The 56,174-nt window shown below is 67.0% G+C and carries 50 protein-coding genes and 2 pseudogenes (2 of these 52 running past the window's edge); 22 read left to right on the top strand and 30 right to left on the bottom strand.

Going from position 1 to position 56,174, the window contains the following annotated elements; all coding sequences use genetic code 11:
* The 3 genes from pbpG to PSm6_RS16850 form a co-directional block, all read right to left on the bottom strand.
* Positions 1–552: the 5' portion of a D-alanyl-D-alanine endopeptidase gene (pbpG, locus tag PSm6_RS16860; protein ID WP_021218034.1), read on the bottom strand. Its footprint begins 381 nt before the window's first position; 552 of the gene's 933 nt are visible here — the first part of the coding sequence; its start codon is at positions 550–552; its stop codon lies beyond the left edge, outside the window.
* Between the two features lie 409 nt (positions 553–961).
* Positions 962–1,306 carry a hypothetical protein gene (locus tag PSm6_RS16855; RefSeq protein WP_021218035.1) on the bottom strand — a complete coding sequence of 115 codons (345 nt, stop codon included), beginning with the start codon at positions 1,304–1,306 and terminating at the stop codon, positions 962–964.
* Between the two features lie 479 nt (positions 1,307–1,785).
* Positions 1,786–2,784 (bottom strand): hypothetical protein, encoded by a 999-nt coding sequence (locus PSm6_RS16850; RefSeq protein ID WP_021218036.1) that lies wholly within the window; start codon positions 2,782–2,784, stop codon positions 1,786–1,788.
* Between the two features lie 664 nt (positions 2,785–3,448).
* Between PSm6_RS16850 and PSm6_RS16845 the strand changes: the two genes are divergently transcribed.
* From PSm6_RS16845 to PSm6_RS16820, 6 genes are all read left to right on the top strand, one after another.
* The gene (locus PSm6_RS16845; RefSeq protein WP_265167813.1) at positions 3,449–3,916 is read left to right on the top strand and encodes a BRO-N domain-containing protein; all 468 of its coding nucleotides are present in this window, start codon (positions 3,449–3,451) and stop codon (positions 3,914–3,916) included.
* Complete coding sequence (locus PSm6_RS16840) at positions 3,913–4,164, top strand: hypothetical protein (RefSeq protein WP_021218039.1); 252 nt, start codon at positions 3,913–3,915, stop codon at positions 4,162–4,164. The genes PSm6_RS16845 and PSm6_RS16840 overlap by 4 nt, the downstream gene beginning before the upstream one ends.
* A 320-nt stretch (positions 4,165–4,484) precedes the next feature.
* Positions 4,485–5,903: a cytochrome c oxidase accessory protein CcoG gene (gene ccoG, locus PSm6_RS16835; protein WP_043242537.1), complete on the top strand. Its 1,419-nt coding sequence runs from the start codon at positions 4,485–4,487 to the stop codon at positions 5,901–5,903.
* Between the two features lie 77 nt (positions 5,904–5,980).
* Complete coding sequence (gene mapR, locus PSm6_RS16830) at positions 5,981–7,390, top strand: GntR family transcriptional regulator MpaR (RefSeq protein WP_184492158.1); 1,410 nt, start codon at positions 5,981–5,983, stop codon at positions 7,388–7,390.
* A gap of 313 nt (positions 7,391–7,703) precedes the next feature.
* Complete coding sequence (locus PSm6_RS16825) at positions 7,704–7,901, top strand: hypothetical protein (RefSeq protein WP_021218042.1); 198 nt, start codon at positions 7,704–7,706, stop codon at positions 7,899–7,901.
* A gap of 154 nt (positions 7,902–8,055) precedes the next feature.
* Positions 8,056–9,528 carry an inorganic phosphate transporter gene (locus tag PSm6_RS16820; RefSeq protein ID WP_043242535.1) on the top strand — a complete coding sequence of 491 codons (1,473 nt, stop codon included), beginning with the start codon at positions 8,056–8,058 and terminating at the stop codon, positions 9,526–9,528.
* Between the two features lie 61 nt (positions 9,529–9,589).
* Here PSm6_RS16820 and PSm6_RS16815 read toward each other — a convergent pair whose 3' ends face one another.
* The gene (locus PSm6_RS16815; RefSeq protein ID WP_265167812.1) at positions 9,590–11,080 is read right to left on the bottom strand and encodes a helicase HerA-like domain-containing protein; all 1,491 of its coding nucleotides are present in this window, start codon (positions 11,078–11,080) and stop codon (positions 9,590–9,592) included.
* A 117-nt stretch (positions 11,081–11,197) separates the two neighbouring features.
* Between PSm6_RS16815 and PSm6_RS30535 the strand changes: the two are divergent.
* Together PSm6_RS30535 and PSm6_RS30530 are read left to right on the top strand one after the other, a co-directional pair.
* Positions 11,198–12,220: pseudogene (locus PSm6_RS30535) on the top strand (HAMP domain-containing protein); the annotation flags it as partial.
* Between the two features lie 90 nt (positions 12,221–12,310).
* The gene (locus PSm6_RS30530) at positions 12,311–13,075 is read left to right on the top strand and encodes a methyl-accepting chemotaxis protein (RefSeq protein WP_371877133.1); all 765 of its coding nucleotides are present in this window, start codon (positions 12,311–12,313) and stop codon (positions 13,073–13,075) included.
* Positions 13,076–13,100: 25 nt separating this feature from the next.
* Here the strand turns inward: PSm6_RS30530 and PSm6_RS16805 are convergent, their stop codons facing one another.
* The 3 genes from PSm6_RS16805 to purU are packed head-to-tail and all read right to left on the bottom strand — an operon-like array spanning position 13,101 to position 14,587.
* Positions 13,101–13,277 carry a hypothetical protein gene (locus PSm6_RS16805; RefSeq protein ID WP_021218046.1) on the bottom strand — a complete coding sequence of 59 codons (177 nt, stop codon included), beginning with the start codon at positions 13,275–13,277 and terminating at the stop codon, positions 13,101–13,103.
* 10 nt (positions 13,278–13,287) lie between these two features.
* Positions 13,288–13,707: a CBS domain-containing protein gene (locus PSm6_RS16800; RefSeq protein WP_043242527.1), complete on the bottom strand. Its 420-nt coding sequence runs from the start codon at positions 13,705–13,707 to the stop codon at positions 13,288–13,290.
* 28 nt (positions 13,708–13,735) lie between these two features.
* Complete coding sequence (gene purU, locus PSm6_RS16795) at positions 13,736–14,587, bottom strand: formyltetrahydrofolate deformylase (protein ID WP_021218048.1); 852 nt, start codon at positions 14,585–14,587, stop codon at positions 13,736–13,738.
* A gap of 309 nt (positions 14,588–14,896) precedes the next feature.
* Between purU and mvaT the strand changes: the two genes are divergently transcribed.
* A complete protein-coding gene (gene mvaT, locus PSm6_RS16790) occupies positions 14,897–15,274 on the top strand; it encodes a histone-like nucleoid-structuring protein MvaT (protein ID WP_043242525.1) in 378 nt (125 codons plus the stop codon).
* 58 nt (positions 15,275–15,332) lie between these two features.
* Here the strand turns inward: mvaT and sbcB are convergent, their stop codons facing one another.
* Positions 15,333–16,763 carry an exodeoxyribonuclease I gene (gene sbcB, locus PSm6_RS16785; protein ID WP_043242523.1) on the bottom strand — a complete coding sequence of 477 codons (1,431 nt, stop codon included), beginning with the start codon at positions 16,761–16,763 and terminating at the stop codon, positions 15,333–15,335.
* Positions 16,764–16,944: 181 nt separating this feature from the next.
* On the opposite strand from sbcB, the gene PSm6_RS16780 reads away from it, so the two are divergent.
* From PSm6_RS16780 to PSm6_RS16750, 7 genes are all read left to right on the top strand, one after another.
* Positions 16,945–17,697, top strand: coding sequence for an integral membrane protein (locus PSm6_RS16780; RefSeq protein WP_043242520.1), 753 nt, complete (start codon positions 16,945–16,947; stop codon positions 17,695–17,697).
* 90 nt (positions 17,698–17,787) lie between these two features.
* Positions 17,788–18,525: an RDD family protein gene (locus PSm6_RS16775; RefSeq protein ID WP_021218052.1), complete on the top strand. Its 738-nt coding sequence runs from the start codon at positions 17,788–17,790 to the stop codon at positions 18,523–18,525.
* On the top strand, positions 18,522–19,499 hold the full coding sequence (locus tag PSm6_RS16770; protein ID WP_265167806.1) for a stage II sporulation protein M: 978 nt from the start codon (positions 18,522–18,524) through the stop codon (positions 19,497–19,499). Before PSm6_RS16775 ends, PSm6_RS16770 begins: the two co-directional genes overlap by 4 nt.
* Positions 19,486–21,087: a DUF4129 domain-containing protein gene (locus PSm6_RS16765; RefSeq protein ID WP_021218054.1), complete on the top strand. Its 1,602-nt coding sequence runs from the start codon at positions 19,486–19,488 to the stop codon at positions 21,085–21,087. Before PSm6_RS16770 ends, PSm6_RS16765 begins: the two co-directional genes overlap by 14 nt.
* On the top strand, positions 21,084–22,385 hold the full coding sequence (locus PSm6_RS16760; protein WP_265167804.1) for a DUF4350 domain-containing protein: 1,302 nt from the start codon (positions 21,084–21,086) through the stop codon (positions 22,383–22,385). Before PSm6_RS16765 ends, PSm6_RS16760 begins: the two co-directional genes overlap by 4 nt.
* The gene (locus PSm6_RS16755) at positions 22,382–23,506 is read left to right on the top strand and encodes an AAA family ATPase (protein ID WP_021218056.1); all 1,125 of its coding nucleotides are present in this window, start codon (positions 22,382–22,384) and stop codon (positions 23,504–23,506) included. The genes PSm6_RS16760 and PSm6_RS16755 overlap by 4 nt, the downstream gene beginning before the upstream one ends.
* Complete coding sequence (locus tag PSm6_RS16750) at positions 23,503–24,834, top strand: DUF58 domain-containing protein (RefSeq protein WP_265167801.1); 1,332 nt, start codon at positions 23,503–23,505, stop codon at positions 24,832–24,834. The genes PSm6_RS16755 and PSm6_RS16750 overlap by 4 nt, the downstream gene beginning before the upstream one ends.
* A 652-nt stretch (positions 24,835–25,486) precedes the next feature.
* Here PSm6_RS16750 and PSm6_RS16745 read toward each other — a convergent pair.
* The 3 genes from PSm6_RS16745 to PSm6_RS16735 form a co-directional block, all read right to left on the bottom strand.
* The gene (locus PSm6_RS16745; protein ID WP_021218058.1) at positions 25,487–25,846 is read right to left on the bottom strand and encodes a PilZ domain-containing protein; all 360 of its coding nucleotides are present in this window, start codon (positions 25,844–25,846) and stop codon (positions 25,487–25,489) included.
* A gap of 62 nt (positions 25,847–25,908) precedes the next feature.
* Entirely contained in the window at positions 25,909–26,331 is a 423-nt protein-coding gene (locus PSm6_RS16740; RefSeq protein WP_021218059.1) for a DUF4124 domain-containing protein, read from the bottom strand.
* An 84-nt stretch (positions 26,332–26,415) separates the two neighbouring features.
* Complete coding sequence (locus tag PSm6_RS16735; protein WP_021218060.1) at positions 26,416–26,790, bottom strand: tetratricopeptide repeat protein; 375 nt, start codon at positions 26,788–26,790, stop codon at positions 26,416–26,418.
* Positions 26,791–26,950: 160 nt separating this feature from the next.
* Between PSm6_RS16735 and PSm6_RS16730 the strand changes: the two genes are divergently transcribed.
* Together PSm6_RS16730 and pyk are read left to right on the top strand one after the other, a co-directional pair.
* Positions 26,951–27,754 (top strand): hypothetical protein, encoded by an 804-nt coding sequence (locus PSm6_RS16730; protein ID WP_021218061.1) that lies wholly within the window; start codon positions 26,951–26,953, stop codon positions 27,752–27,754.
* Positions 27,755–27,841: 87 nt separating this feature from the next.
* Positions 27,842–29,292: pseudogene (gene pyk / locus PSm6_RS16725) on the top strand (pyruvate kinase).
* 308 nt (positions 29,293–29,600) lie between these two features.
* Here pyk and PSm6_RS16720 read toward each other — a convergent pair.
* From PSm6_RS16720 to PSm6_RS16710, 3 genes are read right to left on the bottom strand one after another with little or no spacing between them, the layout of a single operon-like run.
* Positions 29,601–30,374 (bottom strand): enoyl-CoA hydratase, encoded by a 774-nt coding sequence (locus PSm6_RS16720; RefSeq protein WP_021218689.1) that lies wholly within the window; start codon positions 30,372–30,374, stop codon positions 29,601–29,603.
* Between the two features lie 24 nt (positions 30,375–30,398).
* A complete protein-coding gene (locus PSm6_RS16715; protein ID WP_265167798.1) occupies positions 30,399–31,337 on the bottom strand; it encodes an iron-sulfur-binding ferredoxin reductase in 939 nt (312 codons plus the stop codon).
* Entirely contained in the window at positions 31,330–32,457 is a 1,128-nt protein-coding gene (locus PSm6_RS16710) for a GGDEF domain-containing protein (protein ID WP_031287450.1), read from the bottom strand. Before PSm6_RS16710 ends, PSm6_RS16715 begins: the two co-directional genes overlap by 8 nt.
* Positions 32,458–32,681: 224 nt before the next feature.
* On the opposite strand from PSm6_RS16710, the gene PSm6_RS16705 reads away from it, so the two are divergent.
* The 4 genes from PSm6_RS16705 (at position 32,682) to PSm6_RS16690 (ending at position 40,272) form a co-directional block, all read left to right on the top strand.
* Positions 32,682–34,205 (top strand): fumarate hydratase, encoded by a 1,524-nt coding sequence (locus tag PSm6_RS16705; protein WP_021218686.1) that lies wholly within the window; start codon positions 32,682–32,684, stop codon positions 34,203–34,205.
* A 330-nt stretch (positions 34,206–34,535) separates the two neighbouring features.
* Positions 34,536–36,905 carry a type II secretion system secretin GspD gene (gene gspD, locus PSm6_RS16700; protein ID WP_081711480.1) on the top strand — a complete coding sequence of 790 codons (2,370 nt, stop codon included), beginning with the start codon at positions 34,536–34,538 and terminating at the stop codon, positions 36,903–36,905.
* Positions 36,906–36,956: 51 nt separating this feature from the next.
* Positions 36,957–39,764 (top strand): M66 family metalloprotease, encoded by a 2,808-nt coding sequence (locus PSm6_RS16695; protein ID WP_265167795.1) that lies wholly within the window; start codon positions 36,957–36,959, stop codon positions 39,762–39,764.
* Between the two features lie 43 nt (positions 39,765–39,807).
* Positions 39,808–40,272 (top strand): hypothetical protein, encoded by a 465-nt coding sequence (locus PSm6_RS16690; protein ID WP_265167794.1) that lies wholly within the window; start codon positions 39,808–39,810, stop codon positions 40,270–40,272.
* A 13-nt stretch (positions 40,273–40,285) separates the two neighbouring features.
* Here the strand turns inward: PSm6_RS16690 and PSm6_RS16685 are convergent, their stop codons facing one another.
* The 16 genes from PSm6_RS16685 to PSm6_RS16610 all read right to left on the bottom strand — a co-directional run.
* The gene (locus PSm6_RS16685; RefSeq protein ID WP_265167793.1) at positions 40,286–41,602 is read right to left on the bottom strand and encodes an Nramp family divalent metal transporter; all 1,317 of its coding nucleotides are present in this window, start codon (positions 41,600–41,602) and stop codon (positions 40,286–40,288) included.
* 111 nt (positions 41,603–41,713) lie between these two features.
* Positions 41,714–42,214: a hypothetical protein gene (locus tag PSm6_RS16680; RefSeq protein WP_021218681.1), complete on the bottom strand. Its 501-nt coding sequence runs from the start codon at positions 42,212–42,214 to the stop codon at positions 41,714–41,716.
* 129 nt (positions 42,215–42,343) lie between these two features.
* Positions 42,344–42,646, bottom strand: coding sequence for a ribbon-helix-helix domain-containing protein (locus tag PSm6_RS16675; RefSeq protein WP_021218680.1), 303 nt, complete (start codon positions 42,644–42,646; stop codon positions 42,344–42,346).
* A gap of 466 nt (positions 42,647–43,112) precedes the next feature.
* The gene (locus PSm6_RS16670; RefSeq protein ID WP_021217690.1) at positions 43,113–43,694 is read right to left on the bottom strand and encodes a DJ-1/PfpI family protein; all 582 of its coding nucleotides are present in this window, start codon (positions 43,692–43,694) and stop codon (positions 43,113–43,115) included.
* 88 nt (positions 43,695–43,782) lie between these two features.
* Positions 43,783–44,346 (bottom strand): DUF2846 domain-containing protein, encoded by a 564-nt coding sequence (locus PSm6_RS16665; protein WP_265167792.1) that lies wholly within the window; start codon positions 44,344–44,346, stop codon positions 43,783–43,785.
* 77 nt (positions 44,347–44,423) lie between these two features.
* Complete coding sequence (locus PSm6_RS16660) at positions 44,424–45,581, bottom strand: phospholipase D-like domain-containing protein (RefSeq protein WP_265170538.1); 1,158 nt, start codon at positions 45,579–45,581, stop codon at positions 44,424–44,426.
* Positions 45,578–46,159: a YceI family protein gene (locus tag PSm6_RS16655; protein WP_021217693.1), complete on the bottom strand. Its 582-nt coding sequence runs from the start codon at positions 46,157–46,159 to the stop codon at positions 45,578–45,580. The genes PSm6_RS16660 and PSm6_RS16655 overlap by 4 nt, the downstream gene beginning before the upstream one ends.
* A gap of 120 nt (positions 46,160–46,279) precedes the next feature.
* Complete coding sequence (locus PSm6_RS16650) at positions 46,280–47,587, bottom strand: OprD family outer membrane porin (protein ID WP_265167791.1); 1,308 nt, start codon at positions 47,585–47,587, stop codon at positions 46,280–46,282.
* Positions 47,588–47,724: 137 nt separating this feature from the next.
* The gene (locus PSm6_RS16645) at positions 47,725–48,495 is read right to left on the bottom strand and encodes an IclR family transcriptional regulator (RefSeq protein WP_265167790.1); all 771 of its coding nucleotides are present in this window, start codon (positions 48,493–48,495) and stop codon (positions 47,725–47,727) included.
* A gap of 75 nt (positions 48,496–48,570) precedes the next feature.
* Positions 48,571–50,058: an amidase gene (locus PSm6_RS16640; protein WP_265167789.1), complete on the bottom strand. Its 1,488-nt coding sequence runs from the start codon at positions 50,056–50,058 to the stop codon at positions 48,571–48,573.
* Positions 50,055–51,389, bottom strand: coding sequence for a citrate-proton symporter (locus PSm6_RS16635; protein WP_265167788.1), 1,335 nt, complete (start codon positions 51,387–51,389; stop codon positions 50,055–50,057). The genes PSm6_RS16640 and PSm6_RS16635 overlap by 4 nt, the downstream gene beginning before the upstream one ends.
* A gap of 17 nt (positions 51,390–51,406) precedes the next feature.
* A complete protein-coding gene (locus tag PSm6_RS16630) occupies positions 51,407–52,615 on the bottom strand; it encodes a M20 aminoacylase family protein (RefSeq protein ID WP_265167787.1) in 1,209 nt (402 codons plus the stop codon).
* Positions 52,616–52,760: 145 nt separating this feature from the next.
* Positions 52,761–53,093, bottom strand: coding sequence for a hypothetical protein (locus tag PSm6_RS16625; protein WP_021217699.1), 333 nt, complete (start codon positions 53,091–53,093; stop codon positions 52,761–52,763).
* Positions 53,090–54,202 carry a serine hydrolase domain-containing protein gene (locus tag PSm6_RS16620; protein ID WP_043241177.1) on the bottom strand — a complete coding sequence of 371 codons (1,113 nt, stop codon included), beginning with the start codon at positions 54,200–54,202 and terminating at the stop codon, positions 53,090–53,092. Before PSm6_RS16620 ends, PSm6_RS16625 begins: the two co-directional genes overlap by 4 nt.
* A 108-nt stretch (positions 54,203–54,310) precedes the next feature.
* The gene (locus tag PSm6_RS16615) at positions 54,311–55,096 is read right to left on the bottom strand and encodes an oxygen-binding di-iron domain-containing protein (RefSeq protein ID WP_021217701.1); all 786 of its coding nucleotides are present in this window, start codon (positions 55,094–55,096) and stop codon (positions 54,311–54,313) included.
* 474 nt (positions 55,097–55,570) lie between these two features.
* A protein-coding gene (locus PSm6_RS16610) for an acyl-CoA dehydrogenase family protein (protein WP_265167785.1) crosses the window boundary here: on the bottom strand, positions 55,571–56,174 show its 3' portion. Its footprint extends 281 nt past the window's final position; only the last 604 of its 885 coding nucleotides appear in the window; the start codon falls outside the window, past its right edge — the gene reads right to left on this strand; its stop codon occupies positions 55,571–55,573.

Genomic DNA, 56,174 nt, shown 5'->3' with positions numbered 1-56,174 from the left:
CACCAGCAGTTGCACCAGGTCGTGGGCGGTGGAGACGTTGTTCAGCGACAGGCCGGTGGGCTCGACGAAGCGGGTGTGCTTCATGCCCAGGGCGCGGGCCTTGGCGTTCATCGCGGCGATGAAGGCCGGGTAGCCGCCCGGGTAGTGGTGGGCCAGGGTCGCGGCGGCGCGGTTCTCGGACGACATCAGCGCCATCAGCAGCATGTCGTGGCGGGTGGCCTGGCTGCCCAGGCGAACGCGCGAGTACACGCCCTTCATTTCCTTGGTCTGGCTGATGTCGATGGCGATGACTTCGCTCATCGACTGCTTGGCTTCAAGCACGATCAGGGCGGTCATCAGCTTGGTGACCGAGGCGATGGGCACCACCAGGTCGGGGTTGTTGGAATAGATGATCTTGTTGGTCTTCAGGTCCAGCAGCATGGCGCTGCCGGAGGCGAGTTGCAGTTGCGCCGGGTCGCGCAGGGGCGCGGGGGTCTGGGCGTTGGCAGGGCTGGCCAGCGCGAGGCTGGTGCAGAGGAACAGGGCCTTGAAGAGCGAGGTTCGGATTTTCACGTGACGGGCTACCAGATGCAGATTGGGATGAAGATCGCCGTTGCGAACTGGTCGACATTATAGAGAACAAAAAGCCCGTGGATTCAGCCCCCACCGGTCGCCGGCAGGCTTTTTTTCGCAGCACGTTCGCAGCGGGAGGGCCAAGCGAAGCGGGAGATCGGCGCAGAGGTGCCATCGGGAAAAACCGATCGCGAATGACTTCGCCCCCACAGGAGAGGCGGCAATCCACAGGCAGGGACATGACCGCTGCGTAGGGTGGATGGCGCTTTATTCATCCACCAGCGATGCCCGGCATGACCTCGATTGGTGGACCGATGAAGCGTGGTCCACCCTACGCTGCGGGTACATCCGCGATAGGCCGGCGGCCTGGCATCGCGAATGAATTCGCTCCCACAGAAACAACGACGGATCACTCGCGGCGGTAATACTGCGTGGTGCCCTGCCCCGGAACCCGCTCGATGATCAGGCCGTTGGGGTATTCGGTGGTCTGGCGGATGCCGCCGCGCTGCTGGATGTCCTGGCTGCTGTAGCCGGAGCTGCTGCGGGTGGAGTTGATGTCGCTGGGCACGCGCTGCCCGCCGTACACGTCGTAGCGCTGGCTGCTTTCGTAGGTGTCGACGCTGCCGCTGGCGCCGGGGCTGACGTAGGTCTTGGGGATGACACGGATGGTCTGCTGCCCGTTCGGTTCGGCGGCCAGGGCGGGAATCGCGCCGCTCGCCACCAGGGCCAGCAGCGCACAACGGAAGAGCTTCATGGCCGTACCTCGCTGAGGGTTATGTGCCGATGATACGTCCGTTGGGCAACCGCCCCATGGCCGGGTTCGGGGCCATGGCGGGTTTCGGATCAATGGCGGGAAAGGCACGTTGGCCGGCATCCTCGGCCAAGGCTGAAGCCCGAGCTAGGCCCTGACTCCAGTCACCTCATCGGTGGCGCACCTGTACGAGATTCTCAGCGCCGGCGAGCGGGTGATCGCACCGGCGCGGCAGGCCGAACTGGATGCTCTGGTCGGATGGCTGTCGACCAACTGTAGGTTGGCGAAAAGTGATGATTGGAGCCGTTCACCAGGGGCTGAAATCGGCCAGGAGCGGACGGCCGTGATGGGCAGTCTTAGGCCCGAAATCCCGGGACGATGCTGCACGTACGAAAATCAAAAACCAAATGTGGTGACATCTTTCAGGCGCGCTATCCCAGCGGCGCTGTTTTTCTTCACGATCTAGCGCCGCACGCATTGATTTACATGATGTACAGATAACCATCATGGTCAATAACACTGCGAGCAAGGTAGTGGGTTTCGTTTTTATAAAAAACTCGGCCCCCGACTAACGAATAAAGTGCGGTGAAGTACTGCACCAAATTGATTGCGTAATTGCCTCGTGACGAGGAGTTGCAGTCGCCGTGAATATAGGGCGCGATACCGTCCATATGAAAGCCAACGTATAGGCAGTTGCCGGCCTCCTCGGCGAACATTAAACCCTTCGCCAGCTCCAGCGGAGCTTTCCGTTGTTCCGACCAATTGGGGAACTGTGCCGTCTCGTCACCACCTTGCCATTTGAGGCGCTCGCTGGTGAAAAAGGTGGCCAGGCGCTGGAAGTCTTTTTCTTCCGCTTTTACGTAGCGCTGCAGTTCTCGCAGCCAGGCGGTACGTACCAGTTTGTCTTTGATCCGGACTTTCAGAAGCATGCCTTCGCTGGTGATGTGGTTGGCGAAGAAGTAGCCCCAGTGGTCGGCTTCGTCCTTGGTTTTCTGATGGGCTTTGAGCAGTGCAAGCGCGCTGTCGGCGTCTTCATCGAAATGGCGCAACACCGGTTTGGTCATGCCGACCCACCATTGGAGCTTGGCTTCACGAGCATCTTCTTCCGGGTCTGAGCCGCCCTCCCACGCCACATAGGTGCTCCAGTAACTACAGCCATCGCTGGAGGCATATATGTCGATCATCGTTTCACTGGTTGCCAACGCCCAGAACGCCAATCCCGGCAAGCCGCCTAGCCAGTCCATGAAGGCTTCCGCTTCGTCGCCTTGGATATGCAGCCCATACAATCCTTTGCCGACCCTCACCTGTTGCACGTTGAGGTCGGTGAAAACGGCGGGTTGTGGATGGCCCCGGTCGCCGGCGAACGTTGCTTCTAACCCTTGTAAAAACGCGGCGGTAAACGTCCCGTTCAACCCTTTAAGCAACACCGCGAGCTGATTGTTATCGGACTTCAAGACGATATTGAGCGATGACTCGGACATGGGAATTCCTAGAGCTGGCTGGGTTGAGGATATGTTGTGAAAAAAGAGGGGCGCCCTGCCGAGAGGGAAAGACCTGAACAAGAAGGTCCGGCCAGTATGTGATCCATCACAATACAGCTCCTGGTCAAAACGGCGCTTCGTCCGAAGCGAGAGATAGCCCAAGCAGTGGGCTTACGACAGGCGCTTATCTTCAGTTTGGCGGTAGCCAAATGCAACGGCTGGCACAAGTTTGTGCGCAAAAAAGGCCACCGTTTTATTTTCCTAGTCTCAACGTCCGCTCTTGGTCGAAAGATGCCAGTCACGAGCAGCAGAGTCGTTAGATAGCCATTGGTTTGATTCACCCCCGCGATCCATCCGGCGACCACACCCTTGCCCTCCCACTCCCTCCTCCCTATCCTGCCCCGGCCACGGCAAATCCCGTGGCCGGGTTTGACAGCCCGTCATCAGGCGCGATTGCGCCGCAAGGTGCATGCGAGAAACGGCGAATGTTTCTTGCAGGCCTTTGCTCGCATGCAGTTTTCAACTGCACTGCTCTATGGCAGATCGCGCGGGGAGACCCTCGGGTCTGCCGGTTCCTGATGCCGGTCTGTCAACCCTGCGCGGTCTGCCACCCTTTGACTGACAGCGAACGGTGGCAGCTTCCTCACTCATCAGGAGCTTCACCATGAAAAACGCATTCACCCCCCTCGTTTTCTATCACCACCACCAACGCCTGCGCGCCGTGATGGTCGACAACCAGCCCTGGTTCGTCGCCCATGATTTCGCGCAGTTGATCGGCCTGGCCGATGCCCTGCCCTTGCTCCCTTCCTTGCAGCCTCACGAGCAGCACACCCTCTCCCTCCGCTACACCGACGACTTCCATGAAGAGGTGGTGGTGATCAGCGATATCGGCGCCTACCGGGCGCTGTTCCAGTTCGGCACGCCCAAGCACGGCGATCTGGGCCGCTGGGTGAACGAAGTGCTGGTGCCGACGCTGCATGACTACCACCGCACGCCCGATGCGGCGCCTACGCGTGAAACGCGGACCTACGAGGGCCGGCAGCTGGGTGTGGTGCGCTGGCAGGGAGAGCTGTGGGTGGCCTGGCGGGATTTGCCGCTGTTCATGGCCAGCGGCAAGGAGGTGTCGGCATGAGCACGGATATGCAGCAGCAACACCTGCATGACCTGCTGGAGCGCCTGGACTCACGGCTGAACGCGGTGCACATGATCGCGGCGATCATCCAGGACAACGCGGGCCGGCGCGAAGGCACTCCCGGCCCCTTTCTCAACGAAGTCCGCGAGGGTGCGCTGATGGATGTGATGGTGGATCTGTGCCACAGCAACCAACAGGACTTCTGGCAGCTGATGAAGATGGGCGCGCTGCCCCTCTGGACCAACTGACCCGGGCCTGGCCCCTCTCGGAATTGGGAGGGGCCTTTGGGGCAACGGCGTTGCCCTTGGGCGATTGAAATCGCCCCTACAAGGGGGTTGCGCGGCGCTCTACAGGTGGGGGCGAGGCGCTGCACCGGTAATTAGCCCGCGACCGATTGCCGCGCTTTGCGCAGGGCGCACCCGTGCCCCGCCAGAAACCACGCGCCTTGCGGGCCAGACGGCCATCGCGACCCATCTGATATGGTTTTTGCCCCATCACCTGAATCTGTTTCCAGTATCAGCCTCTCCCTATAGTCCGCCTCGCCGTCATAGCCCAAAAGGCCAGCATCATGAGCGAGATGATTCCCGTCAGGCAGGTAGAGGTCGTCCAACCGAGTCGCCCCGCCGCCGCCAGCAAGTCCCTTTATGCCTCCAGTGCCCCGATCCACACCCGCAGCTTCACCGGGCGGTTCCGCAACTTCCGCCTGCTCGGCGCCGGTCTGTTGTGCCTGCTGTTCTTCGGCACCCTCTGGTTCGACTGGGATGGCCGCCAGGCCGTGCTCTGGAGCCTGGAGGACAGCAAGTTCTATATCTTCGGCGCGACCTTCTGGCCGCAGGATTTCATCCTGCTGTCGGGGCTGCTGATCATCTGCGCCTTCGGGCTGTTCTTCATCACGGTGTTCGCCGGGCGCGTGTGGTGCGGCTACAGCTGCCCGCAGAGCGTGTGGACCTGGATGTTCATGTGGGTCGAGCAGCGCACCCAGGGCGACCGCAACCAGCGCATCAAGCTGGCCGCCGCACCCTGGGGCGTGGAGAAGGTGCTGCGCAACCTGGCCAAGCACGGCCTGTGGCTGGCCATCAGCCTGGCGACGGCTGTGACCTTCGTCGGCTACTTCACCCCGGTGCGTGAACTGGCCACCGAGATCGTGACCCTGCAGGCCGGCGGCATTTCGCTGTTCTGGGTGCTGTTCTTCACCGCCGCCACCTACGTGAACGCCGGCTGGATGCGTGAGCAGGTGTGTATTCACATGTGCCCCTATGCGCGCTTCCAGAGCGTGATGTTCGACAAGGACACGCTGATCGTTTCCTACGATGCCGCCCGGGGCGAGTCCCGCGGGGCGCGCAAGAAGGGGGTCGATCCGAAGGCCCAGGGCCTGGGCGATTGCATCGATTGCACGGTATGCGTGCAGGTGTGCCCCACCGGCATCGACATCCGCGATGGCCTGCAGATCGCCTGCATCGGCTGCGCGGCCTGCGTAGACGCCTGTGATTCGGTGATGGACAAGATGGGCTACGCCCGTGGCCTGGTGGGCTACAGCTCGGAACGCGCCCTGGAAGGTGGCCACACCCACCTGCTGCGCCCCCGCCTGATCGGCTACGCCACCGCCCTGGTGCTGATGATCGGCGCGTTCGGCTGGTTGCTGGCGGCGCGCTCGGAAATCTCCATGGACGTGATCAAGGACAGGGGCATGTTCCGCGAGAACGCCGCCGGCGAGATCGAGAACATCTACAACCTCAAGCTGATCAACAAGACCCAGCTCGCCCACCGCTACCGCCTGGAGCTGGCCGAGGGCGAGGGCCTGCGCCTGCAGGCACCGGCCGAGGTGAAGATCGAGGCGGGCGAGATCCTCGAGCTGCCGGTTTCGGTGGCCCAGGAAGACGACGCGCTGGGCGGTGGCTCCCGCGAGCTGGTGTTCCGCCTCACCAGCCTGGACGGCGATGCGGCCAGCGCCAGCGCCGACAGCACCTTCGTCAGCCCCCACCGTTGAGCATGGACGGCACCTGTGGCGGCGGCCCGACGCAGCGCTTAGAGTGGGCGGCCCAGGCCGCCCACCCGCAGGACAAGATGAAGCGCTACGAGAAATTCGCCGACGAGATCGCCGAGCTGATCCGCACCGGCGTGCTCGCACCGGGGGAGAAGGTACCCTCGGTGCGCCACGCCAGCCGCACCTACGGGGTCAGCGCCTCCACCGTGTTCCAGGCTTATTACCTGCTGGAGAGCCGTGGGCTGATCATCGCCCGTGCGCGCTCCGGTTACTTCGTCTGCCAGCACGTGCAGCGCCCGCTGCAGGAGCCGGAGGTGCCCGTCCGTGAGGCGGCCACCACCGAGGTGGACGTGAGCGAGCTGGTGTTCTCGGTGCTCAGCTCCATCAAGGACCCGGACACCGTGCCCTTCGGCTCGGCCTTCCCCAGCCCGGAACTGTTCCCCCTGCAACGCCTGGCGCGCTCCATGTCCCATGCGGTGCGGGAGATGGACCCGCGCTCCACCGTCTCCGACATGACCCCGGGCAACCATGGCCTGCGCCGGCAGATCGCCCTGCGCTATATGGTCGGCGGCCTGCCGCTGCCCATCGAGGAGCTGGTGATCACCAACGGCGCGCTTGAAGCGCTGAACCTGTGCCTGCAGGTGGTGACCCGCCCGGGCGACCTGGTGGCCATCGAGTCGCCGGCCTTCTATGCCAGCCTGCAGGTGCTGGAGCGGCTGAAGCTGAAGGCGGTGGAAATCCCCGTGCACCCGCGCGAGGGCATCGACCTGGAGGTGCTGGAACGCAGCCTCGAGCAGTTGCCGATCAAGGCCTGCTGGTTCATGAGCAACTTCCACAACCCCCTGGGCGCGAGCCTTACCGAAGCGCGCAAGCGACGCCTGGCCGAGCTGCTGAAGCAGTACCAGGTGCCGATGATCGAGGACGACGTCTACGCCGAGCTGTATTTCGGCCAGCAGGCGCCCAAGCCGGTGAAGGCCTTCGACAGCGAGGGCCTGGTGATGCATTGCAGTTCGTTCTCCAAGAGCCTGGCACCGGGTTACCGGGTGGGCTGGGTGGCGGGCGGGCGCTACGCCGGGGAGATCGAGCGGTTGAAGCTGATGACCAGCATCTCCGCCTCGGTGCCGGCCCAGGCCGCCATCGCCGACTACCTGCAGCACGGCGGCTACGACCGCCACCTGCGGCGCCTGCGCTATGCCCTGGAGAGCCAGCAGAACGCGATGCTGGCGGCCGTGGCACGCCACCTGCCGGAGCAGACCCGGGTCAGCCGGCCCGATGGCGGCTACTTCCTGTGGCTGGAGTTCCCCGCCCAGGTGGACTCGCTGCGCCTGTTCCAGCTGGCCCTGGCCCAGGGCATCAGCATCGCGCCCGGGCCGATCTTCTCGGCCACGCGAAGTTTCAGCAATTGCGCGCGCCTGAACTACGGCCACCCCTGGACGACACGCAGCGAACAGGCCATGGAAACACTCGGGCGAATCATCCGCAGCCTTTGAGTGTGCACCAGGGAAGTGCACGGCGAGTGCAACGAAAGTTGAACTCGTCGTGCGTTCGGCTTTCTATTCGATAGAGCTTCTGGTGAATTTCCCTATATACTTCGGCGCCCCTCCCCAAGTTCTCCGGTAATTCGCGCAAGGCGCGGCATACCTGGCTTGCGGCGGTGCGGCGAACGCGACCGGGATAGTCGTGAAGACAATGGAAGACGGCCATTCGGCCCAACTCCATGACAGGCGAAAGTTGCAGAAGGCCCCGCGCCTTCCATCGCCGGACACTCATTCAAGACCTCTATCAGACGAAGCGGATCACTACGTGACGAAAGACGAACTGCGCGCCGAACTCGAGCGCCAGGAAAAACGATTCAAGGATGTTTACGGCGGCGAAGTAACCACCTATGCCGCGCAACCGGACCCCGAGCGCAAGCCCTGGCGCAAACGCTCGAACTACCTGGACCAGGCCTTCGAGCGCGAGATCCAGAAGATCGAGAAAGAGCTCGGCCAGAACAGCTGAAACGATTTCGAACAATGCGTCGCGCAGCCCGGTTTTACTGGGCTGCGCTGCCATGCCGCAGTGCCATCAGGTACCGATCGGCAGTCGGGCGCTGGGCGCGGGCCGGATTTCTGGCATAATTCGCGCCCCCTAACCAGCCTGTCACTAAACCTTCATGTTCGATCTCTTCAGCGGGCTTGATGCCTGGCTGGTCGTGAGCCTGTTGCTCGCCCTGGCATTCGTCCTGACCTTCGAGTTCATCAACGGTTTCCATGACACCGCCAACGCGGTCGCCACGGTTATCTACACCAAGGCCATGTCGCCCTACCGCGCTGTGGTCCTCTCCGGCATCTTCAACTTCCTCGGCGTATTGCTGGGCGGCGTCGGCGTGGCGTATGCCATCGTCCACCTGCTGCCGGTGGAGCTGCTGATCAACGTCAACACCGGCCACGGTCTGGCCATGGTGTTCTCGTTGCTGGCGGCGGCCATCACCTGGAACCTCGGTACCTGGTACCTGGGCATCCCGGCGTCCAGCTCCCACACCCTGATCGGCTCGATCCTCGGCGTCGGCCTGGCCAACGCGATGATCACCGACCTGCCCCTGGGCGAAGGCGTGAACTGGGGCAAGGCCATCGATATCGGCCTGTCGCTGATCTTCTCCCCGGCCGCCGGCTTCATGGTCGCGGCGCTGCTGCTGCTGTCGCTGAAGTGGTTCTACCCGGCGTCGAAGATGCACAAGACCCCGGAGACCCGCAAGGAAGTCGACGACAAGAAGCACCCGCCCTTCTGGAACCGCCTGGTGCTGGTGCTTTCGGCCATGGCCGTGAGCTTCGTGCACGGTTCCAACGACGGCCAGAAAGGCATCGGCCTGATCATGCTGGTGCTGATCGGCATCGTCCCGGCCAAGTTCGTGCTCGACCTGAACAGCACCACCTACCAGATCGAACGCACCCGTGATGCCGCCACTCACCTGAGCCAGTTCTACCAGCGCCACACCGATACCCTCGGCGAGATGCTGGCCCTGGGCAAGGCAACTCCCAGCGAGATGCCCCAGGCGTTCCGCTGCGATCCCAAGCAGACCGAAGCGACCATCGACGGCTTGCTGACCAACCTCAAGGGCGTGGCCAGCTACAGCGACATGAGCGAGGAAACCCGCGTCGAGACCCGTCGCTACCTGCTCTGCCTGGACGACACCGCGAAGAAAGTGGGCAAGCTCTCCGAGCTGCCGGCCCGCGAGAAGGCGGACCTGGAGAAGCTGCGCAAGGACCTGACCGCCACCACCGAGTACGCGCCCTTCTGGGTGATCCTCGCGGTGGCCCTGGCCCTGGGCATCGGCACCATGGTCGGCTGGAAGCGCGTGGTACTGACCGTCGGCGAGAAGATCGGCAAGCAGGGCATGAGCTACGCCCAGGGCATGAGCGCGCAGATCACCGCCGCCGCCGCCATCGGCCTGGCCAACATCTACAGCCTGCCGGTGTCCACCACCCACGTGCTGTCCTCCGGCGTCGCCGGCACCATGGTCGCCAACAAGAGCGGCCTGCAGGGCGGCACGGTGCGCAACATCCTGCTGGCCTGGGTGCTGACCCTGCCCACCTCCATGGCCCTGGCCGCGGCGCTGTTCTGGCTCTCGACCAAGTTCATCGTCTGAGCCATGCAGCCATGAAAAAGGGCGCCTTCGGGCGCCCTTTTTCGTTGCGGCGAATCCGCAGTCAACGGCGCTTGCCACCCAGCAGCGACCCCATGAGCCCGCGCACCAGTTGCCGGCCCAACTGGTTGGCGGCCTGGCGCACGGCGGTTTTCATCGCCTGGCTGGCGAGGCTGCCCAGCAGTTCGCCGGCGGCACCGGCGAAACCGGACTCGGCCTCGGCGGGCGCGGCCTTGCCCTTGGTGGCCGGGGCGGCGGGCGCATCGGCGGCACGGGCGGTGAGGATTTCGTAGGCGGACTCGCGGTCGATGGGCTTGTCATAGCGCCCGGCTTGGGGCGAGCTGCGCACCAGCTCGGCACGCTCGGCCTCGCTCAGCGGCCCGATGCGCGATTGCGGCGGGGCGATGGCCACGCGCTGCACCATGGCCGGCGTGCCCTTCTCTTCCAGCGTGCCCACCAGGGCTTCGCCGATGCCCAGCTCGGTGAGCACGGCCAGGCTGTCGAACGCCGGGTTGGGGCGGAAGCCATCGGCGACCGCACGCAGGGACTTCTGCTCCTTGGCGGTGAAGGCGCGCAGCCCATGCTGGATGCGCAGGCCGAGCTGGGCGAGGACGGTATCCGGCAGGTCACTGGGGGATTGGGTGACGAAGTAGACGCCGACACCCTTGGAGCGGATCAGCCGCACCACCTGCTCCAGGCGTTCCTGCAACGCACGCGGGGTGTCGGCGAACAGCAGGTGCGCCTCGTCGAAGAACAGCGCCAGCACCGGTTTGTCGGCATCGCCGCGCTCGGGCAGTTGCTCGAACAGCTCGGCCAGCAGCCAGAGCAGGAAGGTGGCGTAGACCTTGGGCGCCTCGTGCACCAGGCGGCTGGCGTCCAGCAGGTGGATGCGGCCACGGCCGTCCCGGTCGGGGTGGAGGATGTCTTCCAGTTGCAGGGCCGGCTCGCCGAACAGGGCGTCGGCGCCCTGCTGTTCCAGGGTGGCCAGGCGCCGCAGCAGGGCCTGGGCGGAGGCGCCGGCGAACAGGGCACGGTCCTCGCCAAGCAGCTCGGGGTGGTCACGCAGGTGGTTGAGCAGGGCCTTGAGGTCCTTCAGGTCGAGCAGCAGCAGGCCTTCGCGGTCGGCCACCTGGAAGGCGGCATAGAGGGCCGCCTGCTGGCTGTCGGTGAGTTCCAGCAGGTTGCCCAGCAGCAGGGGGCCCATTTCGCTGAGTGTCGTACGAAGCGGGTGGCCGCTCTTGCCGGCCACGTCCCACAGCGTCACCGGATAGGCCTTGGGCTGGTGTCCGAGCCAGGGCATGGAGGCGATGCGTTCGGCGACCTTGCCCTGGGGCACGCCGGCGGCGCCTAGGCCGCAGAGATCACCCTTGATGTCGGCGGCGAACACAGCCCCCCCCGCGTCGCTGAAGGCTTCGGCGAGGCGTTGCAGGGTCACCGTCTTGCCGGTGCCGGTGGCCCCCGCCACCAGGCCGTGACGGTTGGCCAGGCGCAGTGCCTGGGCGATCGGCTGGCCGGAAGGGTCAGCGCCAAGAATTATCGAACTGGATGCAGGCATCTCGCCATCCTCAAGCTTTACTGGTTCTGTACCGACACAGTGTTCAACGCCGGATCCGTTAAGAAAAACCGGCGACCCGCCAAGACTGGTACCTGCATCAATCGGACGCAAGAAAACATGACCAAGAACCTGAAGTTCAGCCACAAGATCCTGTTGGCCGCCTCTCTGGTAGTGATAGCGGCGTTCTCGCTATTCACGCTCTACAACGATTACCTGCAACGGAATGCGATCCGAGACGACCTGGAGAGTTACCTGAAGGAAATGGGGGACGTGACCGCCAGCAACATCCAGAACTGGCTTTCGGGCCGGATCCTGCTGGTGGAGAACGTGGCGCAGAACATCTCCCGCCATGCCGAAGCCGAATCCGTGACCTCGCTGCTGGAACAGAAGGTGCTGGCCTCGACCTTCTCCTTCACCTACCTGGGCAGCGCCGACGGCACCTTCACCATGCGCCCGAACGATGCCATGCCCGAAGGCTACGACCCGCGCACCCGTCCCTGGTACAAGGACGCCATGGCCGCCGGCACCACCACCCTGACCGAACCCTATATCGACGCCGCCACCAGCACGCTGATCATGACCATCGCCACCCCCGCCGGAGACAAGGGCGTGGTGGGCGGCGACCTGAGCCTGCAGACGCTGCAGCAGATCGTCAATTCGCTGGACTTCCAGGGCATGGGCTACGCCTTCCTGGTCAGCGAGGACGGCACCATCCTGGTTCATCCGAACAAGGATTTCGTGATGAAGAAGCTGGCGGACATCTACCCCAGGAACACACCGCGCATCAGCCCCGAGTTCTCAGAGTCCGAGCTGGACGGCCAGGCGCGCATCCTCACCTTCGCCCCGATCAAGGGCCTGCCGACGGTGAAGTGGTACATCGGCCTGTCCATCGACAAGGCCGAGGCGTTCTCGATGCTGCGTGAGTTCCGCACCTCGGCGATCATCGTCACCGTCATCGCGGTGGTGATCATCATCGCCCTGCTGGGCATGCTGATCCGCGTGCTGATGCAGCCGCTGCTGCTGATGGGCCGCGCCATGCAGGACATCGCCCAGGGCGAGGGCGACCTGACCCGCCGCCTGGAAGTGCACTCCCAGGACGAATTCGGCGAGCTGGCGCAGTCCTTCAACCAGTTCGTCGAGCGCATCCACGCCTCCATCCGCGAGGTTTCCGCCACCACCCGCCAGGTCAACGAGGTGGCCAAGCTGGTGCTGTCGGCTTCCAACTCGTCGATGAGCAACTCCGACGAGCAGGCCCAGCGCACCAACAGCGTGGCCGCGGCGATCAACGAACTGGGCGCCGCCGCCCAGGAGATCGCCCGCAACGCCGCCGATGCCTCGCACCAGGCCTCCGATGCACGCAACCAGTCCGAGGACGGCCGCCAGGTGGTGGAGAAGACCATAGTCGCCATGAGCGACCTGTCCGGGAAGATCCGCGCCTCGTGCGGCAACATCGAGACGCTGAACAGCAAGACGGTGAACATCGGGCAGATCCTCGAGGTCATCAAGGGCATCTCCGAGCAAACCAACCTGCTGGCGCTCAACGCCGCCATCGAAGCCGCCCGTGCCGGTGAGGCCGGCCGTGGCTTCGCCGTGGTCGCTGACGAGGTGCGCAACCTCGCCCACCGCACCCAGGAGTCGGCGCAGGAAATCCAGAAGATGATCGAGGAGCTGCAGGTGGGCGCCCGCGAGGCGGTCAACACCATGACCGAGAGCCAGCGCTACAGCGAGGAGAGCGTGACCATCGCCAACCTGGCGGGCGAGCGCCTTTCCAGCGTCACCCAGCGCATCGGCGAGATCGACGGGATGAACCAGTCCGTGGCCACCGCCACCGAGGAACAGACCTCGGTGGTGGAATCACTGAACGTGGACATCAACGAGATCAACATGCTCAACCAGGAAGGCGTGGAAAACCTCCAGGCCACCCTGCGCGCCTGCGCCGACCTGGAACAGCAGGCCGCGCGCCTGAAGCACCTGGTGGACAGCTTCCGCATCTGAACCGTGCGGGAATGAAAAAGGCGCCTCAAGGCGCCTTTTTCGTTTCGTCGGCTTCGTCCTGGATCTGCTTCCAGAGGGCTTCGGCATCCGGGAAGTCGGTGCCGTCCTCCTCGTCCAGCGCCTCGGGGTCATAGCGCCGCACGCATCCCTCGCCGAGGGTGGGCGGGGCTTTCGAGGTCGCGCGGTCGAGAGGGTCGGACATGCTCAAGCTCCTAGGTCGGGCGGCCGGCGTCGTGCTGGGCGAAGGCCTTGATCGCGCGCAAGGCGTCACGACGACTGAGCACGCCCACCAGCACACCGCCTTCCACGACCGGCAAGGCCTCATGCTGCTCGCGCAGCAAGCGCTGGCAGACATCGACCACGTCCTCACCCGGGGAAACGCTCCCCGGCTGCGCCCGCATGCACGCGCCCACCACTCCCCCTACAGCATCGTAGTAGGCACCGGAAAGAATGCCGCGCAGGCAGTCGGACTCGGACAGAATGCCTAGCAGGTGGCCCTGGGCGTCGACCACCGGGGCACTGCTCAGGCGGTGCTCCAGCAAGCGCTCGATGGCCAGGAACAGGTCGGTGTCCGGCCGGAAGCTCACCTGGTGATGGGTCATGTAGTCACGAACCTGGACGGACTTGAGCATGGGATCGTTCCTTGTTCCTGTTACGCGATCAGTCGAAGACGACGGTCTTGTTGTCGTGCACCAGCACGCGGTCTTCCAGGTGATAGCGCAGGCCGCGCGCCAGCACCAGTTTCTCCACGTCCTTGCCCAGGCGCACCAGGTCTTCGATGTTGTCGCGGTGGCTGATGCGCACCACGTCCTGCTCGATGATCGGGCCGGCGTCCAGTTCCTCGGTGACGTAGTGGCAGGTGGCGCCGATCAGCTTCACGCCGCGCAGGGAGGCCTGGTGGTACGGCTTGGCGCCGATGAACGAGGGCAGGAAGCTGTGGTGGATGTTGATCACTTGGTGGCGGTACTTCTGGCACAGGTCCGGCGGGATGATCTGCATGTAGCGCGCCAGCACCACGTTGTCGGCCTTGTGCTCGTCGATCAGGCGCGAGACCTGCTCGAACGCCGGCTGCTTGTTCTTCGGGTCGACCGGGACGTGGAAGTAGGGGATGCCGTGCCACTCGACCATGCTGCGCAGGTCGTCGTGGTTGGCGATCACGCAGGGGATCTCGCAATCCAGCTCGCCGCTGTGCCAGCGGTGCAGCAGGTCGGCCAGGCAGTGGGACTCACGGCTGGCCATCAGCACCACGCGCTTCTTCACCGAGGAGTCGGTGATGCGCCATTCCATGGAGAACTCACGCGCGATGGGCGCGAACGCCTGGCGGAAGCCATCCAGGTCGAACGGCAGCGAATCGGCGCGAATCTCGTGACGCATGAAGAACCAACCACTCTGATTGTCGGAGTGATGGCTCGCCTCGGTGATCCAGCCGTTGTAAGTCGCCAGGAAATTACTGACCTTGGCTACGATGCCAACGCCGTCCGGGCAGGCGATCACCAGACGAAATGTGCGCATGGGGGAAACTCCAGAGACTTCGCAAAAGGCGGTCATTCTATCCACACGCCGTGAAAAGTTCAGCAGCTCCATTGAACTTCCCGTCGCCTCCGCGCCAGCCCGCAACTCCGGCGCCGTCACCGATGACGCACGCAAGTTCCAATCCTTGGTTAGGTCCGATTGTGAACAGGGATTAATTCAAACATCGGCTTATTCTAAAAATAATCCCGACAAAACTTTTCCTGCATGTTTACTTGTATTAACGCGCTGACTATTATTCCTGACACTCAGCCATCGCCAGCCATCACCATTTTCACAAGGGACTCAGACATGTCGCTGATCAACGAATACCGCGCTACCGAAGAAGCCATCAAAGAACTGCAAGAACGCCTGAAGAACCTGTCGCAAGACGACAAGCTGAAAAAAGAGCTGGAGTTCGAAGGCAAACTGCGCGCCCTGATGGGTGAATACCAGAAGTCCCTGCGCGATATCATCGCCCTGCTCGATCCGGACTCCAAAACTTCCAAGGCCCCGCGTGCTACCGCCAAGACTACTGGCAGCAAGCGTGCTCGCAAGGTCAAGCAATACAAGAACCCGCACACCGGTGAAGTTATCGAAACCAAAGGCGGCAACCACAAGACGCTGAAAGAGTGGAAAGCCAAGTGGGGCGCCGACACCGTTGAAGGTTGGGCCACCCTGCTGGGCTAATTGCCACGGGTTAAAAAAACGCCAGCATCAGCTGGCGTTTTTTATTGCCCGGCAAAACTCAAAGGCCATAGCGTTGACGCAATTGCGTGGCATGTTCGGACCAGGCCTGGAGGATCGCCAGCTGCGCCGGCGTGGCCGTGGCGCTGAGCTCCGCCATCGCCTGCTCGAAGCCCGCCAGTGTATTGGGCGCGCCCAGGGCCGGGTCACTCAGGCGGCCGCGGCAGAACGCGATCCATTTATCCCGCTCGGCGGGGGATAACGTGTCCGGGAAGTTTCTCGCGCGGTAACGGAACAGCAATTCCGGCAACCGCACATCATCGAACGGCCAGGGTTCCTGGGCCAAACGAAGCGGCTCGGCATTCCGTACTTGTTCGCACAGCCGCCGATCACGGTCACCGATAAAACCATCATAGAGTTGCTGCTCCGGATCTTCGGTTCCGGGGAAAGCTTCCTCTGCATAAATGGCGGGCAACTTGTCCTGCCATTGCCCACGCAACTCGGCAAGTTGCCGGGCGCTTTCCTGGACGGCGGCCAAGTCCACGTGCAGGCGTTGCTGGTCCGCCGGCCGCAATACACTCAAGGGCGCCACTACCGGGCAACGATTGATATGCAGGAGTTTCAACGGAACCGGTATTTCACCTTCGGCCAGCTCATCACGCCGTGTATAGAGGCGGCGGCGCAGAGTTTCAGCATCCTGATCCAGCAACGGCGATACATCGGATAACAGGTCGCAGACGATCAATGCATTGCGGTTCTTCGGGTGCCAGGCCAGTGGCACTACCACGGAGAAATAATGCCGCGCCGCCGAAAAGCGGCCCGATATATGTACCAGCGGCTGCAACAGGCGAATCTGTTCCTGCACCTTGTGCTTGCTGCGCAACTGGAAGAGGAAGTCATACAACCGTGGCTGGCGATCACGCACCAGCCGCGCCAGGGCAATGGTCGCGCGCACGTCGGCCAGCGCCTCGTGGGCCTGGCCATGGTCGATGCCGTTGGCGGTGGTCAGGCGCTCCAGGCGCAGCGACACCCGCCCCTCCTCGGTGGGCCACTCGAGGCCCTCCGGGCGCAGCGCGTAGGCGGTGCGCAGGGTGTCGATGAGGTCCCAGCGGCTGTTGCCGCCCTGCCACTCCCGCGCATAGGGGTCGTGGAAGTTGCGGTAGAAGCTGTAGCGGGTCACTTCGTCGTCGAAGCGCAGGGTGTTGTAGCCGGCGCCGCAGGTGCCCGGGCGGGACAGCTCGGCGTGCACGCGGGTGATGAACTCGCCTTCGTCCAGCCCCTTCTCGCGCAGGGTCTGCGGCAGGATGCCGGTGACCAGGCAGGCCGCCGGGTGGGGAAGGATGTCGTCGCTGGGCCGGCAATAGATGTTCAACGGCTGCTCGATTTCGTTGAGCGCCTCGTCCGTGCGAATGCCCGCCACCTGGATGGCGCGGTCGCTGCGGGGGTTGATGCCGGTGGTTTCGTAGTCGTACCAAAAGATGCTGGAAGTCACGTTGCCTCCTATGGCCAAGGGGCCGGAGTCTATCACCCGACGGCGCGCGACCACCGACCACCAATACGCGAAACAGTGACGCAGCCGATTGAATTCGTCGCACCGACACCCGAAAATATCGCGCTCGCGCCATGCCCGACCCGGGCCCGCGCCTCCTGCACCGACTCACAAGGAAGCGACCATGCAAGGCATACCCGAAAACCCCTATTCCGCGCCCCAGAGCGCCCTGGTCGAAACCGTCGACAACGGCGCCCTGAGCATCGAAGCCGCCCTGGCCCGTGGCTACGACTTCAACATCGGCGACGTGATCAACGAATCCTGGCAGCGGGTCAAAGGCTCCAAGGGCATGATCGTCTGCGGCATGATCATCTACGGTGTCGCCAGCCAGATTCTGGCCACACTGCTCGGCCTGGTCCTGGGCTTCATCGGCGGCATGGCCGGTGAACTCGCCGCCACGGTGCTGTCCTTCATCGGCGGCGTCATCGGCTCCGGCCTCTGCGCCACGGTTCTCGGCGGCATCTACCTGCTGGGCATCCGCCAGGCTGCTGGCCAGCCACTGAACTTCAACGAGCTGTTCAGCAACTTCAACCTGTTCGTGCCGCTGTTCATCCTCAATATCCTGATGGCGGTGCTGATCTACATCGGCTTCCTGCTGCTGCTCATCCCCGGCTTCTACCTGGCCATCGCCTATATGCTCGCCCTCCCCCTGGCGATGGAGCGCAAGCTGTCGCCCTGGGAAGCCCTGGAAGCCTCGCGCAAGGCCATCACCCAGCGCTGGTTCAAGGTCTTCGGCCTGATGTTGGTGCTGTCGCTGATCATGATGGTCAGTGCGATTCCGCTGGGCATCGGCCTGATCTGGACCTTCCCGATGTTCATCATCGCCGTGGGCATCCTCTATCGCACCATCTTCGGCGTGCTGCCCCCGCCGCAGTGAGCCCGCCGTGCCGACCCGCCCAGCGGCGGGTCGGTTGCCTCGCCAAGTGATGCTCCGCTAGCATCGTGGTTTCCCCAACGCAGTCGACCCATGACATCGACGTCCCGCAGCACCAGCCCATACGGAAATGAGCAGGGTCAGTCCGCCCCCCTGGACACCCGCTACCAGGTGGAAACGCCCGAGGGCATCGACCTCGTGCTGCGCCCCGCCAGCCTCCTGCCCCGCGCCCTGGCCTATACTGTGGACCTGCTGATCCGCGGCATCCTGCTACTGGTGCTCTACTCGGTGTTCCTCCTGCTCGGGCAGTTCGGCATGGGCCTGGGCCTGATCGTCACCTTCCTCGTCACCTGGTGGTACATGGTGCTGTTCGAGGTGCTCAACCAGGGCCGCTCCCCCGGCAAGCAGCTGATGGGGCTGCGCGTAGTCCACGACGACGGCACGCCGGTGGGCTGGTCCTCGTCCCTGGTGCGCAACCTGCTGCGCTTCGTCGACATCCTGCCCTTCGGCTACGCCCTGGGCATCATCAGCACCCTGACGCACCCCGCCTTCAAGCGCCTCGGCGACCTCGCCGCCGGCACCCTGGTGGTCTACCGCGAAGACAAACCCTCGCGCCCGCAACTGCCGGACGCCGAGCCCCAGCGTGCGCCCTTCATCCTGAGCCTCGCCGAGCAGCGCGCCATCCTCGGTTATGCCGAGCGCCAGGGCGGCCTCTCCAGCGGGCGCCGCGCCGAGCTGGCGGGCATCCTCGCCGAGCCGCTGGAAGTCCCGGCCGAGCAGGCCGAGGCCCGCCTCAACGGCATCGCCAGGAGCCTACTGGGAAGCCCATGAAACAAAGCCTTTTCGAACGTCGCCACCAGGCCGACTGGGAACGCTTCGGCGCCCAGCTCGACGCCCTGGAGCGCGGCAAGGCCGACGCCAAGTCCTGCGAGGGCTTCGCCGCCGACTACCGCCACCTCTGCCAGCAACTGGCCCTCGCCCAGGAGCGCGGCTACAGCAGCCATCTGATCGACCAGCTGCAGCAACTGGCCATGCGTGGCCACCAGCAGTTCTACCGCCACCGCAGCCACCTCGGCGCGCAGATCGTCGGCTTCGTGCTCGGCGGCTTCCCGCGCCTGGTGCGCGAGCAGTGGCGCAGCATCCTCATCGCCAGCCTGCTGTTCTACGTGAGCCTGGCGGTAATGGGCGTGCTGGTGCACCAGTTCCCCGACCTGGTCTACAGCGTGGTGCCGCCGGACCAGGTGGCCGAGATGGAATCCATGTACGAGCCCGACGCCCACCGCATCGGCGCCAGCGAGCGCGACTCCGGCGATGACTGGATGATGTTCGGCCACTACATCATGAACAACATCGGCATCGCCTTTCAGACCTACGCCAGCGGCCTGCTCTTCGGCCTCGGCAGCCTGTTCTTCCTGTTCTTCAACGGCCTGATGATCGGCGCCGTGGCCGGGCACCTGACCCAGGTCGGCTACGGCGAGACCTTCTGGTCCTTCGTCATCGGCCACGGCTCCTTCGAGCTCACCGCCATCACCTTCGCCGGTGCCGCCGGCCTGCAGCTGGGCTGGGCGCTGCTCGCCCCCGGGCGGATGACCCGCGCCGAATCCCTGCGCCTGGCCGCCACCCACAGCGTCAAACTCATTGCCGGCGCCATGCTGATGCTCCTGATCGCCGCGTTCATCGAGGCCTACTGGTCGTCCATGACCTTCACCACGCCCAAGGTGAAGTACATCGTGGGTGCCAGCCTGTGGCTGCTGCTCGGCAGCTATTTCTGCTTCGCCGGTCGGAGTCGCCATGCGCCTGACTGATGCCAGCGTCGCCATCCGCCCGCGCAGCGCCTGGGAAGCCATGGACCTCGGTGTGCTGCTCGCCCGACGCCACATGGGCCTGCTCATGGCCAGCTGGGCGCTGGTCACCCTGCCGGTGTTCCTGCTGCTGTGCCTGGTGCTGTGGAACTACTCCGGCTGGGCGATCTTCATCTTCTGGCTGCTCAAGCCCGCCTTCGAGCGCCTGCCGCTGTACATCCTTTCCCGCGCGCTGTTCGGCGACACGCCAACGCTCAAGGAAGCGCTCAAGGCCTTCCCGCGCCTGCTCAAGCCGCAGTTGATCGCCAGCCTCACCTGGCGCCGCTTCAGCCCCACACGCAGCTTCGACCTGCCGGTGATGCAGCTGGAAGGCCTCTCCGGCGCGGCGCGCAGCCAGCGCCTGGTGGTGCTCGGCCAGCGCGATGCCGGTGGCGCCACCTGGCTCACCATCATCGGCATGCACCTGGAAACGGCGCTGTGGATGGGCCTGATCACCCTGCTCTACCTGATGCTGCCGCAGCAGGTGGTGGCCGACTGGGACTGGCAGAAACTGCTGCAACAGGCCGAAGGCGACTGGGTATGGCTGGAGCACCTGTCCAACAGCCTGTACTTCTTCGTGCTGATGATCTGGGAGCCGGTCTACGTGGCCTGCGGCTTCACCCTCTACCTGAACCGCCGCACCGCCCTGGAAGCCTGGGACATCGAACTGGTGTTCCGCCGCCTGCGCCAACGCCTCACCGGCCTCGCCTACGCCCTGGTGCTGGGCATGGGCGTGCTCCTGGTCACCGCCCTGCCCGCCCAGCCGGTGCTGGCCGACGAAACCGCCAGCAGCTGCCCGATCCCGGTGGAAGACCCCGACGGCCCCGACGCCCCGCGTCTTCTCCACCAGGAGCTGACCAGCCAGGCCTCCAGCGAAAGCATCGCCAAGCTGCTGGACGAGCCGCCCTTCGAGAACCGCGAGACGGTGACCCGCTGGCGCTTCCCGGATGCCGAGGCCAAGGACAAGAAGAAAGAAGAACTCTCCAAGGAAGACGCGGAAAGCCTCACCGACTTCATCAAGGGCCTGTTCAAGCTGGCCGAGCTGTGGAACAGCACCAGTTGGCTGGCGCTGGTGATCAAGGTGCTGCTGTGGGGTCTGCTGTTCAGCCTCATCGCCCTGATCATCTGGCGCTACCGTGAATGGCTCGCCACCTTCGCCGGCAATATCGGCTTGCCGAAACGCCGGCGCCGCGAGGCACCGCTGCAGCTGTTCGGCCTGGAGGTGGCCCCCGAGACCCTGCCCGACGACGTCGCCAGCGAAGCCGAACGGCTCTGGGCCGAGCACCCGCGCGAGGCCCTCGGCCTGCTCTACCGTGCCCTGCTCAGCCACCTGCTCCACGATTTCCGCCTGCCGCTCAAGGGCTCCCACACCGAAGGCGAAGTGCTGCGCATGGTGCAGAACCTGCAGCGTGAAGAGCTGGGACGCTTCGCCCAGGTCCTCACCCGCCACTGGCAGAACCTCGCCTACGGCCACCAGCTGCCACCGGAGAGCCTCAAGCGTGGCCTCTGTGAAGGCTGGCGCCGCCTGGTCGCCACGGGAGCCAGCGCATGAGCCGTCGTGGAGGTTTCATCTTCGGTGCCCTGCTCTTCCTGCTGCTGGGCCTGTTCCTCATCTGGCTGCTGAACAAGATCGAGCCCTATCAGGAAACCATCGCCCACGGGGCTTCGCCCGAGGCGCGCAGCAACATCTACCTCGCCGCCGAGAGCTACCTGCGCAAGCAGGGCCTGACGGTGGCGCACGCCGATGGCCTGGAAGTGCTCAACGACCTGCCCGCCGCCGGCCACACCCTGTTGCTGCTGGCCGACCGCAGCCGCATGACCCCGCGCCAGGCCGACCGCGTGCTGGACTGGGCAGCCAAGGGCGGCCACCTGCTGTTCGTCGCCGAAGCCCTCTACGACGAGGACGACGGCAAGAGCGGTGACCTGCTGCTGGACCGCCTCGGCGTGCAGCAGTACGAGAGCGAGGACCTCGACGAAGAGGACAGCGAGGACGCCGAGCAGAGCGAAGCGACCGAGAGCGAGGAAGACGCCGCCACCGAGGAGGACGTCGAAAGCGACGCGGCCGAGGATGACCCGCAACAGGCCCAGGGCGAGGAAGAAGCCCCGGCCGAGGCCGACGCAGAGCCCGAGGACGAAGACCGCTACCCCGAGCTGACCAAGCTCTACCTGGAAAACGAGGACGCGCCGGCCTACATCGACTTCGACACCGGCTTCCACCTCTACGACAGCGCAGACCGCGCGCACGCCTGGGCCAACAGCGGCAACGCCACCCACATGCTGCAGATGAACCATGGCGACGGCCTGGTCACCGTGCTCACCGACAGCTGGATCTGGCAGAACAACAACATCGCCAGCCACGACAATGCCTGGCTGCTCTGGTACCTGACCCAGGACACCAGCGTGACCCTGCTCTACCGCGCCGAGCGCGATGACCTGCCCGCCCTGCTGCTGCGCAACTTCCCCGAAGCGCTGGCGGCCCTGGCCCTGCTCATCGCCCTGGTGCTGTGGCACGTCGGCCGTCGCCAGGGGCCGCAACTGGCACCGGCCAGCCGCTCGCGCCGCCAGCTGGAAGAACACCTGCGCGCCAGCGCCGACTTCCTCATGCGGCGCAGCGGCAAGCAGGTGCTGCTGCAAGGCCTGCAGCGCGACATCCTGCGTCGCGCGCGGCGCCGTCACCCCGGTTTCGAACGACTCGCCGTGGCCGAGCAATGGCAGGTGCTCAGCCGCCTGACCCGCATGCCCACCGCCGCCATCAGCCAGGCCATGCGGCCGCTGCCCAAGCAGCGCCTCAGCGCCTCCGAATTCACCCGCCAGGTCGCCCACCTGCAAAGCCTCAGGAATGCCCTATGAGCGAACAGACGCCCGATCAGCCGATCAACGATGAAGCCGAAGGCCTGAACCTGGACCTTTCCGACGTCACCCCCGAAGCCCCGGCCCCCGTAGCCGCTGCCGTGCAGCCCAGCGAGCCCGCCCAGGCGCCGGCCGCCCCTGCCGCGCCCTCGGCAGCCAGCAGCCAGCGCCAGCGCGCCAGCCAGCTGGCCCAGGCCCTGCGCCAGGAACTGCAGAAGGCCGTGGTCGGCCAGACCGCCGTCATCGACGACGTGCTCACCGCCCTGATCGGCGCCGGCCACGTGCTGGTGGAAGGCGTGCCGGGCCTGGGCAAGACCCTGCTGGTCCGCGCCCTGGCGCGCTGCTTCGGCGGCGAGTTCTCGCGCATCCAGTTCACCCCGGACCTGATGCCCAGCGACGTCACCGGCCACGCCGTGTACGACATGCAAAGCGAGCAGTTCAAGCTGCGCAAGGGCCCGGTGTTCACCAACCTGCTGCTGGCGGACGAAATCAACCGCGCCCCGGCCAAGACCCAGGCCGCGCTGCTGGAAGTGATGCAGGAGCGCCAGGTCACCCTCGAAGGCCGCGCCCTGCCGGTGCCGCTGCCCTTCCTGGTCATGGCCACCCAGAACCCCATCGAGCAGGAAGGCACCTACCCGCTGCCGGAAGCCGAGCTCGACCGCTTCATGCTCAAGCTGCGCATGGACTACCCCGAGGCCAACGAAGAGCTCGCCCTGGTGCGCCAGGTGACCCGCTCCGCCCGTGCCGACATGCTGGAGGTGGCGCCCCTGCGCACCCTGCTGCAAGCCAAGGACGTGCAGGCCCTGCAGCGCATCGCCAGCGAACTGCCCATGGACGACCAGGTGCTCGACTACGCCGTGCGCCTGGCCCGTGCCACCCGCACCTGGCCGGGCCTGGCCCTGGGTGCCGGCCCGCGCGCCTCCATCGCCCTGGTCCGTGGCGGTCGCGCCCGCGCCCTGCTGCGCGGCGGCGACTTCGTGCTGCCCGATGACGTGAAGAGCTGCGCCCTGGCAGTGCTGCGCCACCGCGTACGGCTGTCGCCAGAGCTGGATATCGAAGGCCAGTCCGTGGACCAGGTCCTGCAACAACTGCTGGAACAGGTGCCGGCGCCGCGCCTATGAAACCATCGCGCATCCTGCTCGGCCTGATCGCCGGCCTGCTGGCCATGGCGCTGGTCCTGGGCACCCTGCACGCCCTTGGCACCAAGCTGCCGGAACAGCTGCGCCTGCTCTGGTGGGGGCTGCTCTGCGCCCTCGCCCTGCTCGCCGTGCTCGATGCGCTGTGGCTGCGCCGCCTGCCTTCACCCGCGCTGGAACGCCAGCTGCCGGGCAACCTGTCCCTGGGCCGCTGGGGCGAGGTGCGCCTGCGCGTGCACCATGCCTTCACCCGCGCCCTGCAGCTCAAGGTCTTCGACCATGTGCCGGCGGGGATGGACACCGAGTTCCTGCCGCAATCCGTGGCCCTGCACCCGGGCGAGGTCACCGAGTTCGGCTACCGCGTGCGCCCGCTGCAGCGCGGCCGCTTCGCCTTCCCCCTGTGCGAGGTGGAGCTGCCCAGCCCCCTGGGCCTGTGGGGCCAGCGCCGCTACCTCGACCTGCCGGGCGAGACCCGCGTCTACCCGGACTTCGCCCGCCTCTACGGCGCCCAACTGATGGCGGTGGACGACTGGCTCAGCCAGCTCGGCGTGCGCCAGCGTCCGCGTCGCGGCCTGGGCCTGGAGTTCCACCAGCTGCGTGAATTCCGCGATGGCGACACCCTGCGCCAGATCGACTGGAAGGCCACCGCGCGCAAGCGCACGCCCATCGCCCGTGAATACCAGGACGAGCGCGACCAGCAGATCGTCTTCATGCTCGACTGCGGCCGCCGCATGCGCAGCCAGGACGGCGACCTCTCGCACTTCGACCACGCCCTCAACGCCAGCCTGCTGCTCAGCTACGTGGCCCTGCGCCAGGGCGACGCGGTGGGCCTCAGCACCTTCGCCGGCGACCAGCAGCGCTACCTCGCGCCGGTCAAGGGCCCGGCCCAGTTGAGCGTATTGCTCAACGCCGTCTACGACCTCGAGAGCACCCAGCGCCCGGCCGACTTCGGCGCCGCCATCGACGCCCTGCTGGCACGCCAGCGCCGCCGCGCCCTGGTGGTGCTGGTGACCAACCTGCGCGATGAAGACGACGATGAGCTACTGGCCGCGGTCAAGCGCCTCGGTCGCCATCACCGGGTGCTGATCGCCAGCCTGCGGGAAGAAGTGCTGGACGCCCTGCGCCAGGAGCCGGTGCAAGGCTTCGAGCAGGCGCTGTCCTACTGCGGCACGGTGGACTACCTCAACGCCCGCGCCAGCCTGCACGAACGCCTGGCTGCCCACGACGTCCCGGTGCTCGACTGCCGCCCCGGCGAACTCGGCCCCGAGCTGGTGGGCCGCTACCTGGCCTGGAAAAAGGCCGGCGTGCTCTAACCCCATCGGGGCACAACCGTACCCGTATGCTTGATTCCCGGGCTGAAGCCCGGGCTACGGGAGTCAATGCCCGAGCAAGAAACCGGAACCACGTGGCGGCTTGGCCGCCATGATGGGTTTCGCTTCGCTCTACCCATCCTACGTACTGATGCGCACAACATCTGGGCCGACGTGCGCCGATGTTGGAGCAGCCGCCAAATGCCCCCTTTCAGGAGGCCGAGCGCAATCGTCGTGAAACGAAGCGAAGCGGAGTAACAGCCGAAGGCTGGCCCGAAGGGTAAGCGAAGCGCATCAAGGGGTTGAGCGACATGGATGTCGCGAGAGCGATGTCGGGCCAGGGATGGCCCGTCAGCGCGTGCCCCTGGACGCCGCTTGCGGCGAACGCACTTCAGTGCGGCCCGAAGGGCGAGCGCAGCGATTAACGATGATGGAGCGAGGGGAGTCTGGCGCCAGCCAGACCCGTATGTCGGGGGCGAGTTTTTTGGTTCCTTTTCACCGGGCTGGCGTTCCAGCGATTGGAAAAGGGACTCGCCCGGGTGGGCGAAACCAAAAGCACCAGCAGAACTCGGCAATCAGCTGAGCTCAAATCCTCCAGCACCAATTCAAACGCCAGCCGCCGCGCCTGAAGCGCAGCGGCTAACGCCGGGCACGGCTACGCCGACGCGGCGAGGGGACGAAAGCTGAAGTAGTGGCGCAGCGCCTCGACCATCTCCACGTATTCCGGCGGCGGTGCCACCAGGGCAAAGCCCGAGTCGAAGTTGCCGGGGTTGACGTCTTCCCGGCTCCATTGGCAGGTCGCGTAGAAGTCGATGAAGTGCTGCTGGCCGTCATGCCCCGGAATCTTCAGGCGCATGTCGAAACGGGCCCCCACCAGCATCGGTAGCTGGCTGATCAGCATCAGGCCTTCGAGGGAAACGTTTCCCAGATAGCCCATGGGCTTGTCGGTGATGCGATTGAAGACCTTCAGGTAATAGGGCAGCTGGTGGCGTTCTATTCGGCGTTGGCTACGCATGATGGCGAATCGCTATTGATGGCCGTTCAGTATGGCCTCACTACTGCACTCGAACCAAGTAATTAACCGCAGTGCTCACTGATTTCCGCGGTCAATTTACGACGGGCGGCGTCGATCTCGCCGTCGCTGTAATACTGGCGCTCCCCCTTCCCATCGACACGATAGAACTTAGCGCCGTCGCGAAGCTGGGCAAGGTTACCGCGTAACGTGTTGCATTGCTTCTGGCGCTCGCCGCGGGCATCCGCCGCCTTGCGCTCGGCCTGCGCCTGTTCCTGGCGGCGGGCATCGAAGAACTGCTCGGCACGTTGCTCACGCTCGCGGGTGGCCTCGTCACGCTCCACCACCTGCGGCTTGACCTCCACCTGCTGGGCGCCGGCCTGGGGTCGCTCGCTGAAATGCACCTGGCCGCTGGCGTCCGTCCAGCGGTAGATCTCCGCGCTCGCCAGCCCTGGCAGCAGGATGACCGCGAAAAGCAGGTGACGCATGGAGCCCCTCCCGGAAACAAAGGCCAAGCTTAGCGCTGGCCGGTCGCCACTCAAGCGAGCCACGACCGACGGTCGAAACGCCGGTCAGAGCGACGCCGGGGTGGCCTTGGCCGGTGAGCCGGTGTTGATCTGGCCGAGCTTCTCCAGGGTCTCCAGGCGCGCACGGGCGCGGTAGGCGTACTCGCTGGTGGGGTAGCGGCCGATGATGAAGTTGTAGGTCTGCTGGGCATCCACGAACAGGCTCTGGCGCTCCAGGCACTGGCCGCGCAGCAGAGAGATCTCCGGCTGCATATAGGCCCGCGAGCGGCTCTTGCGCTCGGCCTGGGACAGCTCGAGCATGGCCGTTTCGCAGTCGCCCTCGTCGTAGGCGTGGTAGGCATTGTTCAGGTGATGGTCCAGCGACCAGCGGGTGCAACCGGCAAGGCCGGCGAGCAGGGCCAGGATGATCAGCGTGCGCATGGGTAAGTCCTCCGTTGGCGAGTATATCGGCGCTCACGGAAATTTCTGCAGCGCCATCCGGCGGAGTGCGGGCACAACCTCCGATGGGACTTGCAGCCCATCATCCCGGCCCAGGCGAAGCGGCTGCTAGACTCGCCCAAACCCCGCCTCCGGAGCCTCCATGCAGCCCATCCGCCCTGCCCTGCTGTGCACCCTTCTGCTGCTTGGCGCCTGCGCCCCCACCACCCCGCTGTTCATCGCCCAGATCACCACCAACGAAGCGGTGGAGTACAAGGTGCTGAAGAACAACCGCATGGCCGCGGCGGTGGAAGAAGATGGCGACCTGCTCACCTACAGCGCCATGGCCATCCGCGATGGCACCAGCGCCCAGGCCGAGAAGCTCTACCTCACCGGTTACCAGGATCGCCAGTTCAGCGACGAGGTGCGTGCCATCTCGCTCTACCAGATCGGCCTGATCTACATGAGCCGCTACAACGACCAGCGCGATGACACCAAAGCGCTCAACCGCTTCTACCAGATCACCAACGAGTTCCCCGGCACCCGCGCCGCCGAACGTGCCGAGGCGCGCATCCTGGTGATCCGCCAGCGTGCCGACGAGCCGGTGCACAAGACCGCCCGCGAGCTGCTGGCCGACTGGAAGCCCAGCCAGAACCTCGACCTCTACCGCAGCGACCTCGACCCGGACATGACCCTGCTGTCGCGCCGCGCCGTGCTCAAGGACCGCGTCGACGAAGCCGAGCAGCTGTATTCCCTCGCCCTGGGCGACGCCCATGTGCAGCCCGACATCAAGGCCCGCTCGCTGTACCAGATGGCGCTGATGAACCTGGCCCCGGCCAACCCCCGCGCCGACCGTGGCCGCGCCATCGGCTACCTGCGCCGCCTGCTCGCCGAGTTCCCCGATGCCGAGCAGGCCGAGAATGCCGCCCGGCACCTGGACCAGGCCCTGAATCCCGGCGTTAAATAACCCCGGCAAAGGGTAGTGAAGAGGAACAATGACTACAGGTTGCGAGCGGTGTAGCCTCGGGCTCTGCTTGAAAAATGGAGCCTTCGCATGTCCCTTCGCCGCACCAAGATAGTCGCCACCCTCGGCCCAGCCAGCAACTCGCCCGAGGTGCTGGAACAGCTGATCCTCGCCGGTATCGACGTTGCCCGCCTGAACTTCTCCCACGGCACCCCCGACGAGCACAAGGCGCGCGCCCGCCTAGTCCGCGAGCTGGCGGCCAAGCACGGCCGCTTCGTGGCCCTGCTCGGCGACCTGCAAGGCCCGAAGATCCGCATCGCCAAGTTCGAAGGCAAGCGCATCGAGCTGGAAGCCGGCGACAAATTCCGCTTCTCCGTCACCCACCCGCGTGAAGCCGGCAACCAGGACGTGGTGGGCATCGACTACCCGGACCTGATCAAGGACTGCGGCGTCGGCGACGAACTGCTGCTGGACGATGGCCGCGTGGTCATGCGCGTCGACGCCACCACCGCCGATGAACTGCACTGCACCGTGCTGATCGGCGGCCCGCTGTCCGACCACAAGGGCATCAACCGTCGCGGCGGCGGCCTCACCGCCCCGGCCCTGACCGCCAAGGACAAGGCCGACATCAAGCTGGCCGCCGAGATGGACCTGGACTACCTGGCCGTCTCCTTCCCCCGTGACGCCGCCGACATGGAACTGGCCCGCCGCCTGCGCGACGAAGCCGGTGGCAGCGCCTGGCTGGTGGCCAAGATCGAACGCGCCGAAGCCGTGGCCGACGACGAAGCCCTGGACGGCCTGATCCGCGCCAGCGACGCCGTGATGGTGGCCCGTGGCGACCTGGGCGTGGAGATCGGCGACGCCGAGCTGGTGGGCATCCAGAAGAAGATCATCCTGCACGCCCGCCGCTACAACAAGGCCGTGATCACCGCGACCCAGATGATGGAGTCGATGATCCACAGCCCCATGCCGACCCGCGCCGAAGTCTCCGACGTAGCCAACGCCGCGCTGGACTACACGGACGCCGTGATGCTCTCCGCCGAGAGCGCCGCCGGTGAATACCCGGTGGAAGCGGTGCAGGCCATGGCCCGCGTCTGCGTCGGTGCCGAGAAACACCCCACCAGCCAGAAATCCAGCCACCGCCTGGGGCACACCTTCAGCCGCTGCGACGAGAGCGTGGCCCTGGCGGCCATGTACACCGCCAACCACTTCCCGGGCGTGAAGGCGATCATCTGCCTCACCGAGAGCGGCTACAGCCCGCTGATCATGTCGCGCATCCGTTCCTCGGTGCCGATCTTCGCCTTCTCCCCCACCGTGCCACCCAGGCCCGCGTCGCCCTGTTCCGTGGCGTGCAGACCGTGCCCTTCGACCCGGCCGCGCTGCCGGCCGACAAGGTCAGCCAGGCCGCGGTGGACGAACTGCTCAAGCGCGGCATCGTGCAGCAGGGCGACTGGGTCATCCTCACCAAGGGCGACAGCTACCACACCGTCGGCGGCACCAACACCATGAAGATCCTCCACGTCGGCGACCCGCTGGTGTGAGGCATCCGCAGTGAATGAAAAAGGCCGCTCGATGAGCGGTCTTTTTTGTTCAAGGGTTTGGAAACGGCGGCGCTGCGCACCGCTTGGCGAATGAATTCGCCCCTACAACATTTCCCATCAGCCGTGCGGGCATGACCGGTGTGTAGGGTGGAGGTCGCTTTTTACCTCCACCAGGCGGAGTCGAGCGTGGCACCTGTGCGTGCCTGACACATCGCGTTGATGGGTTTCGCGGAGCTCGCGGAACGCCACCCCGACCCATCCTACGGTTGCCGGAGCGCTGTGGGGCGGGTGAACCCCGCCTGCGAGCCTCAGGCGAACCTGGAGAAATCCGGCTTGCGGCGCTGCATGAAGGCCGAGAGCGCTTCGATGGCCTCGGGGGTGCGTAGGCGCTGACCGAACAGCTCGCCCTCTTCCATGATCACCTGGCGCAGTTCCTCGCGGCCCGGTTCGCGCATCAGGCGCTTGCTCACCGCCACGGCAGAAGGTGCCAGCTGCTCGAAACGCTGGGCCATTTCGCGGGCGCGGGCCAGGGTCGCGGCGCCGCTGTCCAGCGCCTCGTTGGCGATGCCCCAGGTCGCCGCTTGCTCGCCGGTGAAGGCCTCGCCGAGCAGCAGCAGCTGGGCGGCGCGGGCGTGGCCGAGCATGCGCGGGAGGATCAGGCTGGAACCGAACTCCGGGCACAGCCCGAGGTTGACGAAGGGCATCTTCAGCTTGGCGTCACGGGCCACGTAGACCAGGTCGCAATGCAGCAGCAGCGTGGTGCCGATGCCCACCGCCGGGCCGCTCACCGCCGCCACCACCGGCTTGGCGAAATCGAACAGCGACTTCATGAAGCGGAACACTTCACTGTCCAGCCCGGAAGGTGGCGCCTGGATGAAGTCGGCCACGTCGTTGCCGCTGGTGAAGCAGGTCTCGCTGCCGGTGATCAGCACCGCGCGCACGCTGCGGTCTTCGCCGGCCGCGTCCAGGGCATCGGCCATGGCGCCGTACATGGCGCGGGTCAGGGCGTTCATCTTGTCCGCGCGTTGCATGCGGATGGTCAGCAGGCCCTGGTCACGTTCCAGGTGGATGTGCTCGCTCATGGTGGCTCCTCGGCGGTGGCCGCCTTAGAAGGAGCGGCTCAGGAATACGTCGGCCAGCAGTTGGTTGCGTGGCACGCCGGCCAGATAGAGGCGGCGCGCGAAGTCTTCGACGCTGGCGGGGCTGCCGCAGAGTAAGGCGACGGTCTGGCGCGAAACAAGCCGGAGATCGGCCAAAACACCTTGCAGCTGCGCCGGGGTCGTCAGTTCTACGCGCAGGCTGTCGTGGCGCGCGGCCAGGGCCCGCAGGGGCTCGGCGAGGTAATGCGCGGCCGGGTCATGGGCCAGGTGAATGAGGCGTATCGCGCCCTGGTGATGCTGGCGCAAGGCCTCGCGGAGAATGCCCCAGAGTGGCGCCAGGCCGGTGCCCGAGGCGAGGATCAGCAGCGGGCGGCCGGCCCAGTCCGGGTCGTAGTGCAACGCGCCGCCGCGCAGTTCGCCCAGGCGCAACGTGCCACCAATACCCAACTGGCGCAGCGCATCGGCGAAGGCGCCGGGCTGGCGGCAGTCGATATGGAATTCCAGCCAGGGTTCCTCCCCCGGCACGCTGGCCAGGGAATAGGGCCGGGCGATGCCCTCGGCGCTCCACAGCAGCAGGTGCTGGCCGGCGCTGTAGCGCAACGGCCGCTGGGGACGCAGGCGCAGCCGCGCGACATCGCCCAGCCAGTCCAGCGCCACCACTTCGGCGGGGATGCCATCACGCTGCGGGTCGAAGGCTTCCACCACCAGGTCGCCCACCACCTGGCACTGGCAGGCCAGGCGCCAGCCTTCGGCGCGGCGCTCGGGGTCCAGCGCTTCGGGGCGGGCATCGAGCGGCTCGCCGGCCAGGCAGCGCACCAGGCAGGCATGGCAACTGCCGGCCCGGCAACTGAAGGGCACCTTGCATCCGGCGGCGTTGAGCTGGTCCAGCAGGTTGCTGGACGGTGGTACGGTCCAGCGTCTACCCGCGACCTCTATTTCAGGCACCCTGCTCCTCCCACGCAGCAGCGCAGCGGTTACGTCCGCCACGTTTGGCCCGATAGAGTGCCTGATCGGCCCGCTGCAGCGCATCATCCAGATCGTCCTGGATGCCCAGCAGCGTCATGCCGGCGGAGAGGCTCAGCCCATCCACCTCGACGCCCACCGGCTCGGCACTGGCGAAGGCTTCGCGCAGGCGCTCGCAGCAGGCGGTGAGGCGGTCGGCATCGCAGTTGGGCAGCAGCAGGACGAACTCCTCGCCACCGTAGCGCGCCAGGGTGTCGCCATCGCGCAGGCAGGCCCGCGCCACGGCGGCGAAGGTCTGCAGCACACGGTCGCCGGCGGCGTGGCCATGAACGTCGTTGATGCGCTTGAAGTGGTCGAGATCGATCAGCGCCAGACCATGCTGGCGACCGGGGGCCAGGCCGTCCAGCTCGCGGGTGGCCAGGCGCAGGAAATGCCGGCGGTTGAACAGCCCGGTCAGCTCGTCGGTGGCCACCAGGTCTTCCAGCTGGCGCATCATGCCGCGCAGGGTGTCCTGGTGCGCCTGCAGGGCGAAGCGGCGTTGGCGCATGCGCTGGCGCAGGGCCTGCACATAACTGGCGAACAGGGTCAGCCAGGACAGCACCACGAACAGCGCGCACACCTGCAGCACCGCCAGGGCCGGGTCGGCGAGGCGCATCTGGTACGCCTCCCACAGGTTGAGCCCGGTGAAGGCGAAGAAGCCGATGGCCGCACAGCGTACGAAAACCCTGGGCTGCAGCTGGAACACGCCGAACAGCATGATCAGCACATAGACCACCAACAGTGCGCCCCGAGCGCCCTCCAGGTCGGACAGCAGCAGGGTGTGCCAGGCGAGGGCCACCAGCACCTGCGCTTCGGTCAGGCTGGGATCACGGAATTCCAGGTTGCGACCGCTAAGGAAGATGAACAGGAAGCACGCCTGCGACAGCACGATCAGCCCGCAGGCGGCCAGGGCACTGGTCATCGAGGCCTGGTACAGGTCACCCAGCACGGCGATCCAGAACAGCGCCAGGGCAAGCGCATAGGTAGCCGCCGCCATGCCGAAGCGTTTCAGCAGCAGGCTTTGCAGCGCTCTATGGGTGACCCGTTGACTCGCTGTGCTCATGGGCTCCGTCCCGTGCTGGCACGATGCCGCCACTGTACGCGCGTGATCACAAAAAACCTAGGGGACGCGCACGGGCGATCAGCGACCAAGGTCGACTGTCGGCGGGTGTGCCCGCGCTTGAGCACGCGGTATACTTCCGCGCCATTTTCACCCCCAATCAGAATGCGCGCCGGGTCGTGGTCCGGCGCTTCCCGATGTTCCCGAATTCAAGAGGAGCGCGCCCCATGACCGTGATCAAACAGGACGACCTGATACAGAGCGTCGCCGACGCCCTGCAGTTCATCTCCTATTACCACCCCGTCGACTTCATCCAGGCCATGCACGAGGCCTACTTGCGCGAGGAGTCGCCCGCCGCGCGCGACTCCATGGCGCAGATCCTGATCAACTCGCGCATGTGCGCCACCGGCCACCGCCCGATCTGCCAGGACACCGGCATCGTCACCGTGTTCGTGCGCGTGGGCATGGACGTGCGCTGGGATGGCGCCACCCTGAGCGTCGACGACATGATCAACGAAGGCGTACGTCGCGCCTACAACCTGCCGGAGAACGTCCTGCGCGCCTCCATCCTGGCCGACCCGGCCGGTGCACGTAAGAACACCAAGGACAACACCCCGGCGGTCATCCACTACTCCATCGTTCCCGGCAACACCGTGGAAGTGGACGTGGCGGCCAAGGGCGGCGGCTCCGAGAACAAGTCGAAGATGGCCATGCTCAACCCCTCCGACTCCATCGTCGACTGGGTGCTGAAGACCGTCCCCACCATGGGCGCCGGCTGGTGCCCGCCGGGCATGCTCGGCATCGGCATCGGCGGTACCGCCGAGAAGGCCGCGGTGATGGCCAAGGAAGTGCTGATGGAGTCCATTGACATCCATGAGCTGAAAGCCCGCGGCCCGCAGAACAAGCTCGAAGAAATGCGCCTGGAGCTGTTCGAGAAGGTCAACCAGCTGGGCATCGGCGCCCAGGGCCTGGGCGGCCTGACCACCGTGCTCGACGTGAAGATCATGGACTACCCGACCCACGCCGCCTCCCTGCCGGTGTGCATGATCCCCAACTGCGCCGCCACCCGTCACGCCCACTTCGTGCTCGACGGCTCCGGCCCGGCCGAACTGCAAGCGCCGCCGCTGGACGCCTACCCGGAGATCGTCTGGGAAGCCGGCCCGTCCGCGCGCCGCGTCGACCTCGACACCCTGACCCCGGAAGACGTGCAGAGCTGGAAGCCGGGCGAGACCGTCCTGCTCAACGGCAAGATGCTCACCGGCCGCGACGCCGCCCACAAGCGCATGGTCGACATGCTCAACAAGGGTGAACAGCTGCCGGTGGACCTCAAGGGCCGCTTCATCTATTACGTCGGCCCGGTCGACCCGGTGGGTGACGAAGTGGTCGGCCCCGCCGGCCCCACCACCGCCACGCGCATGGACAAGTTCACCCGCCAGATCCTCGAACAGACCGGCCTGCTGGGCATGATCGGCAAATCCGAGCGCGGCCCCATCGCCATCGAGGCGATCAAGGACAACAAGGCCGTGTACCTGATGGCCGTCGGCGGCGCCGCCTACCTGGTGGCCCAGGCGATCCGCAAGTCCAAGGTCCTGGCCTTCGCCGAACTGGGCATGGAAGCGATCTACGAGTTCGAAGTGAAGGACATGCCGGTCACTGTCGCCGTCGACACCAACGGCGAGTCGGTGCACATCACCGGCCCGGCGATCTGGAACAAGAAGATCGTCGAAAGCCTGGCGGTGGAGGTGAAGTAAGCCTCCCCCCGCTGCACCAGAAGCCCGGCCCCGTGCCGGGCTTTTTCATGGGTGCAGGAAATCTACCGGCGCTCGGTGGGCAGCACAGCGGCCGAAGGGAAAAGCCGCCAACGACGGGAAAGATGCAGGGATTTTCTGAAATATGCGGACCAGTCGCACATGCCCGACTGGTCAGGATTAATACTGTGAAACTGCACACAGTTGTTCACTGATTTTTAGTACAGGCGTGCAACTTTACATATCCTCGCCAGTCGCTCGGCCCAGGGCAGGGCCCTCCATAGAAAAACCAGCAAGGCGCACGGATGCGCGGATGTCTGTCGAGCTCTCCACATGCTTCGGATCACCCCCGTATCCCTGCCCCGGCGCCTGGCGGCCTGCGGCCCGCTGCTGGCGCTATGCGCCTGCCTCACCCTCCCATCGCTGCACTGCGAGGCGGCACCGACGGCCGCCGCAGCGCCATCGGCCGAAAGCGCCGGCGAAGCGCGCTGGACCATCAACCTGCGCGACGCCGACATCGCCGACTTCACCGAGCAGGTCGCCAGCATCAGCGGCCAGACGCTGGTGCTCGACCCGCGCGTCAAGGGCCGGGTCACCGTCCTCTCCGAGTCGCCGCTGACCCTCAGCGAGGTCTACCAGCTGTTCCTGTCGGTGATGAGCACCCACGGCTACACGGTGGTGGCCCAGGGTAACCAGGCCCGCGTGGTGCCCGACATAGAAGGCCGCAGCGTTGCCAACAGCCCCGCCGGCAGTGGGCCGGAAACCTTCGAGACACGCCTGATCCAGGTGCAGCAGACCCCGGTCAACGAGCTGCTGCCGATGATCCGCCCGCTGGTGCCGCAGAACGGCCACCTGGCGGCCATCCCTTCCAGCAACGCGCTGATCGTCAGCGACAAGCACGCCAACATCGAACGGCTGATGGCCCTGATCGGCCAGCTCGACCGTGCCGGCGCCGAAGACAGCGCGTTCTACGACCTCCAGCACGCCTGGGCCAAGGACGTGGCCGCGATGCTCCAGGAAAGCCTGCGCCGGGGCCAGGCCGCCGGCAACGGCAACGCCCAGGTGATCGCCGACCCGCGCACCAACCGCCTGCTGCTGCTCGGCCCGCCCGAAGCCCGCGAACGCCTGCTGCGCATGGCCAAGCAACTGGACACCGCGCCCATCCGCGCGGCCAATACCCGGGTGGTGCGCCTGCGCCACGGCGACGCCAAGGACCTGGCCAAGACCCTCGGCGAACTCTCCGAACAGCTGCGCGGCGCCACCTCGCCCACCACCACCCAGGCGCCGGTGCTGATCCGCGCCGACGAGGGGCTCAACGCCCTCATCCTGATGGCCGAGCCGGACATGGTCGGCCAGCTGGAAGAGCTCGTGCAGCAACTCGACGTGCCCCGGGCCCAGGTGCTGGTGGAAGCGGCCATCGTCGAGATGTCCGGCGATGTCAGCGAAGCGCTCGGCGTGCAATGGGCCATCGATGGCCGCTCCGACGGCAGCCCCATCGGCGGCACCAACTTCAGCAACACCGGGCTGTCGGTGGGCACCCTGCTCGGCGCCATCGAAGCCAAGACGCCGATCAGCCTGCCCGACGGCGCCATCGTCGGCATCGGCAACGACAACTTCGGCGCCCTGATCACCGCCCTCTCGGCCAGCGGCCACAGCAACCTGCTGTCCACGCCGAGCCTGCTCACCCTCGACAACCAGCAGGCGGAAATCCTCGTCGGCCAGAACGTGCCCTTCCAGACCGGCTCCTACACTACCGACGCCGCCGGCTCCAACAACCCCTTCACCACCATCGAGCGCAAGGATGTCGGCGTCACCCTCAAGGTCACCCCGCACATCAACGAAGGCGGCACCCTGCGCCTGGTGATCGAGCAGGAAATCTCCTCCATCGCCCCCAGCACCGGCGCCGCCTCCCGGGCGGTGGACCTGGTCACCAACAAACGCATGATCAAGAGCACGGTGCTGGCCGACAACGGCCAGGTGATCGTGCTCGGCGGGCTGATCCAGGACGACGTCACCCGCAGCGAAAGCAAGGTGCCGCTGCTGGGCGACATACCGCTGCTCGGCGGGCTGTTTCGCTCCAGCAAGGACGTCAACGTCAAGCGCAACCTGATGGTCTTCCTGCGCCCCCGGGTGGTGCGCGACGGCCCGCGCCTGGCCGACCTGAGCCAGGAGAAGTACCAGGACCTGCGGCAACTGGCGGGCCAGGACAGCCAGCGCGCCCTGCCCCAGCAGCCGCTGCAGCTGTTCCAGCCGGCCGCGCAGCAGGGCCCGGTGGCAACCCCGCCGCCCCGCCCGGCTCCCGCTCCAGCGCCAGCTCCCACGCCAGCAGCCGCCCCCGAGGCCGCGGCCGTGCGCGCCTATGCCGCGCCCACCGAGAGCCCCATCCAACCCGTCGCAGCGAGCGTCGCGCCACCGGCCCCGGCCCCGGCCGCTGCTGCTCCCGCGCCAAAGCCCGCCCCCGCACCAGCGGTGGCGCAGCGTTTCAGCATCAACCTGATCGAGGGCAGCAGCGAGCAGTACATGCGCGCGCTGATGGCCCGTCACCCCGGGGAGCCCCTGCGCATCCAGCGCACGCAGCGCGATGGCCGGGACTGGTACCGCATGTTCTATGGCGACTACCCCCAGGCGGAGCTGGCCGAACGCGCCCTGCACAACCTGCCGGCCAGCCTGCCCAGCCACCGTGGCCAGGTGACCGCCCTGTAGTCCGACGACCGAATAACCACAACAACGCCGAACCGGAACAAGCGAGGGAACATGTTGCGCAAGATCGTTCTTATCTACGGATTGCTGAGCCTGGCCGGCTGCCTGGACCTGGGCGGCGGCGGAGGTGGCGGGGGCAGCAGCCCCGGCTCGGGCGGCTCCAACACCGTCACCACCCCGCCCACCCAGCCGGGCACCCCGCCCGATACCGGCAGCCCCGAAGAACCGGTCACGCCCCCCGTCACCCCGCCTGTGACTCCACCGGTGACGCCGCCGGTCACGCCACCGGGCGACCGCTTCCCCGAGCCGAGCGCGGCCGTGGTCGACGAGGTGAACGCCCTGGGCTTCTACGACCAGACCGCCGATGGCCAGACCCGCCCCGTGCGCAACGACCTGAGCGGCACCCTCGCCGCCATGCTGCAGTTCGTGCAGAGCCACTCGGTGGACCCGCAAGGCAACGAAGCGAAGAACATGCCGCGCCTGACCAGCGAGCGCGAAGCCCTGCTGCTGGTCACCCCGGCCCCGGAGCAAGCGCTGCCCAGGTCCATGCGCGTGCAGGTGCTGGTGGACGGCGCCCTCAAGGGTGAGCTCGCCCTGCGCCACCCCGACGAGCTCTACCGTGCCGACCGCACCGGCAGCGACGCCCGTCCCGATGTGGTCTATTCGCGCCGCGCCTGGTCCGCCGTGCTGCCCTGGAGCTGGGTGGTGCCCGGCATGAGCCTGCAGGTCAGCGACGACCAGGGCCGCAGCGGCCAGCGCAGCGCCGAAGCCTTCGATTTCGCCCCGCCCGCCGAACTGCTGGTCCAGGCCATCCGCATCGGCATGCTGAGCAACGAGGTTCCGGGCGGCCAGCACTGGTTCAACAGCCAGCCGGCACAAGCCGCCACCGACTACTTCCAGACCGTGCCCATCGCCCGCCTGGTGGCCAGCCAGTACGAGGACGTGCTGCTGCGCAAGGTGATGGTGGCCAACGGCACGATCTACGACGCCGACCTCGGCCAGGTCAGCGCCACCACCGGTGACGTCTACAGCGGCGACATGCGCGAGAACACCGCCAAGTCCACCTTCAGCACCGGCATCAACCTGGCCAACTGGGGCATCACCAGCGCCGGCATGGCCAGCCAGGAGCAACCGCAGTTGACCAACTCGGCGGTCATCCACCATGCCCGCGGCCAGTACGCCAACGGCCCCGTCAACCACGGCCTCAGCGGCGGCAACGGCATCCTCACGCTGATCGACTCGGTGGGTAACGAATTCAGCCACGAGATCGGCCACCACTACGGCCTGGGCCACTACCCGGGGCAGAGCGGCGACAACTACTTCTGGTCCGGTCACCACCACGACAGCGGCTGGGGCTACATCGCCTACCGCAAGCGCATGCGCGCCAACCTGCACTGGACCCGCGCCAAGACCGGCGGCCTCAACGGCATGCCGATCTACGCCGACGCCTACAGCTTCGCCACCGACGCCATGGCCGGCGGCAACTTCGCCAGCGGCCTGTCGCGCTACACCCACTACACCGGCTACAGCACGCGGCAGAAGATCCAGCCGGCGCTGAACCGCGCGGTCTGGGCGGCGGACTCCGCCACCGGCTACCGCAAGTGGGACGCCAGCACCCGCAAGATGGAGGTGTTCCAGCCGAAGACGCCGACCTCCAGCAACGTCTGGTACAACAGCGCCGACGGCAACTACCGCAAGCCGCGGCTGTTCGGCGTCCCGGTCATCACCCTGCTCGGCGGCTACGACCCGGTCACCCACGACGCCGTGCTCTACCCGGCACTGCGCGGCAACTGGGGCCAGGTCTACGACCTGCCCGCGCCGAACGCCGCGGCCACCAGCCAGCAATGCTGGCTGGAGGTCAGCTTCGCCAGCGGCGCGACCCAGCGCATCGCCGTCGCCCCGACCCGCCTGGGCAGCAACGCCAACAAGCTGCACATCAACCTGGCACAGGCCGAGCAGCCCACCGCAGCGGCCCTGCAATGCCGCGACACGGCCGGAGCCGCCACCACCGAGCTGGCCAGCCTGATCATTCCCCAGGGGCTGCCGGCCATGGCGCCGGCCGTCATCGTCGGCCGTGACGCGCGCTTCGATGCCCTGCGCAACGAAGAGCTGCCCAAGCTCGACAACGCCCTGGCCGCCCTCGCCGGGCAGGCGGTGCCGGCTCTCAAGGGCGAGGCCCGCGTGCTCTATGACAGCTACAGCGACAGCCCCGACGGCCTCTCCGGCACAGCCCAGCAGGTGCTGCAACGCCTCAACGAACAGCAGGCCAAGGCCCTGCGCCTGAACCGCTGGCTGGATGCCTACGGCAGCCGCCTGGCCAGTGACGCCGAGGCCGCCAAGGCCCTCGACACCCTGCTGGCCACCCTGCAGCTCGACCCCACCCCGCTGCTGCCAGCGGCCCAGCTGATGACGATGAACAACGGCAACTGCGTGCGCATCGAGCAGGCCGATGGCGCCTGGAAGCCCTACGTCGCCGCCAAGGCCCAGTGCACCGGGGGACTCGAGGAGAAATGGCGGGTCGACGCCAGCGGCCGCATCCACAGCGCCGCCCAGCCGGCGCAGTGCCTGACCGCCAGCGGCGACATCGGCCTCAGCCCCTGCGACAGCCAGGTGGACGCCCAGGCCTGGGACCTCTCCGCCCTGCCGCAGCTCAAGTACGGCAGCCGCTGCATGGACCTTTCCGGGGGCTACCTCACCGACGGCCGCGGCAAGCTGATCACCTACGGCTGCACCGGCGGCGCCAACCAGAAATGGTACGGGCTGACGCTCAACGACAACGGGCTGTTCCCGCTGCTGCAGAGCCGCAACCTCAACCTGTTCAGCGCCTATGCCGAGCAACGTGCCAGCAGCACCGCGCCCTAGCCCGCACCCGGGTCGCCGCAGCCTGGCGCTGCTGGCGGCCCTGTTGGCGAGCGCCCCCGCCCTGGCGGTGCAACTGCCGGGGGCACTGCTCGCCGAGCCCGCCCCGCTGTCGCTGCAACCCCCTCCCCCGCTGCGCCCCCTGGTCGGCCTCGACGGCTGGCGCCTGTACAGCGTCTTCAGCCGGGGCGACGGCCAGGGCACGGCCTCCCTCAGCCTCGACGACACCACCCTGCTGACCGTGCAGGCCGGCGTCCGGCTGCCCGGTGGCATCGAAGTGCTTGAAGTGCAGCGGGATCGCTTGCTGCTGCGGCGAGGCGCCCAGGTGGGCGAATTGGTGATCCAGGGGCGCGCGTCCCGGGTTGCGGAGCTGTCCCCTGGCACCGTCGTCGCCGAACGGGCGCCGGTCCTGCCCACGCTGCCGGCCGGCTGCGAATCCTTCGCCCAGGCGGGGGTGCCCCTGGATGAGCTGCAGGCCCTGGGAGGCTGCCCCCAGGTGAACGCCCCCTAGTTGCTGGTGCTTTTCAGGCCATCCAGAAATACAGCAACGTCAGGTTGGCCAGGGAAATCAGCCCGAACAGGCTCCAGGCGACGGTGGCCACCAGGCTGCTGTTGGCGAAGGGCCCCATCAGCCGGCGGTCGCTGGTGAAGCGGATCAACGGCCACAGGGCGAAGGGCAGTTGCAGGCTCAACACCACCTGGCTCAGCACCAGCAGCTTGCCCACCGCGCTGTCCCCCAGCCAGACCACGCCGATCAGCGCCGGCACCAGCGCCAGGGCGCGGGTGATCAGGCGCCGCTGCCAGCAGGGGATCTTCGCCTGCAGGAAGCCCTCCATCACCACCTGGCCGGCGATGGTGCCGGTGAAGGTGGAGCTCTGCCCCGCCGCCAGCAGGGCGAAGCCGAACAGGAAGCTGGCCAGTGCGCCGCCCACCAGCGGGTCGAGCAGGTGGTAGGCGTCCTGGACTTCCACCACCTCGGTATGGCCGCTGCCGTGGAAGGCCGCCGCCGCGAGGATCATGATCGCCGCGTTCACCAGCAGCGCCAGGGACAGCGAGCCGATGGTGTCGAAACGGGCGAAGCGGATGGCGCTGCGCTTGCTCGCCTCGTCGTCGCCATTGACCCGGGTCTGCACCACCGATGAGTGCAGGTAGAGGTTATGCGGCATCACCGTGGCCCCAAGGATGCCGATCGCCAGGTACAGCGGCTCCTGGCTGGAGAGCACGTCCCAGGACGGCCGCAGCCCGGCGGCGACGTCCGGCCAGTAGGGTTTGATCAGCATCAGCTCGACGAAGAAACACGCGCCTATGGTGGTGATCAGCCCCAGCACGATGGCTTCCAGGCGACGGAAGTTGGCGCCTTGCAGGGCCAGCACGATCAGCGTGTCGAAGGCGGTCAGCACCACGCCGGTGGTGATGGAAACGCCCAGCAGCAGGTGGAAGGCCAGGGCCGCGCCCAGCACCTCGGCCAGGTCGGTGGCGATGATCGACAGCTCGGCGAGCAGCCACTGCCCACGCGCCACGCCGGGGCGGTAGCGCTCCCGCGAGAGCTGCGCCAGATCACGCCCGGTGGCGATGCCCAGGCGCGAGCAGAGGCTTTGCAGCAGCATGCCCGAGAGGCTCGCCAGCACCACCACGAACAGCAGCGCATAGCCGAAGCGCGAACCGGCCTCGATGGCCGTCGCCCAGTTGCCCGGGTCCATGTAGCCCACCGACACCAGCAGGCCGGGGCCGACGAAGAGCATGAGCTTGCGCCCCAGGGACGCGTTGGCCGGCACCGCCACGCTGTGGCTGACGGCAGAGGGGCAGAACGGCGCGGTGGCCGTGGTGGGCAGCTTGTACATCGGGGGCGCGCCGAGCGGAGGGGATGACGCAGCTTAAACGCCACGACGCTCTGCGCAAAAGCCCACTCGCGTGGGACTGGGTCGGCACTGGCAGGGGCCGACCCGGCGGGATCAGAGCTTGGCTTCCAGCGCCTTCTGGATCGCTTCGGCGCGGGCATCGACGTCGTCGACGTTGGTGTAGGGCTTGAAGTTCAGGCTCAGCACGCCGCCGTCGAAGGCCACGCCTTCGGGGTAGTTGCTGGAGGGCGCGGTGGCTTCGTCATAACGCACCACCACCTTGCTCAGCTTGGCCTTGAGTGCTTGCTTGCCCATGTCGTCCACGGCCACGGAGGCGAAGGCCTTCTCCAGCGGGGTGAAGTAGACCTGCTTCCAGAAACCGTCCTGGGTGTAGTTCTGCGACTGGTCGGGCAGCGCGATGCTGTTCCACTGCACGTCCACCGGCACCTCGAAACCAGCGGCGGTCTGGATGGCCTTCAGTTGCTCGACATAGGGGCCTTCCTGGTAGGCGGTGATGGCGCGGCGCTCGGCCAGGGAGGGGTCAGCGAAAGCGCTGGTGCCGGCCAGCAGGCTGGCGGCGAGAAGGGAAGCGGAGATGAGGCGTTTGGCAGCCATGAAGAAAACTCCTGGGATCTGGGCTCCAGCCACGACGGCGACTGGTAGACGCGCGGCCAAGGCATCCCTGCCACGCGCGCGAACAGCCTAGACCGACCAGTCAGGGAATTCCGCCGACCGCCGCAAGTTTCAGCCAGCCCGTCGCGGCAAGACCGCCAGGTTGACCGGCGCGCTGCGCTGGGCCAGGTAGCGGGTGCAGCTCACTCGCAGGAAGGAAGCGAAGTTCACCACCTCGCCACGGTAGTCCATGACTTCCTCGTAGAGCTTGGCGATCAGTTGGTTGGTGGTCATGCCGTCCACCTCGGCGATCTCCCGCAGGATGTCCCAGAACTGGTTCTCCAGGCGCAGCGTGGTCACCACGCCACGGATGCGCAGCGAACGCGAGCGGGACTCGTAGAGGATCGGGTCGGCCTTTACATAGAGTTCGCACATGGAGCGGGTTCCTTTCTCGGGTGTGCCCTGAAAACCTGCAGGGGTGGATTCATTTGAACTTGGTAAACCACATCCTTGGGACGTCGTCATGAGCCATCGGCTCTGCCTATGACGATTCGACAGGATGAACCCGTGCCGTAGGGTGTGCCGTGCGCACCTCCGCTCGGTGCTTCCGGCGAGCTCCAGGTGCGCGCAGCACACCCTACGTCCGGAGTGAGCGACCGCTGCATGCTCCGCAGTCTTATGGTTCCCACGCTCAAAGAGCCAAAAGCAAAGCCAGGTTCCAAGAGCGTGGATGTTCACTCACCAAGCGGTGCTCAGCGGCGCCATTGTGCATCGAACGCTCACATGGCGCCGCACTTACGGGGTGGCACTTCGTAGGATGGTGTAGAACGAAGCGAAACCCATCAAACGGCGCCACAGGCGGCCCCGGAAATCCAATGATCTCCGGAACGCAGGCTCGCCCTCACAGGGTGATGCGGGTGCCCAGCACCTCGAGGAATTTCGCCAGCCAGCTCGGGTGCGCCGGCCAGGCGGGGGCGGTGACCAGGTGGCCGTCGACGTGAGCCTGGTCCACCGGGATGTCCACGTATTCGCCGCCGGCCAGGGTCACTTCCGGGCCGCAGGCCGGGTAGGCGCTGCAGGCGCGGCCCTTGAGCACACCGGCGGCGGCCAGCAGCTGGGCGCCGTGGCAGACGGCGGCGATGGGTTTCTTGGCCGCGTCGAAGGCTTTCACCAGCTCGATCACCCGGGCGTTCAGGCGCAGGTATTCGGGGGAGCGGCCACCGGGTACCACCAGGGCGTCGTAGTCCTCGGCGCGGACCTTGTCGAAATCGAAGTTGAGGGCGAAGTTGTGCCCCGGCTTCTCGCTGTAGGTCTGGTCGCCTTCGAAGTCGTGGATGGCGGTGCGCACACTCTGGCCGGCGCGCTTGTCCGGGCATACCGCGTGCACGGTGTGGCCGACCATGGACAGGGCCTGGAAGGGCACCATGGTTTCGTAGTCTTCGACATAGTCGCCAACCAGCATCAGGATCTTCTTCGCCGCCATGGCGGGTTCCTCCGTGTAGGGCCTTCGAGGATTCAAAGGGTAGACGAAGTATCCGCCCGCCTTCCCCGCGCCGGGTAACAGGCGGCTACTACAGATCGTCCAGCGGCTCGCCGGCGGAACCGAAGCGCTGCAGCGGCTGCACCTCGTGGGTGGCGGCGATCTCGCTGGCCCCCAGCGCCGTGCCCACCAGTTGCAGCGGGCCGTCGCCCTGGGGTGGCAGCTCGGCGTTGCGCGGCGGCGGGTTCAGTTCGTCGTAGCGCAGGTAGTAGGTGGCGCCGGCCTCGGCGTCGAGGGCGAAGCTGGTGATCTCGGTGAAGTCCAGCGGGCCGCCGGCGAAGAAGGTCCAGTAGCTGCCCAGCAGCGGCCGGCGCATCTCCAGGCGGTAGCTGGCGGTCTCGAACTCCAGGGGCAGATAGGCGTTGCTGGGCAGCGCACCGATCAGCTCGCCGTTGAGGAACAGGCCCGGCGCTTCCAGTTCCTGGTCGGCCCAGTCGCTTTGCGGCCGGTAGAGGTAGACCAGCGCATGGTCGGCGTCGCTGGGCGTGCGCGCGGCGAAGGCTGGCCCATCGCTGGAACCGAAGAAGGCCCCGGGGGTGGAGCAGCCGGACAACAGCAGGGCGAGGAGTGACAGGGCGGGCAGCGGACGGCGCATGGGCGCATCTCTTGTTGTGGTTATGCACAGCAGAGTAGCCGGCGCGCGGGGCACGCCGACACCCGACAAAGGTTCGGCTAGCGGCGGCGGTCCAGCAGGTTGACGGCGAGGCGGTCGAGCCAGCCCCAGAGCCGCTGGTAGAAGCGCTTGATCAAGGGCCGCGCGTGCCAGGCGTCGAGGGTGATCTCGCGGCTGTCGTCGAAGTCGCGGCTCAGGCTGGCGACCACCTGGGCGGTGAAGTGGCGGTCCAGCGCTTCCAGGTTGGCTTCCAGGTTGAAGCGCAGGTTCCAGTGGTCGAAGTTGCAGGAGCCAACGCTGACCCAATCGTCCACCAGCACCATCTTCAGGTGCAGGAAGCGCGGCTGGTATTCGAAGATGCGCAGCCCGGCACGCAGCAGGCGCGGGTAGTAGCGCTGGCCGGCGAAGCGCACCGGCGGGTGGTCGGTGTTGCGGCTGGTGAGCAGCAGGCGCACGTCGACGCCCCGCCGCGCGGCCTTGAGCAGCGCCCGGCGGACCTTCCAGCTGGGCAGGAAATAGGGCGTGGCCAGCCAGACGCGCGTCTTGGCGTTGCGGATGCTGCGCACCAGCGATTGCACGATATCCAGGTGCTGGCGGGCGTCGGCGTAGGCCACCCGGCCCATGCCGATACCGGCCGAGGGTTGCGGTGGCAGGCGCGCCAGGCCCGGTGCCTCGTCGGGCCGCCAGGGCCGCCGGTGCAGGTTGGCCAGCCACTGGTAGTCGAAGATCAGCTTCCAGTGCACCACCAGCGGCCCCTCGATGGCGACCATCGCTTCGTGCCAGCGGCTTTCGGGCTCCTGGGGCTGCCAGAACTCGTCGGTGGAACCGGTGCCGCCCACATAGGCGACACGGTCGTCCACCACCAGGATCTTGCGGTGGTCGCGGTAGAAGTTGCGCACCCCGCGCCGCCAGCGCACCGGGTTGTAGAACTGCAGCTGCACGCCGGCCAGCACCATACGCTCACGCAGGGCCGAACCGAGCTTCTTGCTGCCGAAGCCGTCGAACAGGCAACGCACCTTCACCCCACGCTGCGCCGCCAGGCACAGCGCCTCGGCCAGCGCCTCGCTGCAGCGCCCGTCTTCCACCAGGTAGAGCTCCAGGGACACATGGTGCTCGGCCCGGGCGATGTCGGTGAGCATCGCCGGGAAGAACTGCGGCCCGTCGATCAGCAACTCGAAGCGGTTGCCGGCCTTCCAGGGGAAGATGTGGCCCATCAGCGCGCGGTGAAGATCAGCACGGCCCCTACCGGCACCGAGAGGCTGATGGAGGGCAGGCCGGCCATTTCGCGCAGCATGCCGAGGGAGTCGGTGAGGCCGAAGTCCTCTACCTGCAGCACCAGCGGCGCCAGGGTCACCACCTGGAAGCGGCGGTCATCCAGGCGCGTGGCCAGCAGCTCGGTGGTGTAGTCGTGCTCGCGGCCATGCAGCTTCACCTTCAGCGGCAGACGCAGCTCCAGCTGGGCGCCGGGGGCCAGGTCGGTGATGGGGCGCAGGTCGAGCTGGGCGAAGACTTCCGCCTCGGGGTTGCGCTCGATCTCGAAGAACAGGTCGCGCAGACGCTGGTCCCGCAGCGGGATACCGGTGCTCACCGACTCCAGCTCCACGCGCAGGTGCGCCTTGCCGCTGTCGGCGATGGTGCCGTGCAGGGTGAGGAAGCGGTGCACCTCGGAAAGGTTGCCGCCCTTGGTGGAGATGAAGGACAGGCGCGAGGACTCGTTGTCCAGGTACCAGTCGGCCTGCACCGGCAGCGCAAGGGCGCCGAGCAGGGCGGGAATCAGGGGAATTAACTTGGACATGCAGGCTCCTGTCGCACAATCGCGCCACCTTAACCGGCAGCCGTTGCGCCTGCAAACCGCGAGCGCCGGGGCGGCTGGCGCTCACGGTGGAAGGCGGCCGGGAACACCCCGACCAACCGATCAGAAGCTATAGACGTAGTTCAGATACAGGCGTTCCGCATTGTGGGTGATGATCCCGGCGGGCCCCCGCGAGGGGGTGAAGCGGGTCACACCGTCGGCACGCCCCTTGGTGTGGAACTCGTTGTGCAGCCAGATCAGGCTCAGGCCATCCAGCAACCCGGCGAAGCGGTATTGCAGCACGCTCTGGAATTCCCGCCGGGAGAAACCGTCGTAGCCGGCGGCGTGGTCGGAGAAGGCGTAGTGGCTGTCCAGACGCAGGCGTGGCAGGCCAAGGGCCGAGAAGTCGGTGCCGGCCACCAGCTTGAACATCTCCTCGTCTTCGACACCGAACAGGTAGAACAGCTTGGCGCTGCTGTTCCAGGTGCCGTGGTCCTGGCTGAAGAAGAAGCGGTCGAAGTCGTCGCCACGCACCTTGTTCCAGGTCATGCCCAGGTAATGGTGCGGCCAGCGCATGCGCGCGGAGAGGTCGAGGTAGCGTGCCCGGTGTGAGGAGTCCGCGTCGTACAGCCCGCGCACGCCCTCGCGCTCGAACAGGCGCCCGGCGTCCTGCTGGGCACCGAGGGTGGCGTAGAGATCGAGGAAGCGCGCCCCGCCCAGCGCGAGGCTGCGCTCGAGCTTCGCCGAGCCGACCCGCAGGTAGTCCTCCGACTCGCCGTATTCCAGCTTCAGCGTGCCGACGCCGGGCAGTTCCAGGCCCAGGGCGAACAGGTGCAAAGCGTCGATCTTCTGCCCGCGGAAGTTGCTCAGGTCGTCCGCCCAGCCCGACTCGTTGCGCGCGCTGAAGCCGTTTATGCGGCTGTAGCGCAGCTCCAGGCCGGGGCGGCGGAAATCCACGTCCGCGCCCAGGGTGGAGGGCGGCAGGACGCGGCTGAAGGGGTCGTCGTAGTACTGGGCGTAGCGCCGGCTCTTCTTGCCGACGCCCAGTTGCAGCTCACCCGGCTCGCCTTCCAGGCGCGCGCGCAGGTAGGCCTCCACCGGCTTGGCGATGCCGTGGGGCGATTGCACCGAATGGCCCGCCTCCAGGTTGCTGATGCTGGTGGCATCGCTGCCCACGTGCAGGTCGTTGGCCAGGCCGTAGGCGTAGTCGAAGCCGAGCACCTCGCGGTACCAGCCGGAGTTGAAGCTGAGCAGCGTGGCCTGCACCCATTCGTCGCGCACGGGGCCGACTTCGCCGCCGTTGCTCTCCTTCCAGTAGTACTGGCTGTAGCGCACGGCGAGCTTGCTGTCTTCGAGGAAGGTACCGCCCTGGCACAGGCCGGTGAGCGTGAGGCAGGCGAGACCCGCCAGGCCCTTTTCGAGCATGTTCATCTCATGTCCTTCTTGTTGTTCTGGATGAGGTGGATGCCGTCCGGACGGGCAGGCTCCATTGTCGACCCGGGACCGGGAAGGGCAATCGAATTGGGTTCCGCCCCATGGAACGGGGCGGCGGAGGGACGCCCGTGGCTTCAGCCGAGGCTGCGTTGCAGGTCGTCGACGGCGTCGGCGAGGTCGTCCAGGTGGCGCCGGCTGACGCACTCGACGCTGTCCTGGTCCCGTGGCCAATGCAGGGCCACGCTGCCCACCAGGCGCCCCTGGCGGTGCACCGGCAAGGCCATGGCGCGGATCAGGAAGGGCAGGCGCACCGAGTACTCCCAGGAGCCCTCGATGCGCTCGCCGAAGCCCTGGTCGTGGGTCTGCCGATGGGCGAGCAGCAGCGCTTCGCCCGGCAGCGCATGGCGTTCGGCGAGGCGTTGCAGCTGTTCATCTTCCAGGGCGGCCAGGCAGGCGCGGCCCATGGCCGAATCGGCCAGGCTGGCCTTCAGCCCCACCACCAGGCGGTTGGCCGGGTAGCGCCGGCGCAGCACTTCGGGCACCGCGCTTTCCACCACGTGCAGGTCGTCGCCATCGAAGAACGACAGGTCGGCCACCAGCCCGGTGCGCTCGGCCAGCTCGCTGAGCAGGGGCGATGCCAGCTCCACCAGCTGGCGGGCGAAGCGCTGGTCCGGGTCACCGAACAGGCGCTGCGCACTGAGCCGGTAACGCCGGTCGCACAGGCCCCGGTAGAGCCAGCCCCGGTCCAGCAAGGTGTGCAGCAGGCGCGAGACCGTGGCCTTGGGCAGCCCGGTCAGGTAGTGCAGCTCCTCCAGCCCGAGCGAATCGTGCTCCCCCAGCAGCTCGACGATGGCCAGGGCGCGCTCCACCGACCGTACGGTGCCGCCTGCTTCTCTGCTTTGCATACCCGCCTCCATCACCCCGCCAACCGAGGCACCGGCCGACAACAGCAAGATACGGACCCACCCGTTGCACGCCCCTCAGGCGCCACCGAGCAACGCCGGTGGGCGCCGCTGCACCCACTGCGTGTGCAACTCGTGGGCGTGGGCCAGTTGCAACACGGCCAGGTCGCCACGGGGCGGTCCCACCAGCTGCAGCCCGGTGGGCAGCCCATTGGCGCCGAACCCCGCCGGTACGCTCATGGCCGGCAGGCCCGCCAGGGTCACGCCCACCACCACTTCCATCCAGCGGTGGTAGCTGTCCATGGCCCGGCCATCGATGGCCTGCGGCCAGTGCTGCGCAGCATCGAATGGAAACACCTGGGTGCACGGCAGCAGCAGGTAGTCGTAACGCTCGTACAGCGCCAGCAAGGCGCGGTACCAGTCGCTGCGGTCCAGCGATGCCTGGAAGACGTCCCGGGCCGACAGGCGCAGCCCGCCCTCCACTTCCCAGATGGCTTCCGGCTTGAGTTGCGCGCGGCTGGCCGGGTCGGCATAGGCCTGGCCCAGGCTGCCGGCGATCAGCCAGTGGCGATGCACCAGCCAGCAGCGCCAGAGCCGCTCCGGGTCGAACGCCACGCTGCACGGCTCCACCTCGCAGCCGAGGGCACGGAAATCATCCAGCGCCGTTTCACACAGGCCGAGCAGCCCCGGCTCCATGGGCAGGTGGCCGCCGAGGTCGCCCAGCCAACCGATGCGCAGGCCGCGCACGTCGCGCTCCAGCGAGCCGGCCAGGTCGTCCCCGGTGTTCAGCGACAGCGGCGCCCCCGCCGCATAGCCCGCCTGGGTGCGCAGCAAGGCGGCGACATCGGCCACGCTGCGCCCCATGGGCCCTTCGGTGGCCAGTTGCTGGGCGAACAGTTCCGGCGTCGGCCCCACCGGCACCCGCCCCTGGGACGGGCGCAGGCCATAGACGTTGTTGAAGGCGGCAGGGTTGCGCAGCGAGCCCATCATGTCGCTGCCATCGGCCACCGGCAGCATGCGCAACGCCAGGGCCACCGCCGCCCCGCCGCTGCTGCCCCCGGCGCTGAGCACCGGGTCGTAGGCATTGCCGGTGGTGCCGTGGACGCGGTTGTAGGTGTGCGAGCCGAGGCCGAACTCCGGGGTGTTGCTGCGACCGATGAAGATCGCCCCGGCGGCGCGGGCGCGGGCCACCACGTGGACGTCGTGCTCGGTCACCTGCCCGGCGAACAGCGGCGAGCCGAAGCTGGTGACCATGCCGGCGACGGCGGCCAGGTCCTTGGGCGCCTGGGGCATGCCGTGCATCCAGCCAAGCCACTGCCCCTGCGCCAGCAGGCGGTCGCGCTGCTCGGCCTCGGCCAGCAGGTGTTCGTCCGGCCGCACGCCCACCAGGGCGTTGACCCGTGGGTTGAGGCGGTGGATCTGTTCCAGGTAGGCCTGCATCACCTCCCGGCAGGACAGCTGCCGGGTACGGATGGCTTCGGACAGCGCCAGCGCGCCGAGGGCGACGATCTCGCTGCTCGCCGCCTGCACAGCCAGCTCGGCGAGGGAGTATTCGAAACGGCTCATTCGACGAGGCTCCGGGTGGCTTGAGCGAGCAGCCGGCGGCGCTCACGACGTTCCAATGCAGCGGGTGCGCCTTCGCGCAGGTACCAGGCCGAGACCAGCCCGATGCTGGCGGCGAACAGCACGTAGTACGCCGGGGCCACCGGGTCGGCGGTGGCCTGGGTCAGCCAGGTGACGATGAAGGGCGCGAAGCCGCCGAAGAGCATCACCCCCAGGTTATTGGACAGCGCCAGCCCGGTGGAACGCACCCCGGTGGGGAACTGCTCGGCGCCGGCGGTGGGGCCTGGCCCGTACAGCACACCGATCGAGGCGCACAGCAGCAGTTGCATCACCAGCAGGCGCTCCAGGCTGGGCGCCGCCGCGACCCAGTTGAATAGCGGGTAGACCAGCACGAAGAAGGCGAAGGTGCCCGCCAGCAGTACCGGCCGCCGGCCGTAGAGGTCGGAGAGTGCGCCGGCAATGGGGATCACCAGGGTCATCAGCGCCACCGCCGCCATCTGCACCATGAACACCTGGTCCAGCGGCAGGCCGAGCTGCCTGTGGGCGAAGGTGGGCATGTTCACCAGCACCACGTAGAAGGCCACGGTGCCGCTGATGGTATTGCCCAGGGTCACCAGCACGGCGCGCCGGTTGTCCCGCAGCATCCGCCCCAGGCTGAGGTTCTCCCCACCTTGGCTGGCGCGGCTTTCGAGGAAGGCTTCGGTCTCCTCCATGTGCCGGCGCATCCACAGCCCCACCGGGCCGATCAGCAGGCCGATGACGAAGGGCAGGCGCCAACCCCAGCTGTCCAGCGCCTCCGGCGAGAGCGTGTGGGTGACCAGCGCGCCCATGCCGGAGCCGGCGAACACCGCCAGGCACTGGCCGAACAGCTGCCAGGAGCCATAGAGGCCACGGCGGTTGGCCGGCGCACACTCCACCAGGAAGGCCGTGGCGCTGGCGTATTCGCCGCCGGTGGCGAAGCCCTGGATCATCCGCGCGACCACGATCAGCAGCGGCGCACCGAGGCCGATGGCGGCGTAATCCGGGGCGAAGGCGATCAGGGCGATGGAGAGGGTCATCAGCAGGATGATCAGCTGCATGGCCGCCTTGCGTCCCTTGCGGTCGGCGTAGAGGCCCAGCAGCACGCCGCCGACCGGGCGCATGAAGAAGCCGACGCCGAAGGTGGCCAGGGCCATCAGCAACGAGGTGTATTCGTTGTCGGACGGGAAGAACAGCCTGGCGATGATGCTGGCCAGGAAGCCATAGACGATGAAGTCGTACCACTCGAGGGCGTTGCCGATGACGGCAGCGGTCACCTGGCGGCCGCGCGAGGCGCCGCGGGTTGGCGTGTGCATGGTGAGCCTCCGGGGGCTTAGGCGTGGGCGGCGGTCGCGCGGCTGGGCAGGTCGCTGCGGGCGGCCTGCAGCCAGGCCTCCGCCAGGGCGGCCCAGTAGGCGGCGCCACGGCCGAGGATGTCGTCGTTGAAGTCGTAGCCGGGGTTGTGGACCATCGGCCCCTCGCCGTTGCCGATCATCAGGTAGCTGCCGGGGCAGCGCTGCAGCATCCAGCCGAAGTCTTCGCTGCCCATCAGCGTTTGCGCCTCCTGCACCGCGCCCTCCCCCAGCAGCCCGGTGGCCACGTCACGGGCGAAGGCGGTCTCGGCCGCATGGTTGACCGTCACCGGGTAGGCCGGGCGGTGCTCGATGGCCACGCGGCAACCGTGGCTCGCGGCATGCCCACGGATGATGGCCGTGACCCGCTGCAGCTGCAGTTCACGCACCTGCGGGTCCAGTGCCCGCAGGCTCAGGCGCAGCAAGGCGGTCTGCGGGACGACGTTGGCCGCCTCCCCCGCCTGCAGCGCGCCCACGGTGACCACGGCGGCACGTTGCGCATCGATGTTGCGCGCCACCACCGTCTGCAACGCCATGATGATATCGGCGGCGGCCACCAGCGGGTCGATGCACAGGTGCGGCATGGAGCCGTGGCCGCCGACGCCTTCCAGGGTCACCTCCAGCAGGTCCTGGGAGGCCATCACCGGCCCGGCGCGGAAGGCCATGCGCCCCGCCTCCAGCCCCGGCATGTTGTGCATGGCGAACAGCGCATCGCAGGGGAAGCGTTCCAGCAGGCCGTCGGCGAGCATCGCCTCGGCGCCGCCCTGCCCTTCCTCGGCGGGCTGGAAGATCAGGTTGAGGGTGCCCTCGAAGCGCCCGGCCTCGGCCAGGTAGCGTGCGGCCCCCAGCAGCATCGCGGTGTGGCCGTCATGGCCGCAGGCGTGCATGCAGCCGGCGTGGCGGCTGCTGTGGGCAACCCCGGTGGCTTCGGTGATGGGCAGCGCATCCATGTCGGCGCGCAGCCCCAGGCGCCGCGTGCCGTCGCCCCGGCGCAGCACGCCGACCACGCCGGTGCGGCCGATGCCCCGGTGCACCTCGTAGCCCCAACCCTCAAGGGCACGGGCCACCAGCTCGGCGGTGCGGGTTTCCTCGAAGCCCAGTTCGGGGTGGGCGTGGATGTCCTGGCGCAGGCGACGCAGCTCGTCGTCGATGCCATGCAGCCAGGCAGGGATGTGCGCGTAACGGGTCATTGTTGTTGTTCTCCTCGTCGTGGCCACCCGGGAAGGCGGCCCGGCCCCAGTCAAGCGCCACGGGGCGAGGAGAACAATCGAAGACGGTTCCACAGGGTGGAACACCGGGCGCGGGCGCGTGGCCCGCCCCGGTGCGGCGCCGCCGTCAGGGCAGGCGGTCGGCCTCGGGCAGCAGCTGGCAGCCCTGGCGCGGGCCGAGCCAGGCGGCGGTGGAGGTGGCGCCGAGGCCGCGGGAGGTCACGCGCTTGGCGGCGGCGTCATCGAGGAAGGCGCTGGTGGGCACGTATTGCTTCACGTAGCCCACGCAGTAGTCCGCCGGGTTGTCCATGACGTAGCGGCAGGAGCAGTACTCCTTGGCGGTGTAGGCGCTGATGATGCCGGGGAAGGCCTGGATATGGACGCGGTTCTGCCAGGCCAGGCCGGCCAGCACCAGGAGCAGCAGCACCAGGATGGCGAGGATCGGGTGGCGGCGGATCATGGCTGCACCTCCTGGGCGAAGGCCGCCTGGGCCAGCTTGAGGAACTGGTTGTGCTGGTAGCTCTTGTCGCGGTCATCGGCGTAGCGAACGATCACCAGCTTTTGCGCCGGCAGCACATAGAGCGCCTGGCCCCAGTGGCCGAGGGCGGCGAAGGCGTCTTCGGGCGCATCCGGCCAGGGCTTGGCACTGCCGGCCACCACCGCGTTGAGCCACCAGTGCCCGCCGGGCACTGCATCGTCGGGGTGCTTGGGGTCGGTGCGGAATTCGGCGAAGGGCTTGCGGTTGAACGCCACCCATTCCTTGGGCAGCAGCTGGCGCTCGCCCCAGCGCCCGTCGCGCTGCATCAGCAGGCCGACGCGGGCGAGGTCACGGGCGCTCATGTAGGCATAGGACGAACCGACGAAAGTGCCGGCGGCGTCGGTTTCCCACACCGCCGAGCGGATGCCCAGGGGGTCGAACAGCGCGGTCCAGGGATAGTCCTTGTAGGCCGCGCCGACCATACCCTTGAGCGCGGCGGAGAGCACGTTGCTGTCGCCGCTGGAGTAGCGGAAGCGCTTGCCCGGCACGGCGTCCAGCGGGTGTTCCGCCGCGAAGGCGGCCATGTCGCCACGGCCCCGGGTGTAGAGCATGGCCACCACCGAGGATTTCAGCGGCGCGTATTCGTAGTCTTCCTGCCAGGCCAGGCCCGAGGCCCAGTGCAGCAGGTGGTTCATCTGCACCGCGCCATGGCCGGCGAAGGCCGGGTAGTGGCGGGCGACCGGGTCGTCGAGCTTGAAGCGGCCTTCGCCGTAGGCCACGCCGAGGGTGGCGGCGAGCAGGCTCTTGCTCACCGACCAGGTGAGGTGCGGCGTCTCGGCGCGGGTGGGGCCGGCGTAGCGTTCGTAGATGAGCTGGCCATCGCGGATCACCACCACGGCGTCGGTGCGCACGCCCTTGCGCTGGGCATCGTCACGGGTGGGGAAGGCATAGGCTTCGAAGGCGTCGAGGGCGGCGCCGGACGGTTTGGCGCCCTGGGCCCATTCGGCGCCGGGCCAGGTTTCGCCGTGGGCGAGCGTGGCGGCGCAGAGGCCGAGCGTCAGGCTCAGGGTTCGCAGCAGCGGGACGGGCATTGGTCAGCCTCTTGTTGTCAGCGGAGGCGGAACCCTAGCACGGGGAAGATGACGCTAAAAAGCGCCGAACGTGCCGCTTCAAGGGACATTCGGCGCGAAGGTCAGTGCTCAGCGCGGCAGGCGGTAGTCGTCCGGGCCCATCAGGTCGAGGCCGCATTGCAGGTTCTCGATCCAGTAGAGGAAGGCGCTGATCATTTCCTTGCCCATGAAGGGCCGGCCGTGTTGCGGCACGATCATTTCCACATCCATTTCGCGAACCATGGCGGCCCACAGGCGACAGGCCTTGTTGCCGGCCATGTAGCGGCGGTGGAAGCCCTCCATCTCGGGCACGTGGTTGACGAAGTCGCGCACCGGGTTGGCGTCATCGACCATGGACGCGCCCATGTCGCCGGAGAAGAGGATCTTGCTGATCGGGTCGTAGATCTGGAAGTTGCCCACCGAATGCAGGAAGTGCGCCGGCACCGCCTTGAGGTTGCAACGCCCCAGCGGGATCGACTGGCCACGGTCCGGCAGCGCGATGATGCGGTCGTAGGTGGAAATGCCGTGGCTGATGGCCAGGTAGTTGGCCGTCAGGTGCGGCAGGAAGCGCGCCCAGAGCTTGGAGCAGATGACCTTGGCGCGGGTGTGCAGCAGCCACTTGTCCAGCGACGCGATGATGTCCGGGTCCTGGTGGGAGGCGAAGATGTAGGTCAGCTCCTGCAGCGGGATGTGCTTGGACAGCTCCAGCGACAGGGGGGTGTAGGTCAGGTCGCCGCCCGGGTCGAGCAGCAGGTATTGCTCGTGGTCGGTGATCAGGAACTGGTTGGACTGCACGCCATCGCCACTGACCAGGTCATCGAACATCAGGCATTGGTGGGTGCCGTTATCGAACAGCACTATGGGTTCACGCCGCATGGAAACCTCGAATTGGTTGCTGCGGCCAGCATCGTGGTTGTGGATTTTTCCCGTACTGACCTGAATCAAGCGAACCCGGCGTCAAGGGCGAAAACGTCGCAGGGGCGGGCGCTGCGTCGCGATTGGCGTGGAGCGACGTGCGGCGGGCGATGAGCCGCCCTGCTCGGAGATGGGGCCGGCGTAGGGTGGAGGACGCTTTTTTCCTCCACCAGGCGAGGGCCGGCGGGGCTCCGACAGTGTCGGGCGCACCCGACCTACCGGTGCGTGCCGTAGGTTGGCGCCGAGCGCAGCGAGGCCCAACGGTGCGACGCTCGGCCGCGCGATGTTGGGCTTCGTGCCTCAGCCCAACCTACGGGGTCCCGCGCCCCGACCAGCCTCGATTTCCTTCCAGAGGTCCGGCCGGGCCCCCGATGATGGGTTTCGCGTAGCTCTACCCATCCTACGAAACAAGCCCAACCTACGGAGTTCTGCAGTTCAGCCCAGGCCGAGGCTGGCGCGGGCTTTTTCCAGGCGTTTGGCGCGGGGGCCGACGGCGAGGCTGAGCACGCCCTGGTCCCGTTGCCACAGCGTGGCCCATGCCTGCGGGCCGCTGACGAGGGCGCTTTCCAGCTCGGGGCGCAGGCCGTCGAACTGGGCGAACAGGCCGGCCAGCATCAGGTGCATCGTCGGGCTGGTGGCGCACAGCCGGGACACCTCGGCAGCGCTGCCGAGCAGCCCCAGCAGGCGCAGTTGCAGGGGCTCCGGCCAGCCGCTGTCACGACCGACGCCGAGCAGCCAGCCGCCCATGGCGGCGAGCACGTGCAGGTCTTCGATGCTGCGGAAGGGTTTCACGTAGGCGTCCCAGCCATCGCCGGCCAGGCGCTCGCAATGAGCGGCGTCCAGGTGCAGGCGGGCGTGGGGGATGTCCGGCATCAGCGGCAGCGACGGCAGGGTCTCGATGCGCACGCCCGGGGCGCCATTACGCACCACCACCAGGGCCAGGCGCGGCGGCTGGCCCTCGGCCTCCTCGCGGGCGGCCACCAGCAGCCAGTCGGCGGCATCGGCGGCGGTGACGAAATCCTTGCGCCCGGACAGGCTC

It is taken from the genome of Pseudomonas solani, from assembly GCF_026072635.1.
GTDB lineage: Bacteria > Pseudomonadota > Gammaproteobacteria > Pseudomonadales > Pseudomonadaceae > Metapseudomonas > Metapseudomonas solani.
This window is presented reverse-complemented; position numbering and strand designations above follow the sequence as displayed.

Bases quoted from the DNA above. Each gene is read 5' to 3' on its own strand.
- PSm6_RS16855 (WP_021218035.1), bottom strand. From the start codon at position 1,306: ATGAAGCTCTTCCGTTGTGCGCTGCTGGCCCTGGTGGCGAGCGGCGCG.
- PSm6_RS16850 (WP_021218036.1), bottom strand. From the start codon at position 2,784: ATGTCCGAGTCATCGCTCAATATCGTCTTGAAGTCCGATAACAATCAG.
- PSm6_RS16845 (WP_265167813.1), top strand. From the start codon at position 3,449: ATGAAAAACGCATTCACCCCCCTCGTTTTCTATCACCACCACCAACGC.
- PSm6_RS16840 (WP_021218039.1), top strand. From the start codon at position 3,913: ATGAGCACGGATATGCAGCAGCAACACCTGCATGACCTGCTGGAGCGC.
- ccoG (WP_043242537.1), top strand. From the start codon at position 4,485: ATGAGCGAGATGATTCCCGTCAGGCAGGTAGAGGTCGTCCAACCGAGT.
- mapR (WP_184492158.1), top strand. From the start codon at position 5,981: ATGAAGCGCTACGAGAAATTCGCCGACGAGATCGCCGAGCTGATCCGC.
- PSm6_RS16820 (WP_043242535.1), top strand. From the start codon at position 8,056: ATGTTCGATCTCTTCAGCGGGCTTGATGCCTGGCTGGTCGTGAGCCTG.
- PSm6_RS16815 (WP_265167812.1), bottom strand. From the start codon at position 11,080: ATGCCTGCATCCAGTTCGATAATTCTTGGCGCTGACCCTTCCGGCCAG.
- PSm6_RS30530 (WP_371877133.1), top strand. From the start codon at position 12,311: ATGAGCAACTCCGACGAGCAGGCCCAGCGCACCAACAGCGTGGCCGCG.
- PSm6_RS16805 (WP_021218046.1), bottom strand. From the start codon at position 13,277: ATGTCCGACCCTCTCGACCGCGCGACCTCGAAAGCCCCGCCCACCCTC.
- PSm6_RS16800 (WP_043242527.1), bottom strand. From the start codon at position 13,707: ATGCTCAAGTCCGTCCAGGTTCGTGACTACATGACCCATCACCAGGTG.
- purU (WP_021218048.1), bottom strand. From the start codon at position 14,587: ATGCGCACATTTCGTCTGGTGATCGCCTGCCCGGACGGCGTTGGCATC.
- mvaT (WP_043242525.1), top strand. From the start codon at position 14,897: ATGTCGCTGATCAACGAATACCGCGCTACCGAAGAAGCCATCAAAGAA.
- PSm6_RS16780 (WP_043242520.1), top strand. From the start codon at position 16,945: ATGCAAGGCATACCCGAAAACCCCTATTCCGCGCCCCAGAGCGCCCTG.
- PSm6_RS16775 (WP_021218052.1), top strand. From the start codon at position 17,788: ATGACATCGACGTCCCGCAGCACCAGCCCATACGGAAATGAGCAGGGT.
- PSm6_RS16770 (WP_265167806.1), top strand. From the start codon at position 18,522: ATGAAACAAAGCCTTTTCGAACGTCGCCACCAGGCCGACTGGGAACGC.
- PSm6_RS16765 (WP_021218054.1), top strand. From the start codon at position 19,486: ATGCGCCTGACTGATGCCAGCGTCGCCATCCGCCCGCGCAGCGCCTGG.
- PSm6_RS16760 (WP_265167804.1), top strand. From the start codon at position 21,084: ATGAGCCGTCGTGGAGGTTTCATCTTCGGTGCCCTGCTCTTCCTGCTG.
- PSm6_RS16755 (WP_021218056.1), top strand. From the start codon at position 22,382: ATGAGCGAACAGACGCCCGATCAGCCGATCAACGATGAAGCCGAAGGC.
- PSm6_RS16750 (WP_265167801.1), top strand. From the start codon at position 23,503: ATGAAACCATCGCGCATCCTGCTCGGCCTGATCGCCGGCCTGCTGGCC.
- PSm6_RS16745 (WP_021218058.1), bottom strand. From the start codon at position 25,846: ATGCGTAGCCAACGCCGAATAGAACGCCACCAGCTGCCCTATTACCTG.
- PSm6_RS16740 (WP_021218059.1), bottom strand. From the start codon at position 26,331: ATGCGTCACCTGCTTTTCGCGGTCATCCTGCTGCCAGGGCTGGCGAGC.
- PSm6_RS16735 (WP_021218060.1), bottom strand. From the start codon at position 26,790: ATGCGCACGCTGATCATCCTGGCCCTGCTCGCCGGCCTTGCCGGTTGC.
- PSm6_RS16730 (WP_021218061.1), top strand. From the start codon at position 26,951: ATGCAGCCCATCCGCCCTGCCCTGCTGTGCACCCTTCTGCTGCTTGGC.
- PSm6_RS16720 (WP_021218689.1), bottom strand. From the start codon at position 30,374: ATGAGCGAGCACATCCACCTGGAACGTGACCAGGGCCTGCTGACCATC.
- PSm6_RS16710 (WP_031287450.1), bottom strand. From the start codon at position 32,457: ATGAGCACAGCGAGTCAACGGGTCACCCATAGAGCGCTGCAAAGCCTG.
- PSm6_RS16705 (WP_021218686.1), top strand. From the start codon at position 32,682: ATGACCGTGATCAAACAGGACGACCTGATACAGAGCGTCGCCGACGCC.
- gspD (WP_081711480.1), top strand. From the start codon at position 34,536: ATGCTTCGGATCACCCCCGTATCCCTGCCCCGGCGCCTGGCGGCCTGC.
- PSm6_RS16695 (WP_265167795.1), top strand. From the start codon at position 36,957: ATGTTGCGCAAGATCGTTCTTATCTACGGATTGCTGAGCCTGGCCGGC.
- PSm6_RS16685 (WP_265167793.1), bottom strand. From the start codon at position 41,602: ATGTACAAGCTGCCCACCACGGCCACCGCGCCGTTCTGCCCCTCTGCC.
- PSm6_RS16680 (WP_021218681.1), bottom strand. From the start codon at position 42,214: ATGGCTGCCAAACGCCTCATCTCCGCTTCCCTTCTCGCCGCCAGCCTG.
- PSm6_RS16675 (WP_021218680.1), bottom strand. From the start codon at position 42,646: ATGTGCGAACTCTATGTAAAGGCCGACCCGATCCTCTACGAGTCCCGC.
- PSm6_RS16670 (WP_021217690.1), bottom strand. From the start codon at position 43,694: ATGGCGGCGAAGAAGATCCTGATGCTGGTTGGCGACTATGTCGAAGAC.
- PSm6_RS16665 (WP_265167792.1), bottom strand. From the start codon at position 44,346: ATGCGCCGTCCGCTGCCCGCCCTGTCACTCCTCGCCCTGCTGTTGTCC.
- PSm6_RS16655 (WP_021217693.1), bottom strand. From the start codon at position 46,159: ATGTCCAAGTTAATTCCCCTGATTCCCGCCCTGCTCGGCGCCCTTGCG.
- PSm6_RS16650 (WP_265167791.1), bottom strand. From the start codon at position 47,587: ATGAACATGCTCGAAAAGGGCCTGGCGGGTCTCGCCTGCCTCACGCTC.
- PSm6_RS16645 (WP_265167790.1), bottom strand. From the start codon at position 48,495: ATGCAAAGCAGAGAAGCAGGCGGCACCGTACGGTCGGTGGAGCGCGCC.
- PSm6_RS16640 (WP_265167789.1), bottom strand. From the start codon at position 50,058: ATGAGCCGTTTCGAATACTCCCTCGCCGAGCTGGCTGTGCAGGCGGCG.
- PSm6_RS16635 (WP_265167788.1), bottom strand. From the start codon at position 51,389: ATGCACACGCCAACCCGCGGCGCCTCGCGCGGCCGCCAGGTGACCGCT.
- PSm6_RS16630 (WP_265167787.1), bottom strand. From the start codon at position 52,615: ATGACCCGTTACGCGCACATCCCTGCCTGGCTGCATGGCATCGACGAC.
- PSm6_RS16625 (WP_021217699.1), bottom strand. From the start codon at position 53,093: ATGATCCGCCGCCACCCGATCCTCGCCATCCTGGTGCTGCTGCTCCTG.
- PSm6_RS16620 (WP_043241177.1), bottom strand. From the start codon at position 54,202: ATGCCCGTCCCGCTGCTGCGAACCCTGAGCCTGACGCTCGGCCTCTGC.
- PSm6_RS16615 (WP_021217701.1), bottom strand. From the start codon at position 55,096: ATGCGGCGTGAACCCATAGTGCTGTTCGATAACGGCACCCACCAATGC.